The sequence below is a fragment of the Azospirillum melinis genome (genome assembly GCF_013340935.1).
In the GTDB taxonomy this organism is placed as follows: Bacteria; Pseudomonadota; Alphaproteobacteria; order Azospirillales; family Azospirillaceae; genus Azospirillum; species Azospirillum melinis.
Window position 1 is genome coordinate 1 of sequence record NZ_WHOS01000014.1, and the last position, 54,663, is coordinate 54,663.

Below are 54,663 nucleotides of genomic sequence, written 5' to 3' on the forward strand. Positions count from 1 at the left end.
AGCAATTCCCCGGCCCCGCCCGCGAGGGCCGGGCGGGGCCGGGGAATTGCTTCGCGGTCGGCGGCGGGGCGAGGCTGGTCGCCACCGGTTCCTCGACCAGCTCCGCCATGGTCGCCAGCGGTTCCGGCTCGGCCTCGATGGCGCGGCCCGGCATCGGTTCGGCGTCGCGCATGGCGATCCGCCACAGGCGCCGCTCGTCGGGCGTGGGCAGTCGTCTGCGGGTCATCGGCGCGGAACCTTCTGCGGCAAGGAAAAGGGCGGTGCCAACGGATAAAGCCCGTCGGCCCGCCCCTGTCAATGTGTGTTGCCGCGCTGCAAAGAAAAAGGGCGCGCGGGAAATGATGCCTGGGAAGCGATGTGCCGGCTTACGCTTGCGACCAGGCGGCGGCCGCCGCGATCTGCTCGTCGGTCGGACGCACGCCGGTGTACAGCACGAACTGTTCGAGCGCCTGCAGGGCGATCACTTCGGCGCCGGTGATCACCGGCTTGCCGGCCTCCCGCGCGGCGCGGATCAGCGGGGTTTCTGCCGGCATGGCGACGACGTCGAACACATGGGCCGCCGATGCGATCAGTGCCGGCTCGAAGGCGAGTGTGTCGGCCTCCGGTCCGCCGGCCATGCCGAGCGGCGTCACGTTGACCAGCAGCGATCCCTCGGCGATGCCCGTGCTGTCTGGCTGCCAGGGCAGGCTGTACTCTTCGGCGAGCCGGCGGCCGGTCGTCTCGTTGCGGGCGATCAGCGTGCCGTTGGTGAAGCCGGAATCGCGCAAGGCACACAGGACCGCGCGGGCCATGCCGCCGCTGCCGCGCAGCGCGAAGGGCAGGGCGGGCGAGACGTCGTGACGGTCCAGCAGCGTGCGGACCGCGAGATAGTCGGTGTTGTAGCCGCGCAGCCGGCTGCCGCCGTCTTCGGCGCTATCGTTGACGATGGTGTTGACCGACTGCAACCCCGCGGCCGACGGGTCCAGCTCGTCGAGGAAGGGGATGCAGGCTTCCTTGAAGGGCATCGACACGCCGCAGCCGCGGATGTTCAGCGCCCGGATGCCGGTGATGGCCCCCGGCAGATCCTTGGTGGTGAACGCCTTGTAGACGTAATTCAGCGAGAGGGCTTCATAGAGGTGATTGTGGAAGCGCGTGCCGATGTTGCTCGGGCGGCCCGAAAGCGAAATGCACAGGCGCGTGTCTCTGTCGATCTTGTGGGGCAACCAAGCCTCTCCTTGCCTCAGTCTGGTTCTGGACGTTGTCGGCCCGGCGGGTCAGCCGCCCGCCTTCAACGCGTCCAAACGTCCTTTCAGCAGAGTGTATTCCGGATCGCTCGGCTTGAACTGGGCGATCAGCTTACCCCAATGGGCGGCGGCCTCGTCCTTGCGGCCCGACATCATGGCGTCGAGGCCGAGCAGCCACAGCGCGTCCTTGTTGTCCGGCTCCGCCTTCAGCGCCAGCTGCAGGGCGGCGGTCGCCTCTTCCGGCAGGGGCTTCGGCGTCTCGTTGCGCGGCTGGGTCTGCAAGACGGCGTTGGCGTAGGCGATCTGCACGTCGGCGCGGTCCGGCGCCTGCTCGCGCGCCTTGCGGGCGGCGTCCAGCGCCTTGGCCGTGTCGCCCAGCACGCCATAGGAGCGGGCGAGCTTCAGCCAGCCATCGACGTCCGACGGATCGGCGTCCAGCTTGGCGGCGAGGTTGGCGACCATGCCGCGGATCATCTCGTCCTGACCCGCCGCGTTGCCTTGGGCGTTGCCCTGGGCGCTGGCCGCCCCATTGCCCTGCGCGTTCGGGGCCGCCTGCTGCCCCCCCGGCTGTCCTTGCGCCGCCTGTTCCTTCTGCTCCGGCGGCAGCGGCTGCGGCGTGACCTTGGCGGGGTCGAGGTTCAGCGCCACCGCGGCCTCGCGGATCTGGTCGCGCACCACCGGCACCCACGGCGCATCGGCGGGGGAGTCCGCCATCAGCGCGCTCCAGCGGTCCAGCGCCCCCTGCTGGTCGCCGGCCTGGAAACGGGCGAGGGCTGCGAAGAAGCGGGCGCGCGGGTCCTTGGGGTCCTTCGCCAGCACGGCGTCGAAGGCGGCCACCGCCTCCTCCGGCACCATGCCGTCGTTGGCGGACACCAGCGTCTCGGCGAACAGCCCCTGCACCTCGACATCGTCCCGGTTCAGGGCGACGGCATGGCGCAGCGCATCGGCGGCATCGCCGTTGCGGCCCATCTTGGCATAGGCCTGGCCCAGGATCAGCCAGCCCTGGATGTCGCTCGGATTCTCGGCCAGCTGGGCCTTCAGCTTGTCCATCGCCGCCAGCACGCTCTTCGGCGGGCCGCCGCGCTCCTGCTCGATGTTGCGCGAGGCCAGCGGCTGGGCCGGCAGATCCGGGCGGCCGACCGTGCCGTAGACGGCAAGCGCGCCGACCGGCAGCACCAGCGCCAGCAGCACGGCCAGAAGGCGGGCGCTGCGCGGGGTGACGGCTCCGTTGCCGCCGGTCGCCGCGGTCTTCTCGGCGGTTGCCAGCATGCGCCGGGCGATCTCCGCCCTGGCAGCTTCGGCCTGGGCGTCATTGATCAGGCCGCGCGCGCGGTCGCGCTCCAGCTCGTCCAGCTGGTCGCGGTAGACCTCGCGGTCGAACTCCTCCCTGTCCGGGCCGGAACCGGCGGTGCGCAGAAGCGGCGGCACGAGCAGCAGCAGCACGGCCGCGGTCAGGACGGCGGCGAAAATCCAGAACAGCATCAGTCGTCTTTCCGCAGCAGGGCGTCCAGCCGCCGCCGCTCATCCGTGCTCAGGGGCGCGGTGTCGGCGCCGGCGGCCACGCCGCGCCGCCCGCGCAGGAACAGGAAGGTGCCGGCCGCGCCCAGCAGCAGCACGGCGAAGGGACCGATCCACAGCACCAGCGTGGTCGCCTTGAAGGGCGGCCGCAGCAGCACATAGTCGCCATAGCGGTCGGTGACGTACTCCATCACCTTGTCGTCGCTGTCGCCGGCCTTCAGCCGGTCGCGCACCAGGAGGCGCAGGTCGCGGGCCAGCGGCGCGTTGCTGTCGTCGATGGACTGGTTCTGGCAGACGAGGCAGCGCAGCTCCTGGCTGATGGTACGGGCGCGGTTTTCCAGCGCCGGATCCGGCAGCACCTCGTCCGGCTGGACGGCCAGGGCAGGAGAGGACAGCGCGGACAGCGCCAGCAGGGCGGCGAGGAGGAGGCGTTTCATCAGCCCTGCCTCAGATGCTTGACCATCGGGAGGATCTGCTCCTCCACCACCTGCGGGGTCAGCGGGCCGACATGCTTGAAGCGGATGCGGCCCTTGCGGTCGATCAGGTAGCTCTCCGGCACGCCATAGACGCCCCAGTCGATCGACACCCGGCCATCCTGGTCGGCGCCGATGGCGGCATAGGGGTTGCCGTTGCGCGACAGCCAGGTCAACGCGTCCTCCGGCTTGTCCTTGTAGTTGATGCCGTAGACCGTCACCCCCTGTTCGCGCGACAGGCGGGTGATGACGGGGTGCTCCGCCTTGCAGGGGATGCACCAGGAGGCGAAGACGTTCACCAGCGTCACGTCGCCGGCCAGTCTGGCGGAGGACAGGCCGCCGCCCCCTGGCTGTCCCTGGGCCGGCTGGCCCTGCACCATCTGGCCCGGAATGGCGGGCAGGTCGAAGGTCGGGGCCGGCTTGTCGATCAGGGCCGACGGGATGTCGCGCGGGTCGCGCTCGAACCCCAGGTAGAAGGCGATGCCCACCCCGAGGAACAGCAGGAAGGGCAGCAGGTAGAGAAGGCGGCGCATCGTGTCTTTGTCCTCATTCGGCCGGCAGCGGAGCCGACTTGCCCCCGGTCTTTCCGGCCGTGCGGCGGCGTTCCGGCGCGCCGATGCGGAAGCGGCGGTCGGTCAGGCTGACCAGCCCGCCCAGCATCATGCCGACGCCGCCGATCCAGATCCACGGCACCAGCGGGTGGTGGTAGATGCGGACGATCCAGGCGGTGCCGTTCTGCGTCGGGTCGCCCAGCGCCACATACAGGTCGGAGAAGACCGTGGTGTGGATGGCCGATTCCGTGGTGGTCATGCGGGTGGTGCTGTAGCTGCGGCGTTCCGGCTCCAGCGTGGCGATGCGCTGGCCGTCCTTGGTGACGGTGAAGGTGCCGCGCTCCGCCTTGAAGTTCGGGCCGTCGACCAGCCCGACGCTGTCGAACTGGAACTCGTAGCCGGCGACGCTGGCCCGGTCGCCCGGCTTCATCGCCGTGATCGATTCCGTCTGCCACGCCGAGGTGCCGGTCATGCCGAGGATCGACAGGCCGACGCAGGCATGGGCGATGGTCATGCCCCAGGCGCTGCGCGGCAGATGCACGGCGCGGTTCCAGCTGTTCCTGAACGAGGTGCGGAACAGGGCGATGCGGTCGGCGAACTCCACCAGCGAGCCGACGAAGGCCCAGGCGGCAAGGCCGATGCCGACCAGCGCCAGCAGCGGACCGCTGCCCGCCTTGACATAGGCGGTGATGGCGACGGCGGCCACGACGGCGACGCCGGCCACCCACAGCCGCGTCAGTGCGGCTCCCAGATCCGCCCGCTTCCACGACAGATAGGGGCCGACGACCATGGCGATCACCATCGGGATGGCGACCGGCACGAAGGTGGCGTTGAAGAAGGGGGCGCCGACCGACACCTTGCCCAGCTTCATGATGTCCAGGAACAGCGGATAGAGCGTGCCGATGAACACCGTCGCCGTCGCGGTCGACAGCAGCAGATTGTTCAGCACCAGCGCCCCTTCGCGGCTGATCGGCGCGAACAGCCCGCCCGCCTTCAGTGTCGGCGCCCGCAGGCTGTAGAGCAGCAGCGAGCCGCCGGTGGCGATCGCCAGCAGCACCAGGATGAAGATGCCGCGCTTGGGATCGACGGCGAATGCATGGACCGAGGTCAGGATGCCGGAGCGCACCAGGAAGGTGCCCATCAGCGACAGCGAGAAGGTGACGATGGCGAGCAGGATGGTCCAGCTCTTCAGCGCGTCACGCTTCTCCACCACGATGGCGGAATGCAGCAGCGCCGTGCCGGCCAGCCAGGGCATGAAGGAGGCGTTCTCCACCGGGTCCCAGTACCACCAGCCGCCCCAGCCCAGCTCGTAATAGGCCCACCAGGAGCCCATGGCGATGCCCATGGTCAGGGTCGACCACGCCGCCAGCGTCCAGGGCCGCACCCAGCGCGCCCAGGCGGGATCGACACGCCCCTCGATGAGTGCCGCGACGGCGAAGGAGAAGGCCATCGAGAAGCCGACATAGCCCGCATAGAGGAAGGGCGGGTGGAAGGCGAGGCCGGGGTCCTGCAGCAGCGGGTTCAAATCGTTGCCGTCGATGGGCGCCGGAATCACGCGGATGAAGGGGTTGGAGGTGATCAGGATGAACAGCAGGAAGCCGACCCCGATCAGCCCCTGGACCGCCAGCACGCGTGCCTTCAGCGTCGGCGGCAGATTGCGCCCGAACACGGCGACGGCGGCGCCGAAGATCGTCAGCATGACGATCCACAGCATCATCGAGCCCTCATGGTTGCCCCAGACGCCCGACACCTTGTAGAGCATCGGCTTGGCCGAGTGGCTGTTCTGCACCACGTTCAGCACGCTGAAATCGGACACCACATGCGCCCAGGTCAGCGCGGCGTAGGACAGCAGCACCAGCAGCATCTGGGCGATGGCCGCGGGCACCGCGACGTTCATCCAGGCGCCGTTGCGGGTGGCGGCGCCGACCAGCGGCGGCACCGACTGCACCAGCGCCACGAACAGCGCCAGCACCAGCGCGTAATGGCCGAGTTCGGGGATCACGGGCCCGCTACTCCTTCTTCGCGGTCTTCGTCGCGGATTCGGCAGGGTTCTTGTAGACGCCGGCCTGCTTCAAGGCCTCCGACACCTCGGGCGGCATGTAGTTCTCGTCATGCTTGGCGAGCACCTCGCGCGCGACGAAGACGCCGCCGGTCATCCGGCCCTCCGCCACCACCCCCTGGCCCTCGCGGAAGAGGTCGGGCAGCTGGCCGCGGTAGCGGACGTCCACGGTGTGGGCGGTGTCGGTGACGCGGAAGGCGGTGGTGACGCCGTCCGGCTGCTTCTGGACGCTGCCTTCCTCGACCAGCCCGCCCAGGCGGAAATTGCGGTCGCCGACCTGCTGCGTCTGCAGCTGGCTCGGGCTGTAGAAGAAGACGATGTTGTCCTGGAAGGCGGTCAGCGCCAGGGCGGTCGCCGAACCCAGCCCGAGAAGGGCGAGGCCCAGCATGTAGAGGCGGCGTTTCTTGCGGGTCATCCTTCGCTCGCTTCCGCCGGCGTTCCGGCGCTCTGTTCGGCCGCTTTCCGACCGCTGTTGCGGGTGCGGCGGCGGGGGGGCCGGGCGCTTTCCAGCGCCTTCAGCGTCGCCTCGGCGTTGCGCAGCCCCTTCCAGGTGGCGACCAGCAGCCCCAGCAGGACGATGGTGGCGATGCCGTAGGCCGGCCAGACATAGGCGGCATACCCGCCCATATGGAGAAATTCGGTCATCGTCCTTACCCCCGCATCCCGTCCGTCACGCCGCCCTCGCCGGCAACTCCATCGGCAGGCCCGCCGGCAACCGCCAGCCGCAGCGTCTGGATCTTGCGCTGGGCGATCTCGGTGCGCACGCGCAGCAGGACGACCGCCAGGAAATAGGCGGTGAAGGCGCCGGCCATCACCAGCAGCGGCGTCAGCATGCTGGGGTCGATGCTGGGACCGCCCATGCGGACGACACTGGCCGGTTGGTGCAGCGTGTTCCACCAGTCGACCGAGAACTTGATGATCGGCACGTTGACGATGCCGACCAGCAGCAGGACGTTGCCGGCCTTCATGCCGCGCTGCGGATCGTCGAAGGCGTTCACCAGGGCCATGTAGCCGAGATAGAGGAAGAACAGGATCAGCACGCTGGTCAGCCGGGCGTCCCACACCCACCAGGTTCCCCACATGGGCGCTCCCCACAGCGACCCGGTCACCAGGCAGACGAAGGTGAAGCCGGCGCCGATGGGGGCGGCGGCCTTGGCGAACAAATCGGCCAGCGGATGCTTCCACACCAGCCCGCAGGCCGCGGCGATGGCCATGTTGGTGTAGACGAACAGGCTCATCCAGGCGGCGGGGACATGGATGTACATGATCCGCACCGTCTCGCCCTGCTGATAGTCGGGCGGCGAGCCGAACAGACTGAACCACAGGCCGAGGATCGTCAGGATCACGGTCGCCCCGGCGCACCAGGGCAGCAGCAGGGCCGACAGGCGCAGGAAGCGGGCGGGGTTGGCGAAGCGATGCATGGAACGATGGCCCCGGTACGGATGACCTTGGTCAGGCTTGCGGACGATATAAGCGCATGTATGGCGGACTGCGAGGGGTTTCGCCTTGATCTCGGTCAGGCGGACCCGCCATTCGTTCGTACTCTGACACCAAGGTATGAGGCGGCCCGGACCTCCGGCGGCGCCTGACTTCCCTGGTGTGGGACGCCGGAGGCGGGGCGTTTCATCCCCCGCGCCCCGGTGATTTTTTCCCGGTCAGGCCGCCATCGGGTTCCGCGCCGCCGCCCGCATCTCCCCGGCGATCAGGTCGAAGTCGCGCAGGCTGACCGGCAGCAGGCCGAAGCGGAAGGGATAGCCCCAGTTCCGCACCCCGGCGGTCAGCTCCAGCCGGTCCAGCAGCGGCTGGATCGGCGCCTCCTCCGCCGGCCACCAGGACACGTCGCGGCGGAAGGGAATGAAGCCGCCGCCCATGTCGAACCGGTAGGGCTCGCCCGGCAGGATCGTGCCGATGGCGGTGAAGGATTTCAGCCCGTCCGCCGCCCCGAACCTGTCGGTGGGGGAGTAGTACGCCACCCGGTCGCCCGCCTGGATCCGCCGCAGCGGGGCCGCCTTGCCGTGGCAGACCTGCATGAAGCCGCCGGCCCGTCCGCGCCGGACATGCTCGGCGCTGGCCACGGCGATCCAGGCACCGGTGTATGTGCCGCCGCTCACGACCGCACCTGCACCGTCTGAGCTTCCTCCTGATTGGGTGCGAACACGCGCAGGCGATGGCCGTCCGGGTCCTGTGCAACGAAGGTATGACCGAAATCCATCGCGGTCGGCGGTTGCAGGATGGTCAGGCCGCGGGCGCTCCAGTCCGCGTGCAGGTCGCGCACGGCGGCCTCGTCGGCGACGGTGAAGGCGATCTCCCCGCCGCCGGGCGCAGTCGCTGCCGGCTCCACCGTGTGGCGCGACCACAGGCCCAGCATCAGCCCATTGCCTGCCTTGAACATGGCGAAGGTGGGCGAGGATTCGACCGGCTTGCGGCCCAGCAGGTCGGCATAGAAGGCGGCGCTGGCGGCCGGGCTGTCGACATAAAGCAGGACGAAATCGAGGGCGAGGGCGGCGGTCATGGTCGGCTCCGGTCTTGAAGGATTGGGGTGGGGCGTTTTGTTGAGCGCCCTCACCGGCAAAGCCAAGACTAGGCCGGCATGCTGACAGTTTCCGTCAGCATGGTGTCAGCCCCAATCATCCCTTTTGCGGGATGCCTTCCGCCGCGCGCCATTCTTTCAGCATCGCCTGCCGGCGGCGGGGATATCGGTCCTCGCTGGTGGTCAGCGCCAGGATGCGGTCGGTGCGGAAATGGCGGAAGGACTGGCGCAGCTCGCACCACGCCACCATCACCCGCACCCGGTCGAAGAAGCCGAGCGCGAAGGGCCAGACGACACGCCGGCTTTCCGACCCGTCGCGGTCGCGATAGGCGATCTCCAGCTTGCGCTCCCCGCGGATCGCGCCGCGGATGGTCGCCAGCTCGGCATCTCCCGCCGAAACATCGTTATCGCCTCCGGCGATGGGCTCGCCCGGCCCGACCAGCAGGGCGGAGCCGTCCAGCCCCTCGCGCTTGTCCGGCGGCAGCACCGCCGCGATCTTGGCGAGCGCGTTGCGTGCCGCCCCGCCCAGCCGGCTGTCGCCGCGCTCCACCACCCAGCGCGACCCCAGCACCAGCGCCTCGACCTCCTCCTCGGTGAACATCAGCGGCGGCAGCAGGAAGCCGGCGCGCAGCAGATAGCCGACCCCGGGCTCGCCCTCGATCATCGCGCCCTGCGCCTGGAGCGTGGCGATGTCGCGGTAGAGCGTGCGCAGGCTGACCCCCAGCTCGCCGGCAAGCGACTTGCCGCTGACCGGCTGGCGATGCCGCCGCAGAACCTGCATCAGATCGAGGAGACGTTCGGCGCGGGACATGGGCACTGCGGAAAAGGGAAGGGCGCCCATAATGAACAGGGGCGCTCCCCGATGGGAAGCGCCCCTGTTCATGGCAGGTCCCGCCGGGCGGTTGCCCGGCGTTCCCGAACCTTACCGACGGATCACTCCGCCTTCTTGGTCAGGTCCTCGCCAGTGGCCTGGTCGACCTGCTTCATCGACAGCTTGACCTTGCCGCGGTCGTCGAAGCCGATGACCTTGACCTTCACCGAGTCACCCTGCGACACGACGTCCGACACCTTGCCGACGCGCTGCTGCGCCAGTTCGGAGATGTGGACGAGGCCGTCGCGCGAACCCAGGAAGTTCACGAAGGCGCCGAAATCGACGACCTTCACCACCTTGCCGGTGTAGACGACGTTCATCTCCGGCTCGGCGACGATGCCCTTGATCCACTCGATGGCGGCGTCCGACTTCTTCTGGTCGACGGCCGAGACCTTGACGGTGCCGTCGTCCTCGATGTCGATCTTGGCGCCGGTCTGCTCGACGATCTCGCGGATCACCTTGCCGCCGGAGCCGATCACGTCGCGGATCTTCTCCTTCGGAATGTTGATCACGGTGATGCGCGGGGCGTTCTCGTTGACGCCTTCGCGGGCGCCGGTCAGCGCCTTCGACATCTCGCCGAGGATGTGCAGGCGGCCGTCCTTGGCCTGGCCCAGCGCGATCTTCATGATCTCCTCGGTGATCGAGGTGATCTTGATGTCCATCTGCAGCGCGGTGACGCCGACTTCCGTCCCGGCGACCTTGAAGTCCATGTCGCCCAGATGGTCTTCGTCACCCAGGATGTCCGACAGGACGGCGAAGCCGTGGTCTTCCTTGATCAGGCCCATGGCGATGCCGGCGACCGGACGGATCAGCGGCGCGCCGGCGTCCATCAGCGACAGCGAGGTGCCGCAGACGGTGGCCATCGAGGACGAACCGTTGGACTCGGTGACTTCCGACACGACGCGCAGCGTGTAGGGGAAGTCTTCCTTCTTCGGCAGCAGCGGGTGGATGGCGCGCCACGCCAGCTTGCCGTGGCCGATCTCGCGGCGGCCCGGGCTGCCCATGCGGCCGGCTTCACCCACCGAGTACGGGGGGAAGTTGTAGTGCAGCATGAAGTGCTCGCGGTACTCGCCCTCGAGCGCGTCGATGATCTGCTCGTCCTGGCTGGTGCCCAGCGTGGTCACCACCAGCGCCTGGGTCTCGCCGCGGGTGAACAGGGCCGAGCCGTGGGCGCGCGGCAGAACGCCGACTTCCGACACGATCGGGCGCACGGTCTTGGTGTCGCGGCCGTCGATGCGGCGGCCGGTCTTGAGCACGGCGCCGCGCAGGATGTCGGCTTCCAGCTCCTTGAACTCGAACCCGATGGACTGGGCGTCGAATTCCTCGGCCAGCGTCTCGAGCGCCTTCGCCTTGGCGGCGCCGACCTTCTCGTAGCGGCTCTGCTTCACCGTCTCAGTGTAGGCGGCCTCGACGGCGGCGCCGACGGTCTCGCGCAGGCGGGCCTTCAGGGCCTTGCGGTCATAGGCCGGCTCCGGCAGGTCCCACGGCTCCTTGGCCGCTTCCTCGGCCAGGTCGATGATCAGGTTGATCACCGGCTGGAAGTTGGTGTGGCCGAACATGACGGCGCCCAGCATGACCTCCTCGGTCAGCTCCTTGGCTTCCGATTCGACCATCAGCACGCCTTCGGTGGTGCCGGCGACGACCAGATCCAGATCGCTGTCGCCGACCTCGTCCCGGGTCGGGTTCAGGATGTACTGGCCGTTCTTGTAGCCGACGCGGGCGGCGGCGATCGGACCCAGGAACGGGATGCCGGAGATCGTCAGCGCGGCCGAGGCGCCGACCATCGCGACGATGTCCGGATCGTTCTCCAGATCGTGGCTCAGCACGGTGCAGACGACCTGCGTCTCGTTGCGGAAGCCATCGGCGAACAGCGGACGGATCGGGCGGTCGATCAGGCGGCTGACCAGCGTTTCCTTCTCGGTCGGACGGCCTTCGCGCTTGAAGAAGCCGCCGGGGATCTTGCCGGCCGCGAACGCCTTTTCCTGGTAATTGACGGTCAGCGGGAAGAAATCGACGCCCGGCTTCGGCGCCTTGGCGGCGACGGCGGTGCACAGGACGGTGGTGTCACCATAGGTGACCAGAACCGCGCCGTTGGCCTGGCGGGCGATCTTGCCCGTTTCCAGGACCAGCTTGCGGCCGCCCCACTCGATTTCCTTACGATGAACAGTGAACATGGATTCTTTCCTTCCATCCGACACCCTGCAACGGCCGGATTGCCGCCCAAGGCCGGGGCCATCGGTCGTAGGACCCCGCGAGAAAACTGAAGTGACGGTGTTCGACAACAGCACCAAACGAATCGAGATAGAAGTGGCGTGAATGCAAAAAAGGCCGGTCCCCGAATGATCGGGCCGGCCTGTCCATCACGAAACGCTCAAGATCCAGTTTCTATTGCCAATAACCAATGAGGTGTTCCGGAACGGTACAGGTGAACGAGAAGTTCGGCATCTGACGTCGTTGTTCCCGCCGCTTTCCGGGGGAAGCCCCCGGCCGGTGGCCGGCCGGGGGAACCCGTACCCGTCGGCGGGACGGCGCAGCCGTTAGCGGCGCAGGCCCAGACGCTCGATCAGAGCGGCGTAGCGCGACTGATCCTTCTTCTTCAGGTAGTCGAGCAGACGGCGGCGCTGACCGACCATCACCAGCAGACCACGGCGGGAGTGGAAGTCCTTCTTGTGGCCCTTCAGGTGATCCGTCAGGTTGCTGATGCGCTCCGTCAGGATCGACACCTGGACCTCGGGCGAACCGGTGTCGTTGGTGCCGCGGGAAAATTCCTTGATCAGCTCTTGCTTGCGCTCGGGCGTAATCGACATCGGGGTCTCCTAAATCACGTGAGGTTGAGCACGCGCACCGGACGGACCTCCGCCCCCTCGACACGGGCCAACGCCACCGGCGTTCCGCCGAAAAGCGCAATGACGGTGCCATCCCCACCGTCAGCACCCTGAAGCGCCATCAGGCGTTCACGATCCTGCCGGGTGAGGAGAGCGACCGTCTGGCCGTGCCTCAGTCGGTGCGCTTCCGCTTCCGTCAGGGCCAGCGCCGGGATGTCGTCCAGCGCGGTCTCGATCGGCAACAGAAGTCTTTCGACGGCCGCACCTTGCTCCATGGCGGCCAGTTCGTCCAGGGAAATCGCCCGGTCCAGCGTGAAGGAGCCGACACGCAGGCGGCGCAGAAGCCCGACATGGCCGACCGTGCCGAGCGCCTCCGACAGGTCGCGGGCCAGCGAACGGACATAGGTGCCCTTGCCGCAATCGACCTCGAACACCGCATGGTCGGCGTCCGGCTCCTCGACCAGCTCGAAGCGGTCGATGCGGACGGTGCGGGCGGCCAGATCGACCGCATCGCCTTCGCGCGCGATGTCGTAGGCGCGCTCGCCGTCGATCTTGATGGCGCAGAACTGCGGCGGGACCTGCTGGATCTCGCCCAGGAAGGCGGGCAGGGCGGCGCGGATCGCCTCGGTCGCCGGACGGTGGTCGGAGCGGGCGATCACCTCGCCCTCGCGGTCGTCGGTGCTGGTGCGCTCGCCCCAGCGGATGGAGAAACGGTAGGTCTTGGCACCGTCCATGGCGTAGGAGACGGTCTTGGTCGCTTCGCCCAGCGCGATCGGCAGGATGCCGGTCGCCAGCGGGTCCAGCGTGCCGCCATGCCCGGCCTTCTCGGCGTTCAGCAGGCGGCGCACCTTCGACAGCGCCTGGGTGGAGGTCATGCCTTCCGGCTTGTCCAGCACCACCCAGCCATGGATCGGCGTGCCCTTGCGCTTACGAGCCACGACGGCCGCCCTTTTCCCCGCTCTTGTCCTCGTCGTCGAGCATGGCGCGGTCGTCTTCGTCGTCCTCGTCCGCCGCGTCGGGATCCTCGTCCTCGCCGTCCTCATCCTCGTCCCAGGAATCGTCCTCATCCTCGTCATGGTCGTCGTCGCCATTGACGCGGCCCAGCGGATGGCCGCTCAGGTCGCGGGCGACCTCCGGGCTGTGCAGGATGCTGTCGATGCGGTGGGCGTAGTCGAAGGAGGTGTCGCCCTCGAAGCTCAGCGTCGGGGCGTGGCGCAGGTTGACCATGCGGGCGACCTGCCCGCGCAGGAAGGCGGCGGCCCGCTTCAGCGCGACCTGGGCCTCCTCCATCCGCTCACCGCCCAGCGTCGAATAGAAGACGGTGGCGTTGGACAGGTCGGGGCTGATCCGCACCTCGGTGACCGTGACGTTCAGCGAGGCCAGTTCCGGATCGTGGAAGTCCCCGCGGCGGAACAGGTCGGCAAGGGCGTGGCGCACCTCCTCGCCGACGCGCAGTTGCCGTTGGGACGGGGGCTTGCCGGCGATGAACGCGCCGCGCTTCTTGCTGGCCATGGTACGTGTCTTTCGTCGATGTCTGGCGCCCGCGGCGGCCTGACCGGTGTCAGGACCAGAGAACGGGCACGTCGTAAAGTCTGATGGTTCGGTCGGCGCTGACCAGCGTCAGGCCATCGGCCTGGGCCTGGGCGATCAGCATCCGGTCGAAGGGGTCGCCGTGATGCCGGGGCAGATTGTCCAGCCGGTCGATGTGACGGACGTCGATGGGATGGATCGTCAGACCGTTTTCGACCAGAAGGCGATGGAACCCGGTGGGCAAGGTCAGCTTTCCGAGGCCGGCCTTGATGGTGAGTTCCCAGAGCGACGCGATGCTCGCCAGCACGGTGTTGGAACCGTCGGCGATCACGGTCCGGACGGCGGAACCGAGCTTCGGGTCATCGGTCGCCAGCCACAGCAGCACATGACTGTCGAGCAGCAGCCTCACCCCGGCATCCCTTTCCACTGGTCCGGCCACTCCTCGTCCGGAGCGAGACCGTAGAAGCTCTTCAGCAGGTCGTCGGGAAGCGGAGCGTCGAAATCGTCGGCGATCCGGATTTGTCCCTTGGCGAAGCCGAACCGCACCGGCCGCTTGCCGGACGGCGTCGGCGCGGACGCCCCGTCTTCCGTGACGACGTCTTCCGCGACTGGCACCAGCTTAACCGCAGGCTTCCCATCGCGAAGAATGACGATCTCCTCGCCATTCTCCACCCGGTCGATCAGTTCGGCCATATGCCCGTCGGCTTCGGATAGCGGAACGCGATCCATAGCGTCACCTCCAGGTTGGCGTCACCCCTACCCTTGTCCGGAAAACATCCGAAAAAACGAACCGCCCGGCCCCGTCCGGTAAAACACCGGAAGGGGCCGGGCGGACCGTCGGTCTCAAAGCTCGCGAGCGATTTCGTCGATCTCGAAGGCTTCGATCTGATCGCCGGCCTGGATGTTGTCGTAGTTCTCGAAGGCCATGCCGCACTCGTAACCCTCGCGCACTTCCTTGACTTCGTCCTTGAAGCGCTTGAGCGTCTTGAGCGTGCCTTCGTGAATGACGACGTTGTCGCGCAGCAGGCGGACGCCGGCGCCGCGCTTGACGGTGCCCTGCGTGACCATACAACCGGCGACCTTGCCGACCTTCGTGATGTTGAACACCTCGCGGATGGTCGCGTAGCCGATGAAGCGTTCCCGCAGCGTCGGAGACAGGAGACCGGTCAGCGCCGCCTTCACGTCGTCGATCACGTTGTAGATGATCGAGTAGTAGCGGATTTCGACGCCGTCGCGCTTGGCGAGGTCGCGGGCCTGCGGGTTGGCGCGGACGTTGAAGCCGATGATCATCGCGTTGGACGCATTGGCCAGCGTGATGTCGGACTCGTTGATCGCACCGACCGAGTTGTGCAGGACGCGGACCTTGACCTCGGTGTTCTCGGCCGTGAGCTTCTCCAGCGAGCTGGCGATGGCTTCGATCGAGCCCTGCACGTCGCCCTTGATGACGACCGGCAGTTCCTTGGCCTCGCCGGCCTGGATGCGGCTGAACATGTCCTGCAGCGAACCGCGGGCCGAGGCCGCCACCGCCGCTTCGCGCTTCTTGCGCTGGCGGAACTCGGCGATCTCGCGGGCACGGGCCTCGGACTCGACGACGGAGAAGTCGTCGCCGGCCATCGGCGTGCCGTTCAGGCCCAGAACCTCGACCGGGACGGCCGGGGCCGCCTCGTTGACGTTCTGGCCGCGGTCGTTGATCAGGGCGCGGACGCGGCCCCACTCGGCACCGGTGACGAACACGTCGCCGACCTTCAGCGTGCCGCGCTGGACCAGCACGGTGGCGACCGAACCGCGGCCACGCTCCAGCTTCGCCTCGATGACAACGCCTTCGGCGGCACGTTCGGCGTTTGCCCGCAGCTCCAGGATTTCGGCCTGGAGCAGGATGGCCTCTTCCAGCTTGTGCAGGTTGAGCTTGGCCTTGGCCGACACTTCGACGTCGAGCACGTCGCCGCCCATCTCCTCGACCACCAGCTCGTGCTGGAGCAGTTCCTGGCGGACACGCTCCGGCTTGGCATCGGGCAGGTCGCACTTGTTGATGGCGACGATGATCGGAACCTTGGCCGCCTTGGCGTGGCGGATGGCCTCGATCGTCTGCGGCATGACGCCGTCGTTGGCGGCGACAACCAGCACGACCACGTCGGTGACGTTGGCGCCGCGGGCACGCATCTCGGTGAAGGCGGCGTGACCCGGCGTGTCGATGAAGGTGATCTTCGCACCCGACTCCAGCTGCACCTGATAGGCGCCGATGTGCTGGGTGATGCCGCCGGCCTCGCCCGACACCACGTCGGTCTGGCGCAGCGCGTCGAGCAGCGAGGTCTTGCCGTGGTCGACGTGGCCCATGATGGTGACGACCGGGGGACGCGGGGCCAGGACGGCACCCTCTTCCTCGGTGGCACGCAGGCCGATCTCGACGTCGGACTCCGACACGCGGCGGACGCGGTGGCCGAACTCGGTGATCAGCAGCTCGGCGGTGTCGGCGTCGATGGTCTGGTTGATGGTCGCCATCACGCCCATGCGCATCAGCGCCTTGATGACGTCGGCGCCACGCTCGGCCATGCGGTTGGCCAGCTCCTGGACGGTGATGACCTCCGGCAGGACGACGTCGCGGGTGACCTTGGCGGTCTCCTGGCGGCTCATCTGGCGCAGGCGTTCACGCTCGCGGGCACGGCGGACGGCGGCCAGCGACCGGGTGCGGTCGCTGCCGTCGTCGCTGAGCGCCTGCGAGACGGTCAGCTTGGTGCCCTTGCGGCGGTCGGCGCCGGCGGGAGCCTTGGCGGCCGGACGGGCCGGCGCGGCCTTGGCCGGGGCGCCACCGCGACCACCCTTGCGGCGGTTGTCGTCCTCTTCCTCGGCGCGGGCCGGCGGGGCGCCGACGCCCGGCAGGGTGCGGCCGGGAGCGGCGTCGGCGGCGGGACGGGCGGCGGCACCGCCGGGGCGCTGGTCGGCACCCGGACGGGCACCGGCCGGACGCGCACCGTCACGGGGGGCCGCACCGTCGCGGCCGCCATCGCGGCCACCGTCGCGGCGCGGAGCCGGCTCGGCATCGCGGCGCTTGGCGTCCTCGGCTTCCTTGCGCTTGGCCTCTTCCTCCTTGCGGCGGCGTTCGGCCTCGGCGGCGATCTTGCGATCCTCCTCCTGGATGGCGCGCATCTCGTCCAGCTCGCGCTGGCGCAAGGTCTCGGCATCCAGGATGATCGGCGGCATTTCCGGCGCGGCCGGCGCCGGAGCGTCGGACGGGGCGGCGGCCGGAGCAGCGGCTTCGGAGGGGGCGGCCGGAGCGGCAGCCTCATCCTCGGCGGCCTGGGCGGCACGGGCGGCGGCCTCGGCGGCGCGGGCTTCGGCGCGGGCCGCGTCTTCCTCGGCGTCGATCCGGCGCTGCTCTTCGAACGCGGCGGCGCCACGAAGCGCACGCAGGCGGGATTCCAGCTCCTCGCGGGTCAGTTGGCGCCCGGCAGGGGCACCGCCACCACGGGGACGCTGGCCCTGTGCGCCGCGCATGGGCAGGCCCTGGGCAGCTTGACGCGCAGCGGCGCCGCCGTCGGCAACGCCGGGCACGGCGCCCTTTTCAACATGACGCTTGCGCTTGACCTCTACGGTCACCGCTTTTGACCGGCCATGGGAGAAGCTCTGCCGGACCTGGGTCTCGACCGGCTTCTTCGACTCCAGCTTTCCTTTGCTGGCGCCGGTTAGGTGCAAGACTTTCTTCTGGTCCTGGTCGTTGCTGTCGGTCATCGGTTCCCGAATGGTCAGACGTTACATCGCAGGCCGGCCGGCCGTATCGCCGACTCCCAAGCCCTTATCAGATTCCCGGTGCGCGTCCCGGTCCCCTTCGGGACCTGTCGAGCCCAGCTGCCCCTGGGGACCTTTCAGCCCCCTCAGGCGTGCCGCATCGCGGGCCAGCCCTGCGGCCAGCCTGCCCCGCGCCACCACGGCGTGCACCGCGTGATCGCGTCCCAGCGCCGCGGCCAAGGCCGGGGACTGGAAGAGGTCGATCACCGGCAGCGACGGCGCGAGCGCCGTCACCTTGCCGCGCTGGTCCAGCGAGCCGTCCGCGGCTTCGACCAGCAGGGCCGGCGGGGGACCCGCACGGCCGACCTGGTTGGCCCTCAACGCCTCGCGCACCTTCTCGTATCCCGCCAGAACGTGGCCGGCACGGCGGGCGAGGCCCAACGCGTGCAGACAGCGCCGCTCCAGCAGCCGTTCCAGCCTCTCGGCCAGATCGGGCGGTACTTTCACCGCCCGGCGGGCCGCTTTGGCGAAAACGGATTTACCCATGGCTTTCGCCAGGGCATCCCGGTCGGCCGTGACCCAAAGGCCGCGGCCGGGCAGACGTTCCTCCAGGTCCGGAACCACCTCGCCGTCGGGGCCGATCACGAAGCGGATCATGCTCTCCTTCGGCCCCACCGTGCCCGACACGATGCAGCGGCGCAGAGGCCCCTTCTCGTCGTCGGCCGGCAGGCGGTCCGTACCGGCACCGTCGTCCTGTGCCAAATCCTGTTCCGGCACCGCATCCGCGGCGGCGGTCGGTGTCCGTTCGTCGTTCCGTTCGGTCATCCGATCGTCATCCGCTCGCGCGGTCCCGAATAATCGTTCCTCTCGGGCGCAGTTCCAACCGGCATTGCTGCCGGTCAGGCCTGCGCGCCCTGGCCATCGGCAGTGCCGTCAGCCGAACCGCCGGCGGCCGGAGCCGCGGCGGCGCCGTCCTCGCCCTCGCCCTCGCCCTCGAACCAGTGGGCGCGCGCGGCCATGATGATCGCGTTCGCCTCCTCTTCCGAGGGGGCGTCCTTGGCGCCGTCCTTGCTCAGGATCTCGACCAGCTCGTCGCCGGCCAGGTCGGCCAGGTCGTCCAGCGTCTTGACGCCGTTCTCGCCCAGCTTCACCAGCTGGACGGCGCTGAAGCCGGTCAGCTCGGCGACGATGTCCTCGACGCCCAGCTCCAGCCGGCGCTCGTTGGCCTGCTCGTCCTGCACTTCCAGGAAGGCCAGGGCGCGCTGCTTCAGCTCGTCGGCGACCGACTCGTCGAACCCTTCGATCTCGGCCAGCTCCTCGGTCTCGACATAGGCGATCTCCTCGACCGAGGTGAAGCCTTCGGCGACCAGCAGGTGGGCGATCACGTCATCGACGTCCAGCGCCTGCATGAACAGGGCGGAGCGGTTGTGGATTTCCTCCGACCGGCGCTCCGACTCTTCCTGTTCGGTCAGGATGTCGATGTCCCAGCCGGTCAGCATCGAGGCGAGTCGCACATTCTGCCCGCGGCGGCCGATCGCCAGCGACAGCTGGTCGTCGGGCACCACCACCTCGATGCGGTGGTTGTCGTCGTCGAGCACGACCTTGGCGACCTCGGCCGGGGCGAGCGCGTTGACGACGAAGGTCGGCGCCTCGCCGTTCCACGGGATGATGTCGATCTTCTCGCCCTGCAGCTCGCCGACGACCGCCTGGACGCGGCTGCCGCGCATGCCGACGCAGGCGCCGACCGGGTCGATGGAGCTGTCATGGCTCAGCACCGCGATCTTGGCGCGCGAACCCGGGTCACGGGCGACCGCCTTGATCTCGATGATGCCGTCGTAGATTTCCGGCACTTCCTGGGCGAACAGCTTCGCCATGAACATCGGGTGCGTGCGCGACAGGAAGATCTGCGGCCCGCGCGGTTCCTCGCGGACGTCGAAGATGTAGGCGCGCACGCGGTCGCCGTTCTTGAAATGCTCGCGCGGCAGCAGCTCGTCGCGTCGCAGGATCGCTTCGGCGCGGCCCAGGTCGACGGTGACGTTGCCGTATTCGACGCGCTTGACCAGACCGTTGACGATCTCGCCGTTGCGGTCCTTGTACTCGTTGAACTGGCGCTTGCGCTCGGCGTCGCGCACCTTCTGCACGATCACCTGCTTGGCGGTCTGGGCGGCGATGCGGCCGAAATCGATCGGCGGCAGCGGGTCGACCAGGAAATCGCCGAGCTTGGCACCGGCCTTGCGCTTCTGGGCGTAGGGCAGGGTGACCTGCGTCGCCTCGTTCTCCACCGTCTCGACCACTTCGAGGTGGCGGGTCAGATGGATGTCGCCGGTCTTGCGGTCGATGCGGGCGCGGATGTCGTGCTCATGGCCGTACTTGGAGCGGCCGGCCTTCTGAATCGCCTGCTCCATCGCCTCCAGGACTTCGTCCCGGTCGATGTTCTTTTCGCGGGCGACCGCGTCAGCGACTTGCAGCAGTTCCATCCGTTACACTTCCTGAATCGGTCTTGTGTGATGCCGGTCTTGCGTGATGTCCGGTCGGGTCGGCGGGGCGAAGGGCAACCTGGGGCGGGGTCCTGGCGGCTTTTGTCCTGGCGGACTTGGCCGTCAGTGCTCCAGGCCCTCCTGCTGCTCCTGGCTGGCACGGATCAGCTCGTCCGTCAGCACCAGCTTGGCGCGCAGGATGTTGTCGAACTCCAGCCGGGCGGGTCCCTGTTCGGTGTCGACGCACACGAGGCCGTCCTCGACGCCCTTCAGCATGCCTTTGAAACGCTTGCGGCCGTCGATGGCCATGCGGCTTTCCAGCCGGGCTTCGAAGCCGGCGAAGCGCGCGAAATCCTTGAGCCGGGTCAGCGGCCGGTCGATGCCGGGCGAGCTGACTTCCAGCGTGTAGGCCTCGCGGATCGGGTCTTCCACGTCCAGCAGGGCGGAGACGGAGCGGCTGATGTCGGCGCAATCCTCGACAGTCATGGGCGCGCCGTCGGCGCGCTCCGCCATGATCTGGAGAATCGACCGTTGGCCGCCGGAGATCTGAACGCGCACGACCTCATAGCCCATGGCTTCGACCGACGGCGTGATGATCTGTTCGATGCGACCTGTAGCGTCCATTCCACCTAACCCAAAGCCTGCGGCCGGGATCGAACCGGACGAGGTTTCCACAACAGAAGGTTCAACAAGCGCGTGTTTCCACACGCTCATAAAAAAATAAGTGGGCAAAAGCCCACCCGCAAAGCGTCTCGCCGGCCCGGTTGCCCGGGCCGCCGATCCGTATGGGTTCTCAGAGGCTGAATATAGTCATTCCGGCCGATGCCGCAAGCCTTTTCGGGACCGATCGTCGTGGCGGCCCGGAATCTCAAGCGGAACGGGTATGCGTCACCCCCGCGGGCGGCGGACGAACCGCAGGAAGACCGGCTTGCGCCCGGCGGCGATGGCCTTTTCCTCATAGCGCGTCGCCGGCCAGTCGTCGGGGCGGATGCGCCAGTCGGACGGGCGGCGCGCCGTCCATTCGAAATCGGGATGCTTGACCGTATGTTCAAGCATCCAGCGCACCAGACCCATGTCGTCGCTGGCCAGCCGCAGCTCGGCCCCGTCCTTCAGCACGCGGGCCAGCCGCGGCAGGTTCTCCGGCCCGATGAAGCGGCGGTCGGCATGGCGCTTCTTCGGCCAGGGGTCGGCGAACAGCACGAAGGCGCGGCCGATGGAGGCGTCGGGCAGGGCGTCCAGCAGCGGCCGGGCATCGTCGGGATGGATGCGCACGTTGCCGAGATCGTCGTCGTCGATCATCCCCAAGAGGCCGGCGATGCCGTTGAGGAAGGGTTCGGCGCCGACGATGCCGACATCCGGGTTGTGCCTGGCCTGCCAGGCGAGGTGATGCCCCATGCCGAAGCCGACCTCCAGCCAGACCTCGCGCTTCGGCGTGTCGAACAGGCTGGCCGGGTCCAGGCTGTCGCCGGATTTCGGCGTCGGGATCTGGAGCTGCGGCAGCAGATCCTCGATCAGGCTTGTCCGGCGCTTGCGCAGGGGGCGGCCCTTGCGCCGGCCGAACAGCCGGTTTCCGGTTTCGCTCTGCGGAGCGTCGTCAGTCGGTCGGTCGGTTTTGCTGTCGGTCATGGCGGCTGATGCGGTTCGAAGAGCAGGGGCGGCGGGAAAGGGGCTTGTACAAAAAGCGGGCTTGTACAAAAAGACAGCGGAGGCCGTTTCCAGCCTCCGCCGCCTTTTTCATATCTGGTGATCCGCCGGTCGGGGCGGTCAGAAGGCGCCGCGCAGAGCCTCGACCAGATCGGTCTTCTCCCACGAGAAGCCGCCGTCCACCTCGGGCTCGCGGCCGAAATGGCCGTAGGCGGCGGTGCGGGCGTAGATCGGCTTGTTCAGGCCCAGATGCGTGCGGATGCCGCGCGGGGACAGGTCGACCAGCTGCTGGAGGATGTCGGACAGCCGGTCCTCGTCGACATTGCCGGTGCCGTGGGTGTCGACATAGACCGACAGCGGCTTCGACACGCCGATGGCGTAGGAGACCTGGATCGTGCACTTGTCCGCCAGTTCCGCCGCGACGACGTTCTTGGCGAGGTAGCGGGCGGCGTAGGCGGCCGAGCGGTCGACCTTGGTCGGATCCTTGCCGGAGAAGGCGCCGCCGCCGTGCGGGGCCGCACCGCCGTAGGTGTCGACGATGATCTTGCGGCCGGTCAGGCCGGCGTCACCGTCCGGGCCGCCGATGACGAACCGGCCGGTCGGGTTGACGTACAGGTTCTTCGCCTCGCACATCCAGCCTTCCGGCAGGCAGTTGACGATGTGCGGCATGACGATCTCGCGCACCGCATCCTGGTCCAGCCCCTCGGCATGCTGGGTCGACAGCACGATGGCGGTGGCGCGGGTCGGGCGGCCGTCGATGTACTGCAGGGTGACCTGGCTCTTGGCGTCCGGGCCCAGCTGCGGGGCGGCGCCGGAATGGCGCGCCTCGGCCAGCGACTTCAGGATGGCGTGGCTGTAGTAGATCGGCGCCGGCATCAGGGCCGGGGTCTCGCGGCAGGCATAGCCGAACATGATGCCCTGGTCGCCGGCACCCTCGTCCTTGTTGCCCGCGGCGTCGACGCCGACGGCGATGTCGGCGGACTGGGAATGGACGAAGCACTTGACGTCCATCTTCTCCCAGTGGAAGCCGTCCTGCTCGTAGCCGATGTCCTTCACCGCGGCACGGGCGGCTGCGACCAGCTGGTCGGCCTCGATGCTGGCGGGGCCGCGAACCTCGCCGGCCAGTACCACCTGGTTGGTGGTCGCCAGCGTCTCCACGGCCACGCGGGCCTGCGGATCGTGCGAGAGGTAGAGATCGACGATGGCGTCGGAAATGCGGTCGCAGACCTTGTCGGGATGACCCTCCGACACGGACTCGCTGGTGAAGACGTAGTTCAACTTTGCCACGGGAAACCTCGGCATTCGGCGGCACGCTATTTCATGAGCCGAAACGGCAGACCGGTACAGCGGCCGCAGACACCGATCCAAATCCGGTTTTGACAAGGTTTCAGGCCGGGGTCAAGAAGCCTACCAGCGGTAAGGCCTTGGTCCTATCAGCGCAGGCACCACACGAAGGGGGTGGATACGGTCGCGCCGCATCTTCCCCGTTCGGTGGGTATCTCAGGCCGCAGACAACCGGCAGGAGTTGCTGCCGGGAAGCTCAACGCCCCGAACTGCCGCCGTGAGTCACTGCCGTAAGCTATCGCCGCAACTTACTCCGCGGCTTCCGCCACGGCGGCGCTGGCCACTGCCTTGGTCAGCTCGAACAGGCGCTTGCGCACCGACGGATCGCTGATCTTGTAATAGGCGCGGACCAGTTCCAGCGTCTCGCGCTTGGCCATCGGATCGGGCTCGTAGGTGCTGGCCGACCGCTCTTCCGAGCCGCCCGCCTCATCGTCGTCATCGACGCGGGCCGAGGCCGCTTCGGCCGGCATGTCGTCGAAGAAGAAGGAAACCGGCACGTCCAGCACGCGGCTGAGATCGAACAGACGCGATGCGCCGATGCGGTTGGCGCCACGCTCGTACTTCTGCACCTGCTGGAAGGTCAGACCGATGGCCTCGCCCAACTTTTCCTGGCTCATGCCGAGAAGGGTGCGGCGGAGACGGACGCGGGATCCGACATGGACATCGATGGGATTCGGCTTTCCGGTCTTCGGACGGCCCGCACCCGCACGGCGCCCGCGCGGCGCTCCAGTTTCAGTCTGCATCTCGTTTATCCCTGTAACGGTTGTGCAACCTAGTTACGACATATCCACGTATGCAGTCAAGCCCGCTCCGGTCATGCCGGTTACACGAATTTGTTCTGCCTGTGGCGGGCAGAATGCCCGTATTGCAGCGTCACCGGTGATATCGCGAGGCCAGGGCCGCCATGAAACAGCCTAGAAGCAATATGCCGAAAATCCAGTCGCCCATGCGGGCATAGGCTGTAACGCCAGATGGAGCTTTCGGTAACGTGGTATCAATGAAGCCACGTTCACCCAGACCGAGCAATTGTCGCACACGACCGTAGGAATCCACCACCCCGGATATTCCCGTATTCGCCACCCGTACCAGCGGCAGCCCTTCCTCGACCGCACGCACCTGATTGATGGCGAAATGCTGGTGCGGACCGGCGGTGCGGCCGTACCAGGCGTCGTTGGTCAGGTTCAGCAGCCATTGCGGCCGGTCGGCGGTATCGACCACCGCGCCGGGGAAGATGCTCTCGTAGCAGATCAGCGGGCTGAAGGGCGGCAGGCCCGCCACGCGGTCGCCCAGATGCAGGGTGCGTGGGCCGGGACCGGCGGAGAACTCCGCCCCGTTGCCGGCGATGGCGCCGACCGGCAGCCATTGCCGCAGCGGCATATATTCGCCGAAGGGGACGAGATGGAACTTGTCGTAGTCGGCGACCGCGGCGCCGCTGCCGTCCACCGCCACCATGCCGTTGAAATAGCGGCGCTCGCCATCGGCATCCATCGTCGTGCGCGGGGCTCCGGTGATCAGCAGCCCGCCGGATGGCGTGACCGAGGCCAGGGCCTGCCGCACCCGCGCATCGTCCTCGATGAAGAAGGGCACGGCGGTTTCCGGCCAGATGATGACGTTGGGCGGCGGGGTGGAGGGATCGGCCGGGGCGGCGGCTGACAAAGCGAGATGGCTCTGGAAATTCTGCGCCCGCTCGCCGGGCGCCCATTTCAGCCGCTGGTCGATCGCCGCCTGGACCAGCCGCAGCCGGATGCCCGGCACCGGCTCGTCGGCCGCACCGGCCAGCCGCCACGCTCCCCAGCCGCCGAGGACCGCCAGCAGCGCCAGACCGGCGGCGACGGCGGCGCGGGCCCGGCCGGGCGTGGTGTCGCGGTCGGGCAGGGCGGCCGGCAGCGACGCCACCAGCACCGTCGCCAGCGTCAGGCCATAGATGCCGATCAGCGAGGCGGTCTGCAGAACCGGCAGCACCCCGACCCAGCCATAGCCGATCAGGTTCCAGGGAAAGCCGGTGAAGACATGGCCGCGCAGCCATTCCCACAGGCACCAGCAGGCGGCGAACAGCAGCGGGCGCCCGAGCCCGGCACCGAAGCCGCGCCGGCGCAGCAGCCGGAAGGTCAGGGTGGCGCCGCCGCTGAACATCGCCAGCAGGACCGGCAGGCCGACCGCCGACAGCGGCAGCGCCCACCAGAAGCGTTCGATGTCGGTGAACAGCGCGGCGCTGATCCAGTAGAGCCCAAGCAGGTGGTGGCCGAAGCCGAAGAACCAGCCGACGGCGAAGGCGGCCTTTCTGGTCTCCGCCCCGTCCAGCAGCCAGATCAGGCCGGGAAAGGCCACCAGCACGACCGGCATCAGGTTGGCCGGCGGCAATGCCAGCGTCGCCAGTCCGCCCAGCAGCATCGCGGCGGCCAGCCGGCGCCAGCCGGTCAGGGCGGCCAGCCGCGCGGAAACGCGGCCCAGCTTGGCCGGGACGGGCAGGGTGTCGGTGGCGGTCAAGGCAAAACTCCGGCAGCGGCAGGGGGCGGCGCCATAGGTGCGGGCGGCGCCATAGGTAATGCCGCCGTGAAGGGGTGCCAAGGTTCTTGTGGGCGGGGCTGTGTTGTGGGGTGGGGAGACCGTCCCCACCCCGGCCCCCACCCGGTCCTCAGGCCGTCTCCGCCAGCTCCGCGCTGTTCGCCGGGACATTGTGGACGCGCAGGCGCTTCAGGCGGCGGGAATCGGCGTCGACGATCTCGAACTCCAGGCCCGACGGGTGGACCAGCCGTTCGCCCAGCCCCGGCACGCGGCCGGCGATGGAGACGACCAGACCGCCGAGCGTGTCGATGTCCTCGCGCTCCTCCTCGGTCAGCACCGGGCCGACCCGGACCTCGAAATCCTCGATGGGCAGGCGGGCGTCGGCGATCAGGCTGCCATCGGGACGTTCGACCAGCCGCGGGGCCGCGGCCTCGTCATGCTCGTCCTCGATCTCGCCGACGATCTCCTCGACCAGATCCTCGATGGTGACGAGGCCGTCGATGCCGCCGAACTCGTCCACCACCAGGGCCATGTGCTGGCGGGTCTGGCGCATCTGCACCAGCAGGTCGAGCACATGCATGGAGGGGGCGACGATCTTCGCCTCGCGGATGATGCCGCTCAGGTCGGGTTTCTGGCGCAGGCCCTCGGCGGAGACGGCCTGCCTGGCCATCAGGGTCATCACATCCTTGATGTGGATGATGCCGACCACGTCGTCCAAAGTTTCGCGGAACACCGGCAGGCGGGAATGGCCTTCCTCGGCAACGCGCTGGACCAATGCTGGGAAGGGGGTGTCGATGTCGACGGCGATGATGTCGGCGCGCGGCACCATGACGTCGGCGACGGTGCGGTCGCGCAGCTTCAGGATGTTGGTCAGCAGCGCCCGCTCGCCGGTGCCCAGCGAATCCTCGCCGTCCTCGCTGGCTGCATCGTCCAGGCCGGAGATCAGCTCTTCGATGGTGCCGCGCAGGGAATTGTCCTCGCGGCCGCCCCAGACGGTGCGGAGCCACCCCTTGAACAGGTGGCCCAGGGAATGGTCTTCGGCCCCGTTGTCATCACGGGGCGTGCGACTGTCGGATATTTCGCTCATCGGTCCGGCGGTTGGTGGTTGGCGGCGTAAGGATCGGCGATTCCGAGCGTGGCGAGCAACCGGGTTTCCAGCGCCTCCATCTCCTCGGCCTCGTCGTCCGTCTCGTGATCATACCCCAGCAGATGCAGAACACCATGCATCACAAGGTGAGTCATGTGGTCCTGGAAGCTTTTCCGCTGTTCGGCGGCTTCGCGTGCAACCGTTTCATAGGCGAGGATGACGTCGCCCAGCATCACCGGCACGCCCTCCTGCGCCTCCGGTTCCTCCGCCTCGGTCAGGGCGAAGGACAGGACGTTGGTCGGCTTGTCCTTGCCGCGATACTCGCGGTTCAGCCGGTGGACCAGTTCGTCGTCGGCCAGCACGACCGACAGCTCGGCCGGGCCTTCCTCGTCGTCATAGGCCGCACCCAGGGCGGCGAGCGCCGCGCGCTCGGCCAGCCACTCGGCATCCTCGGCCCAGTCGCCGGCTTCACGTGAAACAGTGATATCGACCGCGGTGGTCATTCCGGTTCTCCAACGATCCCGGCATCACCGCCGGTCGTTTCGGGTGCGGAACCGGCCGGCGCGGCGTTGGTGCGGCGGGCCTGCCTGCGCTCCGCCTCGCGGGCATCGGCCTGGTCATAGGCGCGGATGATGCGGGCCACCATCGGGTGGCGGACGACGTCGGCGTCGGTGAAGCGGACGAAGCGCACGCCCTCCACCCCGCGCAGGATGTCCAGCGCGTCGCGCAGGCCCGACCGGGTGCCGGTCGGCAGGTCGATCTGCGAGATGTCGCCGGTCACCACCATCCGCCCGCCTTCGCCCAGCCGCGTGAGGAACATCTTCATCTGCATCGGCGTGGTGTTCTGCGCCTCGTCCAGGATGACGAAGGCGTTGCCCAACGTCCGGCCGCGCATGAAGGCCAGCGGCGCGATCTCGATCTCGCCGGACTCCAGCCGCTTCTTGACCTGCTCGGCCGGCAGCATGTCGTGCAGCGCGTCGTAGAGCGGGCGCAGGTAAGGATCGACCTTCTCCTTCAGGTCGCCGGGCAGGAAGCCCAGCCGCTCGCCGGCCTCGACCGCCGGGCGCGACAGCACGATGCGGTCGACCTGGCCGGTGGTCAGCAGGGCCACCGCCTGCGCCACCGCCAGATAGGTCTTGCCGGTGCCGGCCGGGCCGAGCCCGAAGACCAGCTCGCTCTCCGCCAGGGCCTGGAGATAGGCGGCCTGGGTCGGGGTGCGCGGGGTGATCGGGCCGCGGCGGCGGGTGCGCAGCGCGATCTCCGCGCGGGTGATCGTCGCCTGCGGGCCGGGGGCGCGCGGCTCTTCGCCAGCAGCGACTCCGGCAAAACCGGCCTCGGCGGTCGCCATGCGGACGGCGCCGTCGACCTCGCCGCTGTCGATGGTCTGGCCGCGGGTCAGCCGGCCATACAGGCCGTTCAGCGCCGTCCGCGCCGTCTCGGCGGCGTCCGACGGACCGGAGATGGTCAGGGTGTTGCCGCGGGAGATCAGCGACACGCCGAGAAGCGATTCGATGCGGGCGAGGTGGCGGTCATGCTCCCCGTACAGCATCGGGAGAAGACGATTGTCATCGAATTGAACGTCGATGCGCCGTTCGGGCAGACCGTTCAAGCGCTTGCCTCCAAGGTTACGGCAGGCTGGAAGGGAGAGGCGGTGACATATTCGCCGGTCACCACCGTGCCGGCGAGGCTGTTGGCCCGCGCCGCGTCGACCCGCACTTCGACGATGCGGCCGAGCAGCCGTTCGTCCGCCTCGGCATGGACCGACTGCATCCACGGGCTGCGGCCGAGAAGCTGGCCGTCGCGGCGGCCGACGCGGTCGAACAGGACGGGCACGCTGCGGCCGACGAAGCCGTGGTTGAAGGCGATCTGCTGGGCGTCCAGCAACTGGCGCAGCGCCTCCAGCCGCGCCTCCTTCACCTCTTCCGGCAGCTGGGCGCCCTCGGCCGACGCCGGGGTGCCGGGACGCGAGCTGTATTTGAAGGAATAGGCCTGGGCATAGCCGATCTCGGTGACCAGCTTCAGCGTCTGGGCAAAATCGGCGTCCGTCTCGCCGGGGAAGCCGACGATGAAGTCGCCGGACATCGCCAGGTCGGGCTTGGCGCTGCGCAGCCGGTCGACCAGACGGCGGTAGTCGTCGGCGCTGTGCTTGCGGTTCATCGCCGCCAGGACGCGGTCCGAGCCGGCCTGCACCGGCAGATGCAGGTAGGGCATCAGCTGCGGCACCTCGGCATGGGCGCGGATCAGGTCGTCGGCCATGTCGCGCGGGTGCGAGGTGGTGTAGCGGATGCGCGCCAGCCCGTCGATCTCCGCCAGCTCGCGGATCAGCCGGCCGAGGCCCCAGGTCGCGCCGTCCGGCCCGTCGCCGTGCCAGGCGTTGACGTTCTGGCCCAGCAGGGTGATCTCGCGCGTGCCGCCGGCGACCAGCCGCTTCGCCTCGGCCAGGATCTGGCCGGCGGGGCGGGAGAACTCGGCGCCGCGGGTGTAGGGCACGACGCAGAAGGTGCAGAACTTGTCGCAGCCCTCCTGCACCGCCAGGAAGGCGGCGACGCCTTGGGCGCCGGCTTCCTCCGGCAGCAGGTCGAACTTGGATTCGGCCGGGAAGTCGGTGTTCAGCACGCTGCCGGCGGCACGGCTGGCCTTCGCCACCATCTCCGGCAGGGTGTGGTAGGTCTGCGGGCCGAAGACCATGTCGACGAAGGGGGCGCGGGCGACGATCTCCTCGCCCTCGGCCTGGGCGACGCAGCCGGCGACCGCCAGGATCATCCGGCCGTCCTCGGCCTCCGCCTTGCGGTCCTTCATCTGGCGCAGCCGGCCCAGCTCGGAGAAGACCTTCTCGGCCGCCTTCTCGCGGATGTGGCAGGTGTTCAGGATCACCATGTCGGCGCCGTCCGGCTCATCGACCGGTTGGTAGCCCAGCGGTGCCAGGACGTCCACCATCCGGGCGGAGTCGTACACGTTCATCTGGCAGCCCCAGGTCTTGATGAACAGCTTCTTGGTCAACCCGCACCCTTCCGCTTGGAACAAAAACGAATAGCGCGCTCACGGGTTTGCGTGGCGCGCGGCACGCCGTCGGTCCGGCGTCGCTCCTGATGAGATGGTATCGCGTGCGGGGCGAATCGAGTCAATCCCGCTTCGCCCCGCCCACTATTTGCAAGCCTCCGCTTTCCGCCCTCCGGAAAGGTCACGCCGCCCCGGCCTGGAGGCCGTCGCGCCAGAACCAGTCGGTCCGGCGCACCCGGTCAGTCCAAACTCGCTCCGCCGCCGTCCGGCTGAACAGGGCGCTGAAAGGGACGGGGGTGTCTCCCGCCGGCAGGTCGATGGAGCTGGCCAGCACCGGGCCGAGCACCGGGGTGGCGCCGATGGCGACATCCTGCGCGTCCGCCTGCTCGGGCTTGCCGATCATGCCGGCGCCGCCGGCCAGCGAGCCTTCGACCAGCTCCAGCCCCAGGAGCCGGCTCATGTCGACCGGACCCGGCATCTGCATGCCCAGCGTCAGGGCGCGGGAGAAGCCGAACCGCTCGTAATAGGGGGCGTCGCCGACCAGGATCACCGACTTGTGGCCCAGCGCCACCGCCTTGTTCAGGCTCATCCGGATCATCTTGCTGCCCAGCCCGCTGCCCTGGAGGTGGGCGGCGACCGCGATGGGGCCGAGCAGGATGGACGGGGTGGCGCCGCCGACCAGGATCGGCCAGTAGCGGATGGTGCCCACCACCACCTCGCGCCCATGCTCGTCATGCTCGATGGCGACGAGGTTCAGGGCGGGGATGGAGTCGACGCCGTCGCGCAGCCGGTAGGCGGTCTTGTTGAAGCGGTCCGGACCGAAGGAGGCGTCCAGCAGGGCTTCGATGGCGGCGGCGTGCTTCGGCTCTTCGACGGTGATGATCATCAGCTGGGGCTCCCGGCGGGAAGAAGGTCTTCTCAGAAGGCTTCTGAAGGGCGGATCGCGCCGCCGCCGGAAGGCCGGGGGTGTCAGGTCCCCGATGTGCCTTTGGCGTTCGCACGCGACCCAAGGACGGCCGCAACCGCAATGCGCGGTGCGAGGCTCCGTCGTCGGATGCGAAGGGCGTGCGAACGAGACATGGACAAGGCTCTTCGGCCGTTGCTGGGACTTGCGCATATATCATTGTCGCCCCCCCGTCGCAAGACCGTGGAGACCCCGATGGAGTGCATAACTGTATCCATCTGAATGCGGGCATGTCCCAGGATTGTCCGGGGCGCGTCTGGACAGTGCGGAGGGGGGACCTTATCCTGTGGCCGACAGCCGCCCGGCGCCGTTTGCCGGGCTGTCCGTTCGGATTGTCCGCCCGGATTGCCTGCCCGGATTGCCTGCCAGGATTCTCGACCATGTACACCGCCGTCACCCACGACATCCGCGTCACCGTCCAGCCCGTGTTCCTGGAGGACCAGTCGTCCCCGGCGGAGGGACGCTTCGTCTGGGCCTATCATGTCCGCATCGAGAATGAAGGCGAGGAGACGGTGCAGCTGCGCACCCGCCACTGGCGCATCACCGACGCCATGGGCCGCGTGCAGGAGGTGCGGGGCCCCGGCGTCGTCGGCGAACAGCCGGTGCTGGAGCCGGGCGACCATTTCGAATACACCAGCGGCACCCCGCTCGGCACGCCGTCCGGCATCATGGCCGGAACCTATGGCATGGAGGGCGAGGACGGCCGCGCCTTCGACGTGACGATCCCGGCCTTCTCGCTGGACAGCCCGCACCAGCCGATGCAGCTGAACTGACCGCTGAATTCGGACGCAGGCGAATAATACAATAGAATGTGTGTGGTTATTGGAAGAATTTAACACGCGGCTTTGACAAGCCGCATGGCTGCCCGTACTTTGTCCATCGCTTGAAGGTCATAGGTCGGACCCTATCTAGGGTCTTCCGAATGGCGTCCGGCGACAGGAAACGGGCGGAAACGGGAAGGCAGGCGCCGCCGTTCCGGTCTAGATATCTCCATTTCGTCTTGCGAGCCGTTCGGTTGATCCGCCGAGGCATCGGTTCCGTACTGACGGCAAACCCGAGTGACGCCAGCCCGAGTGACGCCAGACACGATGGCCAGACAAGGTGGGCGTGTTGCGCGACAGCCGTCGGCTCACGGCCGATGGTCCACGCAAGGCGTGTTATCAGTTATGGAAAGGATGTTCCCGTGACGGCTACCAAGACCCCGCACGCCAAGCCTCCGGCGGTCGACAACGTGCTCCGCGGCCCCGGCCTGTCCCGGCCGGACGCCCTCGACCGCCCGTCCCGCGCCGAGGCGGAGGAGGCCGTGCGCACCCTGATCCGCTGGGCCGGCGACGACCCGGCGCGCGAAGGGCTGGTCGGCACGCCGGACCGCGTCGTCCGCTCCTACGAGGAATTCTTCGCCGGCTACGGCATCGACCCGGTGGAGATCCTGTCGCGCACCTTCGAGGAGACCGACGGCTACGACGAGATGGTCGTGCTGCGCGACATCCGGGTCGAATCCTATTGCGAGCACCACATGGTGCCGATCATCGGCAAGGCCCACGTCGCCTACCTGCCGCGCCGCCGCGTCGTCGGCATCTCCAAGCTGGCGCGGCTGGTCGAGGCCTATGGCAAGCGCCTGCAAATCCAGGAGAAGATGACGGCGCAGATCGCCAACACCATCGACGAGGTCCTCCAGCCCGAGGGCGTCGCCGTGGTCGTCGAGGCGCAGCACCAGTGCATGACGACCCGCGGCATCCACAAGACCGGCGTGACCATGGTGACCAGCCGCATGCTGGGCGCCTTCCGCACCGACCCGTCGACCCGCCGCGAGTTCCTGACGATGATCGGCAACCCGTCCTCGCGCGGGATGGAGTGAGGATCGCGCTCTTTCCGTTCGGGGAGAGGGCTTTACACCCATAACGCCGCCTGCCAAGCTCCCGCCGCTATTTCCCAGTGAGCGGTGTGGAGCATGGCGGCGAAGGTGACCCCGGCGGTCAATGCGGCGAAGGCGGCGGGCGTCGCCTTCCGGCTGATGGAATACGACTACGACCCCTCGGCCGACGCCATCGGCCTGCATGCGGCCGAATCGCTCGGCCTCGATCCCGCTATCGTCTACAAGACCCTGATCGTCCAGCTGGAGCCCAAGGCGCTGGCCTGCGCCGTCATTCCGGTCGCGGCCAAGCTGGATTTGAAGGCCATCGCTGCGGCGGCCAAGGCGAAGAAGGCCGATCTGGCCGACCCGGCGCTGGCGGAAAAGACCACCGGCTTCCTCGTCGGCGGCATCAGCCCGCTGGGCCAGAAGAAGACGCTGCCGACCTTCATCGACGCGAGCGCCGAAGCGCTGCCGGAAATGGTGGTGAATGGCGGCCGTCGCGGTTTGCAGATCGTGCTGGCGCCCGCCGATCTGGCGAAGGCGGCGAAGGCGACGGTCTGCGCCATCGTCGCACATTGAGCCATGATTTTACGGAAGTGGTGACCCCGGCAGGACTCGAACCTGCTGCCTCAAGTTTAGGAAACTCGCGCTCTATCCTGATGAGCTACGGGGCCACTTGCGCCGCACCTTAACGGTTTCGCTTGCAAGGGGAAAGCGGCTTTTGGTGAAAGTGCGGCGTCGCTGGACCGCTCGCCTGAAGACGGGCGTCACGCCGTTGGAAGCACCATAGAACACGGATTACACGGATTTCGACACGGATTGCACGGATCAGGCCGTATCCGCGACGTCGATCCATGTCGATCCATAGGGATGGCGACCGGGAAGGATCGTGCTGAACCGGGCGGTTCCGTGAAATCCGTGTCAAAATCCGTGAAATCCGTGTCGATTGTTGCCTGCGTCTCCAGGACCTCGCGTTCAGGCGACTGACTTGGCGGCGCCGCCCGCCCTCAGTCCGAATAGCGCTCCTCCAGCCACGGGTCGGCGTGGTTGTTGTAGCCGCGGACCTCCCAATAGCCCTTGCGGTCGCCGGCCAGCAGCTCGATCCGCTTCACCCACTTGGCGCTTTTCCACAGATACAGCTTGGGCAGGATGATCCGCACCGGACCGCCATGCTCGCGGCTGATCGGCTGGCCTTCCCAGTTGGTGGCGAGCAGCACGCCGTCGTCGTCGAAGTCCGACAGGGCGACGTTGGTGGTGTAGCCGTCGAAGGAATGGAAGACGACGAAGCGCGCCTCCGGCTTCGGCCGGGCCAGCTCCAGCAGGCGGCGGGCGCTGACCCCCTCCCACCGGTTGTCGTAGCGTGACCAGGTGGTGACGCAGTGGATGTCGGAAACGAAGCTCTCCTGCGGCTGGGCCTGGAAATCGCCCCAGTTCCACGACAGGCGGTTCTCCACCAGCCCGTCGACGGCGAGCGTCCAGTTGGCCGTCGTCACCTTCGGCGTGATGCCGAGGTCCAGCACCGGCCAGTCGGTCACCAGACGCTGGCCGGGCGGCAGCCGCTCGCGCGCCGGGTCGGCGGCATGTCCCGTCAAGGCACGGCCATCGCGTGCCCATTGCTCCTTGGTGGCGACCAGCTTGTCGCGGACGGTGCCGTCCTGTCCGATCTTCCGGTCCGGTTCCAGTCCGGTACGCCCGTCCGGCTTGGGAGGTGTGTCGCTCATGGCTCATCCTTACTCAGCGCTTCCGGCTCCGCCGGCATCTCCGCCGGCAGGGGACCCGCTTAAAAAAGGAACAGACAGTCGGGTTGGCAAGCGCAAGCGGGAGAACTAACTTCCCGAAGCCCGGCATGGTGGAGCCCCGGCATATTGGAGCCACAGTTCCACGCCAGGGTGCCGGCCGGCTGTGTTTTCGCCGCCCACCCCTATCGCCGCCCCGTCAGAGACCACCCGAGTGAATTGCCGATGATCCGGTCCGCAACGCCCGCCGCAAACCCTCTGCCAAGCGTTTGGCGTCAGCTCCTGTCCGGCGGCCTGGCCGTCCTGCTTCTCGCAATTCTGCTCGGCGGGGCGGCGACGCCGGTGCTCGCCGCCTCGGCAGCGCCCGCCGGCGCCGTTCCGGCTCCGGCCGCCGGGGCCGCCGCTCCCGCCGCCGCCGCGCCGGTGGTGGTGGACGAGGCGACCGTGCAGCAGCTGGAGGCGCTGGTCGGCACGCTGGAGAACCAGGACGCGCGCACCCAGCTGGTCACCCAGCTGCGCAACCTGATCACCGCCCAGCGCGGCCTCGCCCAGGCCAAGGAGGCGGAAGGCGAGTCGGCCCTGCCGCAGACCCTCGGCGCCCGCGCGCTGGCCTTCCTGGCGGCGCGGATGGACGTGGTCAGCCGCCAGCTGGTGCAGGTCGCCAACGTCTTCTCCGACCTGCCGGGGGCGCTGTCCTGGGTCCAGCGGCAGGCGCAGGACGACACCGCCCGCGACCGTTGGGTGCAGATCGCCATCCAGCTGGCGATGATCCTCGGCATCGGCGCGGTGGCCGCGCGCGGCATCGGCTGGCTGCTCAGCCGGCCGCGCCATGCCATGGCCGCCCGCCATGTCGGCTCCACCCTGCTGCGCATCCCGATGCTGCTCGGCCGGGCGGTTCTGGAACTGGCGCCGATCCTGGGCTTCATCGTCGTCGCCTACACCATCCTGTCGGTGACCGAACCGGCCCCGCGGGTGCGGCTGGTGGCGCTGGCGGTGGTGAACGCCACCGTCATCACCCAGGCGTTGCTGATCCTGGTGCGGATGCTGTTCGCGCCCGACGCGCCCAACCTGCGGCTGGTCCACACCAGTGAGGCCGGGGCGAAGCGCTGCTACATCTGGTCGCGCCGGCTGATCGCGGTCGCCGTCTACGGCTATTTCCTGGCGGAGGGGGCCTATGTGCTGGGCCTGCCGCTGGGCGCCTACGGCGCGCTGCTGAAGCTGCTGGGCGTGGTCATCGCCGCCATGCTGATCGCGCTGATCCTGCAAAACCGTGTCGGCGTCGCCGACTGGATGCGCGGCAACCCGCTGTCGGGCGACGGCGACCCGCTGGCGACCGCCCGGCGCGAGGCGGAAGGGCAGGGGGCCGTCCTGCGCACCGCGCGCCGCCGCTTCGCCGAGATCTGGCACGTGCTTGCCATCCTCTATGTCGTGGTGACGCTGGGCGTCTGGGTGCTGAACGTCTATGGCGGCTTCGAATTCCTGGCCCGCGGCACCGCGGTGACCGTGGTGGCGGTGGTCGTGGCCCGGCTTCTGGTGACCGGGCTGAACCGGACGCTGCGCCGCGGCCTGACCATGAACCGCGAGCTGGCCGGCAACCTGCCGCAGCTCCACACCCGCGCCTTCCACTATCTCCCCATCGTCCAGCGCATCGGCAAGATCATCATCTGGCTGGTGGCGCTCGGCGCCGCGCTGAATGGCTGGGGCATCGACACGCTGGGGATGGTCGAAACGAATGCCGGCCGCCGCATCGTCGGCAGCGCCATCTCCATCGGCCTGCTGCTGGCCGGCGCCATCGTCGCCTGGGAGGTGGTCAGCGCGCTGATCGAGCATTTCCTGCGCGCCACCGACCGCAACGGCACCCGCATCGAACGCAGCGCCCGCATGCGCACGCTGCTGCCGCTGCTGCGCAACGCCTTCCTGATCCTGCTGGTGACGATGGTGTCGCTGATCACCCTGTCGGAGCTGGGCGTCAACATCGCCCCGCTGCTGGCCGGTGCCGGTGTCGTCGGTCTGGCCATCGGTTTCGGATCGCAGACGCTGGTCAAGGACATCATCACCGGCCTGTTCATCCTGTTCGAGGACACGGTGTCGGTCGGCGACGCGGTGGATGTCGGCGGCGGCCATTCCGGCACGGTGGAGGCGATCTCCATCCGCTCGATCCGCCTGCGCGACGGGTCGGGTGCGGTCCATTCCGTGCCGTTCAGCGCCGTCACCACCGTGAAGAACATGAGCAAGGACTTCTCGGTCACCCTGTTCAACATCATGGTGTCCAACCGCGAGGATCCCGACCGCATCATCGCCGTGCTGAAGGAGACCGGTGCCGAGGTGCAGGCCCAGCCGCAGTTCGCCGCCGACATCCTGAACCCGCTGGAGGTGCTGGGCGTCGACAAGCTGTCCGACACCGGCATCAACATCCTGGCCCAGTTCAAGACGCGTCCGACCCGCCAGTGGGGCGTCACCCGCGAGTTCAACCGCCTGCTGAAGAAGAAGTTCGACGAGCTGGGCATCGCCATGCCGACCCAGTCGATGCAGCTGGTCGTCGGCCAGAACCCGCATGACCGCGCGCTGGCGGAAGCGCTCAGCCAGGGCTCCTGACCGCCGGGGGTACCGCCCGCAGGCGGCGGCTCAGACCTTACGCACAGGGAACGCCCGGCTTTGCCGGGCGTTTTCCTTATGTACGACCTGTACGTCCGATCAGCGGGAGCCAGCCGCAAAAATGCTCAGCGATGCCTTTTCCCGGTTCGCCCGCTGGATGGAGCGTCAGTCCGGCCGTCCGGCCGCCTTCGTCACCGCCTTCGCCGTCGTGCTGGTCTGGGGACTGACCGGGCCGCTGTTCCATTTTTCCGACACGTGGCAGCTGGTGATCAACACCGGCACCACCATCGTCACCTTCCTGATGGTCTTCATCATCCAGAACGCCCAGAACCGCGACACCCAGGCCATCCACCTGAAGCTGGACGAGCTGATCCGCGCCACCCACTCCGCCCGAAACGGCATGATCGACGTGGAGGAGATGCCGGAAAACGAGCTGGCGAAGGTGAAGCGCAGCTTCGAAAAGCTTGCGAAGACCGCCGAGTGCCTGGACCACCGCATCGACGAGAAGGTGGAGCGCGCGGTCGAACGCGAAGTGGAGCGCGAGGTGGACGAGGAGCTGGAGGAACGCGGCCTGCCCGACCCGGCGGACAAGCGCTAGGCAGGACTTATCCGGCGGGCGCCGGTGGGCAGGGGGGGCGGCGCCAGGCCCGCAGCGCATCGCCCAGCGCGCGGGCGAAGCTGGACCGCTCGTCCGGCGACAGGAAGGACCCGACGCCCACGGACTGGCCATGGGAACTCAGCGTGACCTGCCCGGCGGCACCGCGGCGCTCATGGTCGGCCGGCTCGGTGTGGGTGATCCGCAGCCAGTAGGGATGGAAGGACCAGCGCCGCTCCGGCGCCTTCCAATGCACCCGCTGCACCGTCAGCGCGGTTTCGGTCAGCCGCACCCGCTCGTACTGGCGGGCGGAGCGGTAGCTGACCCGGAAGGCCAGCCACAGCGCCAGCACGTCCAGCCCGCAGAAGGGCACGACCGGCCAGGCGCCATGGGCGACGAAGATGCCGGCGACGATCAGGTTCATCGCCACCACCACCGCCATCAGGACGCGGAATCCGCTGCGGCCCAGGCTGCGGTGCGGGTGGAGGATGGCGTCGAACAGCACGCGCACCGACCCGCTGCCGCCGCTGTCCGCGGTGGAGGGACCGTCGCCGGGCTGCCGGCCACCGGGGTTCGGGCCGCTGATGTCGATTGGCATGGCGGCCATCCTACCCCAGCGCCGCCCGGCAGAAAACCGCGAGGAATGCGGGGTTATGCCGTCCCCGTTATGCCGCCCTCATTATGCCGCCCTCGACACCATCGGCACCGCGCCGCCGTTCAGCACCCAGGCCATGGCGCTGTCCATGCCGGGATAGTCGGCGGGATGGTCCGCAGTCGGCCGGCCCTCGATCTCTCCGGCCAGGCTGCCCTCGACGGTCGGACCCTTGGCCAGGACGAAGATCCGCGCCTGGTCGTCGATGCCGGCGGCGATCATCACCTCCGCCATCGCCGAGGCCCAGTGCCAGTCGGTCATCACCACGGCGCAGCGCACCTGTCCGCAGCGCCGGGCCAGCTTCATCAGGGCGACGACGATCTCCGGCCGGAACCCGTCCTCGGCCTCGAAGCGGTCGAACTCGACAAGGCTGCTCCAGGACGTGCCGCGGGCCCCCAGGGTGGCGCACTGCATCTCCACCTGCCGGGCGATGGTGTCGCGCTGCTCCAGCGACAGGGTGCCCTGCAACCGGACATGCAGTCCCCAATCCTTCAGTTCCACAAGATAAGACGCGGTCATATCAAGATACCCTTATCCGATCGGAACGCCACAACCAGGATGATCCATGGTTCTTTTGCAGGCGTTCAAGCGGTGTCCCGGCAGTCAGCAAATCATACGCCACCGTGAAAGGGACCGGAAAGCCGGTATTCTGCGTCCAATTCTGTTGATTCGTCGTCACTTATTCCAATCTTTGTCGCAAATTGCGACGCAACGCTGCAGTTTGGTCTGCGGCCTGCGCCGGAGCGTTTCGCGGCTGTCATCATCTCCCGTCACATGGCCCCGTCGCAGCCCCTCCGAACGGCCCGCTCCGCCTCTGGCGCAGGCGGGGCCGTTGCGGCTATGGTGGCGGCCATGAAGCCAGCCGCCGTCCAGGAATTCTTCCGCCGCCTGTCCGCCGCCAATCCGGAACCCCGGAGCGAGCTGGAATACGTCAATCCTTACACGCTTCTGGTCGCCGTCGTGCTGTCGGCCCAGGCCACCGACGTCGGCGTGAACCGGGCGACCGGACCGCTGTTCCAACTCGTCACCACGCCGCAGCAGATGGTGGCGCTGGGCGAGGAGGGGCTGCGCGGCTATATCAAGACCATCGGCCTGTTCAACACCAAGGCCAAGAACGTCATCCGCCTGTCGGAGCTGCTGATCGAGCGCCATGGCGGCGAGGTGCCGCGCGACCGCGACGCGCTGGAACAGCTTCCCGGCGTCGGCCGCAAGACCGCCAACGTCGTCCTGAACGTCGCCTTCGGTGAGGAGACCATCGCGGTCGACACCCACATCTTCCGCGTCGGCAACCGCACCGGGCTCGCCCCCGGCAAGACGCCGGACGCGGTGGAGGCGAAGTTGCTGAAGGCGGTGCCCAAGCTGTACCGCCGCCACGCCCACCACTGGCTGATCCTGCACGGCCGCTACGTCTGCAAGGCGCGCAAGCCCGATTGCCCGGTCTGCCCGGTCGCCGACCTCTGCGCCTTCAAGGACAAGATCATCGCCTGACCCAAACGCAAAACGCCCGGCATGGCGGAAAGCCAGCCGGGCGTTTTGCGGTTCTTGCCGGTCAGACGGTCTCGGCCGCCGGGATCTGCTCGATGACGGGCTGGGCCACGGGCTGGACCGCGGCGGCGGCGGGCTTGGACCCGGTGCTGTAGATCTGGATGTCGCCGATCAGCTGGCCGCCGGCATCGACCGCCAGTTCGCCGAAGCGGATCGACCCGGTGATCTTGCCGGTGGAGCGCACGGTCAGGCGGCCGCGGACGGCGATGTCGCCTTCGAAGCGGCCGGCGATGTCGGCCTCCTCGATGTCGACCGAGCCCTTGAACAGGCCGGTCTCGGCGATCTCGACCAGCCGGCCTTCGCGCAGCTTGGCCTCGACCGTGCCCTCGACCACCACCACGTCGCAGGAGCCGATCTCGCCGGTCAGCGAGATGTCGCGGCCGACGATCAGGCGGCGCTGCTCGGGCATGGCCGGAGCGACGGGGGCCGGCGCGACGGGGGCCGGCGCGACCGGAGCCTGGGCGACGGGAGCGGCGGCCGGGTTGGCGATGGGGATCGACGGCTGGCGCGGGGCGGAGCCGGGCATGTCGACGACCCGGCGCGGCACGTCGGTCTTGAAGCCGGCACCCGGCACGGACGGCGCGGACGGGGGCTTGGGAATGCTGTTCATGTCGGGTCCCTTCGAGGCGGCAGGCATGTCGGGATAGGCCGGGGCGGCGTGCTGCGTGTCGGCCAGGGCGTGGGCCATGCTGGGGGCGGCTGCTCCGGCGGCGACAGCGGACGTCGGGGCGGAGGCCGGGGCATGTGCCGGATTGTTCAGGGAAGCGAGCGGCGACGAGACGGCGCCGGGCTCGCCCGGGGTGTACGGACGGACACCCGGCTGCGGCGGGACGGGGCTGTCGGCCTTGGGAGCGGCGGGCGGTGTCTTTCGTCCGAACAGCATGAGCGGTTCCCCCAGTCTGGACATTCGGGTGGCGGGATGGCCTGGAAATCGTGTGGCGGTCGCCCCGGTCGCCGTCCAGGCAGTCGGTGTCCGGGCGGCCGGTTTCCGGGCAGGCGACGGTGTGCGGCCGTGCCGCCTAGCGGCGTATCACGGTCGTCCGGCCTGCCGCAAGGGGCGCCGACATGGACTGTAGGACATGAACCATGAAGGCGCTCGCGACGACCGGGACCAGCAAATTGGCGAAGGGGATTGTCGAAAGGAAGGCAATGACGACCCCGGCCAAAAAAGGTTTCAGCGGTCTGGCACGGCGCATCGCCCGCGCGGTGGCGCGGTCCATCCGCCGGTGCGCGACCATCTCGAAATACTCCCGGCCCAGCAGATAGCCGTTGATGGTGTAGAACACGATCAGGTTCAGGCCGGGCGCGAAGATGTAGACCGGCAAAGCCAGCAGGTTGACCGCGAGCACCAGCAGCAGGAAGCGCAGCGCCGTCGCCAGCTCCTCCAGCCAGCCGGCCCGGCGCGGGGCGGGCAGGCCGGGGTAGTGCCGCGCCTCGACCCGCTCCACCACCTCGTCGAGGAAGAAGCTCGACACCGTGCCGACGGTGGCCGGGAACAGCAGCCACGCCAGGATCAGAACCCCCAGCCCGCCCATGACGTCGATGGTGGCGTCGATCCAGCCATAGCCGGTCAGCGGCGTCGCCGACAGCGCCCACGAGGCGCCGACCGCCAGCAGCGCGTAGGCGAGCAGCGAGACGAACACCCCGATCCACACCACCCGGCGCACGCGCGGGTCGGACAGCTGGGCGAAGGCAAGCACGAGGGCGCGGATCATCGGCGGTCCGTAAGGCGGCGAAACGGGGCGGCGGGGCCTGGAGGCGGGGCAGGGCTGCTGCCGCCGCCCGCATATCTACGGTGGCCGGCCGCCTGGTTCCAGTCCCCCCCGTGTCGCCCGTGCCGCTCTCCCGTTACGGTGCGGGGCTGAACACCAGCGCGGCGTTGGTCCCGCCGAAGCCGAAGCTGTTCGACAGGACATGGCGGATGCGCCGCTCCTTCGGCCGCAGCGGCACGAGGTCGAGGTCGCAGCCCTCCGACGGCGCCTCCAGGTTCAGGGTGGGCGGGGCGACCTGATCGCGCAGGGCGAGGATGGCGAAGATCGCCTCCACCGCGCCCGCCGCGCCCAGCAGATGACCGGTCGCCGATTTGGTCGAGGACATCGAGAGGTCCGCCGCCGCCGGGCCGAACAGGCGCTTGACCGCCGCGATCTCCACCGGGTCGCCGGCCGGGGTGGAGGTGGCGTGGGCGTTGACGTAGTCAATGGCGTCCGGGGCCAGCCCGGCCCGCTTCAGCGCGGCGCGCATGGCGCGGAAGGCGCCGTTGCCGTCCTCCGCCGGGGAGGTGATGTGGTAGGCATCGCCCGACAGCCCATAGCCGGTGACCTCGGCATAGATCGTCGCCCCGCGCCGCTTGGCGTGCTCCAGCTCTTCCAGCACCAGCACGCCGGCCCCTTCGCCCATGACGAAGCCGTCGCGCTCGCGGTCCCAGGGGCGCGACGCGCGGGCCGGATCGTCGTTGAAGCCGCTGGACATGGCGCGGGCGGCGCAGAAGCCGGCGATGGCGAGACGGCAGATCGTCGCCTCGCTGCCGCCGGCCAGCATGACGTCGGCATCGTCCATGGCGATCAGCCGGGCGGCGTCGCCGATGGCATGGGCCCCGGTCGCGCAGGCGGTCACCGCGGCATGGTTCGGTCCGCGGAAGCCGTAGCGGATCGAGACATGGCCCGACGCGAGGTTGATGAGGGTCGACGGCACGAAGAAGGGCGAGATGCGGCGCGGCCCCTTCGCGTGCAGGGTCAGAGCCGCGTCGGCCAGAGCCGGCAGGCCGCCGATGCCGGAGCCGATCATCACGCCGGTGCGCTCCTGCGCCTCCGCATCCGCCGGGCGCCAGCCGGCATCCGCCACCGCCTCTTCCGCGGCGGCCAGCGCCAGCAGGATGAAGCGGTCCATCTTGCGCTGGTCCTTGGGCGGCACCACCGCATCGGCGTCGAAGGCGGCCTCCCCGCTGTCCGGCACCTGTCCGGCGATGCGGCAGGGCAGGTCGGCGACATCGATCCCGCCGGCATCGACCCCGCTTATCGCGCGGATGCCGCTGCGGCCGTCCAGCATGGCGCGCCAGCTGGGATTCACCCCGGCCCCGAGCGGAGTGACCGCGCCCAATCCGGTGACCACGACTCGTCTCATTCGGTTTCGTCCTTTGCCCATGTCGTCTTTGCGGGGATGGTGAATTCCGGGCGCAGCCGCTCCGGCCGGATCGCTTCGCCTGTCGTCCTGTCGATCAGCACCGGCTCGACCGGCCGTCCGGTGTCCCTGTCGACGATCCGGAACGCCCCGCCGGACGCCAGCCAGCGGCTGCCCCAGTCGGCCATGGCGATCAGCACCGGCAGGAAATCCCGCCCCTTGCCGGTCAGGTGATAGCCGTGGCGCAGCGGGCGGTCCTGGTAGGGCCGCTTCTCCAGCAGCCCGGCCTCGACCAGAGCCTGGAGGCGGCGGGTCAGCATGTTGCTGGCGAGCCCGATGCTGCGCTGGAACTCGTCGAAGCGGGTCAGGCCGAGCATCGCGTCGCGCAGGATCAGCAGGGACCACCATTCCCCGACCTCGTCAAGGCCGCGGGCGATGGGGCAGGGAACGTCGATCAGGCGGGTGCGTCGCATGGCGGCGACTGTCGCACGGTCACTTTTATCATGCAAGTAATGGGGACGACGACGCAGCCGCGGAGCATCGGGAGTGCTCGCCCGGGCCGCACTTGTGATGCGGGCGGCGGCGGCTATACTTGCGCCGCAACATCGCCCCGACCGCAAGATTCCCCAGGAGAGCCCATGGCCACGTCTGCCCCCGATGCCGCCCCCAATGCCGCATACGACGTCACCGGCATCGGCAACGCCATCGTGGACGTGATCGCCCACGCCGACGACGGCTTCCTCGCCGCCAACACCATCGAGAAGGGGGCGATGACGCTGATCGACGCCGCCCGCGCCGAGGAGCTGTATGGCCGCATGGGGCCGGGCGTCGAGGTCTCCGGCGGCTCGGCCGGCAACACCATGGCGGGCATGGCCATGCTGGGCGGGCGCGGCGCCTATATCGGCAAGGTCGCCAGGGACCAGCTGGGCGACGTGTTCCGCCACGACATCCGCGCGGCCGGCGTCGCCTTCGACAGCGCGCCGCTGCTGGGCGGGGCGCCGACCGCCCGCTGCCTGATCCTCGTCACGCCGGACGCCCAGCGCTCGATGAACACCTATCTCGGCGCCTGCGTCGAGCTGGGTCCGGAGGACATCGACGAGGCGCTGATCGCCGGCTCGCAGGTCACCTATCTGGAAGGCTATCTGTGGGATCCGCCCCGCGCCAAGGAAGCCTTCCGCAAGGCGGCGGAGATCGCGCACGCCGCCGGCCGCAAGGTGTCGCTGTCGCTGTCCGACAGCTTCTGCGTCCACCGCCACCATGCCGAGTTCGTCGATCTGGTGGAACGCCATGTCGACATCCTGTTCGCCAACGAGCATGAGATCGGCGCCCTCTACGGCACCGACAGCTTCGAGGACGCGCTGGCGGCGGTGAAGCGGCTGGGCAAGACGGCGGCGCTGACCCGCAGCGAGAAGGGCGCGGTCATCGTGTCGGCCGGCGAGGTGGTCGAGGTGGCGGCCGAGCCGGTGGAGCGGGTGGTCGACACCACCGGCGCCGGCGACCTCTATGCCGCCGGCTTCCTGTTCGGCCACACCCGCGGCCTGTCCCCGGCGGTCTGCGGCCGTCTGGGCGCCGTCGCCGCGGCGGAGATCATCAGCCATGTCGGCGCCCGGCCGGAGGTGAACCTGCGCGAGCTGGTCGCCGCCAAGGGCATTCTTTAATCTGCGATTTGCGCCTCAGATCGCGACCACGTTGCCGGCCGCAGTGCATTTTGCAACTGCGGCCGGTTCTCATTCCGCTCCGGTCTTGTTCAGTTCAGCTGGCTCAGTTCAATTGGTCGTCCACCACCGGCCGCTCCGGCACGGTGACCCTGGCGCACAGCAGCGCCAGCGCCGTCCCGCTGTCGGGGGCGGCCACCGCCCAGCGCTCCGGCCGGTCGGGCCGCGGGACGGTCAGCAGCCACAGCCGGTCCTTCTCCCCGAAACGCTCGTTCATCAGCGTGTATTCCCGCGGCCCCTGGCGGCGCAGGTCGTTCAACTGGCTCTGCAATTCCACCGCCTGGGCGTTGCGCACGGCTATCGCGTCCTCCAGCTGGCGCAGTTCGGTTTCCTGCCGGTGCAGGTCGCGCCGCAGGGAGTCGGTGGTCTGGGCCAGTTCCGTCCGTCCATGATGCAGCTGCGACCGGCGGCGCTGCACGGACGCGATCCGGTAGCCGATCCGCAGGATCGACACGGTGCCCCAGCTGAGGCAGGCCATCATGATGACCATTTCCAGCACCAGCAGCAGCGGCGTCTGCATGCCCATCCTCCTCCGCTCCTCCGGCACGCTCCTTGCTGCGTGCCCGGCTGCCGGGAGACCAGCAACCGGCGTGCCAGGGCAGGCGCCGGCATTCGTGGCGGAATTCGATGGGAGCGGGGTGCGATGGAGGTGGTGCGGACGATCCTCAACTCGGCGGTGCCGCTGGTGGCGGCGCTGGCCGTGCTGTGCCATCTGTGCTGGGTCGGGATCCGGCGCAGCTGGGAACGGGTGGCCGGGCTCGACCGGCTGCGGCAGTCGGTGCTGCCGCTGAAGGAACGCCAGCGCGCCGAGACGGAGGCGCTGGCCGACATGGCCTGCCGGCTGGAGGAGGCGAGGGGCCGTCTGACCGCCGCCGAACTGCGGGTCAGCCACCTCCAGCGCCAGATCGACGCCCTGGACAAGGAACCGCCGGTCTTCCTGCACATCCTCGGCACCCCCGGCGGCAACCGGCGCGGCTTCAAGGCGGAGGCGAAGTTCGACACCGTTGTCGCCGCCGCCGCCCGCGCCGCCGGCAAGCCGGTGAACCCGGCCTGGCGCTACGGCAACCGGGTCGTGGTGCATGCGCTGGACATGGGGTCCGCCCGGCGCGAGGCGGACCATGTCTTCCCGCAGAAGGGCGGCTATCAGGTCTTCTTCCACGCGGCGGTGCCTTGACTGGTTTCGGTTTTTCGCAAAAGACCACCGTCTGGAGAAATAATTCCTATAACCTCTCCGCAATGCCCACTCATTCGCGGAGCCATGCCATGCCCCTCGACAGCCGTACCCTTGCAAACGACCATTTCCCGCTCTGGGCGGAGGAGCCGCCGGTGCCGTCGGCAGGCTCGCTGGTCCCCGGTTCGCAGTTCCACGAGGAGCAGTGGATCATGGCCGCCGGCATGCTGGCGCGCGGCAGCAGCTTCCTCTATGTCGCCCGCTCCATGGGATGCAGCCGCACCACGCTGTGGCGGGCCTATTACGGCTCCAAGGATTTCCGTCACAGGGTGTGGTGGGAACGTCAGGCCCTGAACCGCGAGGCCGACCTGCGCCTGTCGTCGTTGCGCAGTCTGGTCGTCGAGCAGATCGAACGGCTGGTCTCCTCCGGCGATCCCTCGACCGTGCGCTGGCTGGCCGACCGGCTCGGCATCCTCGACGGGCTCGCCGCCCAGCCGGCGCAACAGCCGGTTCAGCAGCCGCAAACCCCGCAGCCGTCGGAAGATCCATTCGCCGGGATCGTCCCCGACCTCGACGACGACAGCATTCCCGGCGCGATCCGCGAACGCACCCCGCCCGATCCGCGCGCCGTCGCCGCCATCCTCGCCCGCCCGGAAGGGCCGGGGCCGAAGGGCGTCTATCCCTACACCCTCAACCCCGACGATCCCTATCCCACCCTCGGCTCGGCGCTGGAACGCCGGGGCAAGGCCGCCTTCGACCGTTTGTAAGGCGGACAAGATGGAACATCGGCCGGAAACCGTTCCACGCCGTTCCACCCCTCCCCCGCAAAGGAATAGCGGAATCACACAACTCAGAGAAACATTAAACCTCTGGAATAAAAGGAATTTTGCGTCATCCCCGCGAAGGCGGGGATCCAGGAAACTCAGCGATGAGGCGGCTGGATTCCCGCCTTCGCGGGAATGACGGCCGAGTAAAGGTTCCGAGTCCAGTGGCTTAAAGGTCCATGAGATCTGTGCATCCGGTAGCCGCAAGGGGAGAAGGGCTTTGTCAGGGAACGAAATCCAAATGCGACCCCCCAAAAGGCCGGTGCTGCGGTCTTCCGCCACGGCACCGGCTCGGGTAAGCTGCCGATCCCGCCGCCCATCCTGACAGATTGCCCCTCCATGCAAGTCTACCTGCCGATTGCCGAGATGTCGGTCAACGCGCTGCTGGTGCTCGGCATGGGCTGGCTGGTCGGCTTCCTGTCGGGCATGTTCGGCGTCGGCGGCGGCTTCCTGATGACGCCGCTGCTGATCTTCATCGGCGTTCCCCCGGCAATCGCCGTCGGCACCCAGGCCAACCAGCTGGTCGCCGCCAGCGTGTCGGGCGTGCTCGCCCACTGGCGGCGCGGCAATGTCGACGTGAAGCTGGGCGTGGTGATGCTGGGCGGCGGCGTGGTCGGCACCGCGGTGGGGGTGTGGATCTTCGGCATCCTCCAGCGGCTGGGCCAGATCGACATCGCCATCACCCTGTCCTACGTCTTCTTCCTCGGCACCATCGGCGGCATGATGCTGGTGGAAAGCAGCCGCGCCATCCTGCGCCGCCGCGCGCCGACGGCCAAGCGCGGCAAGCTGCACCGCCATATCTGGCTGCACGGCCTGCCCTTCAAGATGCGGTTCCAGCGCTCCAAGCTCTACATCTCCGCCCTGCTGCCGGCGGGGATCGGCGCGGTCGGCGGCATGCTGGTGGCGATCATGGGCATCGGCGGCGGCTTCCTGCTGGTGCCGGCGATGATCTATCTTCTGAACATGCCGGCCGGTCTGGTCGCCGGCACCTCGCTGTTCCAGATCATCTTCACCACCGCGGCGGCGACCCTGCTGCAGGCCGCCACCAACCAGACGGTGGACGCCATGCTGGCGCTCCTGCTGCTGATCGGCGGCGTGATCGGCGCGCAGTTCGGCACCAGGGCCGGCACCCGGCTGCGCGGCGAGACCGCCCGGATGGCGCTGTCGCTGATCGTGGTGGCGGTGGCGCTGAAGCTGGCCTGGGACCTGTTCTCCCGTCCCGACGATCTCTACACCCTGACCATGGGGCTGCGCTGATGGCGGCGGTTACCAAGCGCAGGCTGATCCAGGCCGCCGCGGCGCTGGCGGGGCTGCTGCTGGGCGGCACGGTGGCGGCGACGGTGTGGGCGCAGCAGCTGGTCGCCGACCTGTCGAGCCACCTGATCGCCATCACCACCGGCTTCACCGGCACGGAGGTCGTGCTGTTCGGCACCACCGACGGGGCGGGCGACGTCGCCATCGTCGTCACCGGCCCGCGCTCCCCCGCCACCGTCCGCCGCAAGGAGCGGGTGGCCGGCATGTGGATGAACACCGACAGCCTGCGCTTCGATCAGGTGCCCAGCTTCTACACGGTGGCGGTCAGCCGGCCGCTCGACCAGCTGGTCGGCCGTCCGGTGCTGGAGCGCCACCAGCTTGGCCTGCCGCAGCTGCAACTGCCGGCCGACTCCACCCTGCCGCCGGAGGAGCTTGCCGCCTACCGCAGCGCGCTGATCCGTAACAAGCAGCGCCAGGGGCTCTACGCCATTTCCATGGGGCAGGTCGCCTTCCTGGGCGAGCGGCTGTTCCGCACCAACATCTATTTCCCGGCCAACGTCCCGACCGGGCTGTACAATGTCGAAGCCCTGCTGATTCGCGACGGCGAGGTGGTCAGCGCCCAGACCACGCCGCTGGTGGTGTCCAAGATCGGGTTCAGCGCCGAAGTGTCGGACTTCGCGCGCAACCGCCCGGTCATCTACGGGGTGGCCGCCGTCCTCGGCGCCATCGCGGCCGGCTGGGCGGCCGGCGCCGCATTCCGCCGGGTCTAAGCCGAGAGGGTGACAGAGATGACCGACACGACGCAGTCCGCCACGCCGGAACAGCAAGCCCCCAAGCCGGTGCGCATCTTCCTGGTGGTGGTCGACGACAGCCCGGAGCTGAAGGTGGCGCTCCGCTATGCCTGCCTGCGCGCCCGCAAGTCGGGCGGCAAGGTGGCGCTGCTGACCGTCCTGGAAAAGGGCGAGATGCAGCACTGGCTGGCGGTGGAGAACCTGATCCGCGAGGAACAGCGTGCCGAGGCGGAGCAGATGCTCCAGAAGCTGGCGCGCGAGGTCAACCAGCTGACCGGCACCCTGCCGGCGCTCTATGTCCGCGAAGGCAACCGCACCGAGGAGGTGCTTTCCCTGATCGGCGAGGAGCCGAGCATCTCCATCCTGGTGCTGGCCGCCGGCACCGACCCGGAGGGGCCCGGCCCGCTGATCTCCTACTACACAGGCCGCGGGCTGGGGCGGCTGCACATCCCGCTGACCATCGTCCCCGGCGGGCTCAGCAACGAGGAACTGGACGCGATCACGTAAGTAAGGATAGGCAGGGCGGGAACCGGCCGCGCATGCCGGATGCCGAATACCCACACAACCGGGGTCCTTGATCCGCCCGGCGTTTCGGCCCAGATTTCCCCCAATCGTACCGCGTCCCGATCCCGGGCGCGCCGGCGGTTCCATTCCGCCGCCGATGGAGGACCAGACCATGTTCATTCAGACCGAGCAGACGCCCAACCCGGCGACTCTCAAGTTCCTGCCGGGGCGTGACGTGCTCGGACGCGGCACCGCCGACTTCACCGGCCGCGAGGATGCCGCCCGTTCGCCGCTCGCCCAGCGCCTGTTCGAGATCGAGGGCGTCGTCGGCGTGTTCCTGGGTGCCGACTTCATCACCATCACCAAGACCGACGCCCGCGACTGGTTCCTGCTGAAGCCGTCGATCCTCGGCGTGATCATGGAGCATTTCACCGCCGACCGCCCGGTCCTGCTGGAGGACGGCGGCGACGGCCATGCCGCGGCGGCGAACGCCGACGACGAGGAGATCGTCGAGCAGATCAAGGAGCTGCTGGACACCCGCGTCCGCCCGTCGGTCGCCCAGGACGGCGGCGACATCACCTTCCAGGGCTTCGAGCGCGGCGTCGTCTATCTGGCGATGAAGGGGGCCTGCTCCGGCTGCCCCAGCTCCACCGCCACGCTGAAGCACGGCATCGAGAACATGCTGCGCCACTACATCCCGGAAGTGGTCGAAGTCCGCTCGGTCCAGTAAGGATTTGGTCATGCCGGTCCGCCCTTGAAGCGGCGGGCCGGCATTCCCATGCTGGCTGCATGATCATCTCCGCCAGCTACAAGACCGACATTCCCGCCTTCTACGGGCGCTGGTTCCTGAACCGCCTCGACGCCGGTTACTGCCGGATGGTCAACCCCTATGGCGGCCAGACCTACCGCATCGACCTCACCCGGCCGGCGGTCGACGGCTTCATCTTCTGGACCAAGAATCTGGGACCGTTCCTGCCCGCGCTCGACAGCGTGGCGGAGCGGGGCTTTCCCTTCGTCGTGCAGTACAGCATCACCGGCCTGCCGACCGCGCTGGAGCGCTCGGTCCCCGCCTGGGAAACGGCGGTCGGCCATATGGCGCGGGTGCGCGGGCGCTGGGGCCCGCGTGCCGCGGTCTGGCGCTACGACCCCATCGCCCTGACCGACGCCACGCCGCCCGCCTGGCACCGCGAGACCTTCGCCGCCATCGCCCGTTCGCTGCGCGGGGTGACCGACGAGGTGGTGGCCTCATTCCTCCAGCCCTACCGCAAGACCGCCCGCAACCTCGCCGCCGCCGGCATCGGCTGGCGCGATCCGGAGCCGGAGGAGAAGCGCGCGCTGCTGGCGGATATGGCGGGGATCGCGGCGGGGGAGGGGATGGCGCTGACTCTCTGCACCCAGCCGGACCTGGACGGTACGCCCGGCACGGCGCCGGCCCGCTGCGTCGATGGGCTGCGGCTGTCGGATGTCGCGGGCCACTCGATCGCCGCGCGGGAGAAGGGCAACCGGCCCGGCTGCCTGTGTGCCGAAAGCCGCGACATCGGCGATTATGACAGCTGCCCGCACGGCTGCGTCTACTGCTACGCCGTCGCCGACCGCGGCAAGGCCCAACAGCGCTTCGCCGCGCACGATCCGGAAGGGGAGTTCCTGGTTACCCGTTGACGGGGAAGACCGGTCCTTACGGACAAACCTTCCGCACCGTCTCCACCAGCTTTTCCGGGTTGAACGGCTTGACCAGCCAGCCGGTGGCGCCGGCTTCGCGGCCGGCGGACTTCTTGGCCGGATCGGCTTCGGTGGTCAGCAGCAGGACCGGGGTGGCACGGTTGGTGGCCGAGGCGCGGATGGCGCGGGTCAGCGCCAGCCCGTCCAGGCCCGGCATGTTCAGGTCGGTGATGATGCAGTCGAACTTGCGCTGGTTGGCCAGGGCGAGGCCGGCATTGCCGTCCGAAGCCTCCGCCACCTCATAGCCGGCGCCTTTCAGCGTGAACCCGACCATGTCGCGGATGGTCTTGGAATCGTCGACGGTCAGGACGCTTTTGGGCATTGCAGGCGGCTCCGGTTGCACGGCCGAAAGGATTAGGCGAAAGCCCTAGGCAATTTCCCGCCGACCGTCAACCGCTGGCGTACCCTATTCCGCACAACACGAAGCCCCCGGCCCGTCGGCAGAGCCGCTGAACCGGGGGCTTTGCAGAGGCTGTACGGTTACGCCTTCGTATCGACGTGCTGGCCGCCGGCGTCACCGCCCTTGGCGACACCGACCATCGCCTCGCGCAGCAGGCGGCCGTGGATGGTGTAGCCGGGCTGGAGAACCTGCACGACGGTGCCGGCGGCCTTGCCGGTGTTCTCGATCTCGAACATCACCTGATGGAAGTTCGGGTCGAACGGCTCGCCGGCGGGGTCCAGCTTCTTGATGCCGGCGCGGTCGAAGGCGGCGAACAGCTGGCGCTCGGTCGCCTCGACGCCGACGGCGAGGCCCTTCAGCATGTCGTCCTGGTCGCGGCCCTCGGCCGGCACGGCATCGAGCGCGCGGCGCAAATTGTCGGCGACCGACACCAGCTCCTTGGCGAAGCTCGACACGGCGAACTTGCTGGCGTCCTCGCGGTCGCGCTGGGCACGGCGGCGGGTGTTCTCCGTTTCCGCCATGGCGCGCAGAAGCTGGTCCTTCAGGCTGGCGACCTCGGCCTCCAGCTTGGCGACGCGGTCCTCGGAAGAACCGGTATCCGTCTGGTTGGCGGCGGTGTCGGCGGTGGCCTCGGTCGGCTCCACCGTGGCGTCGGCGGGCTTGTTCTGCTCTTCGCTCATGGTTTTCTCAATTCTTGCTTCATCAAAAGGCGGAGTGAGTGAGGATGGTGTTCAGCCGATCAGCCGGCTGACCACCTTGGCGGTGTAATCGACCAGCGGAATGATGCGGGCGTAATTGATGCGGGTGGGGCCGATGACGCCGATGGCGCCGATCACCTGTTCCCGGCTGTTCTGGAAGGGGGAGATGATCATCGAACAGCCGGAATGGCTGAACAGCACATTCTCGGCACCGATGAAGATCTGCACGCCGTCGCCGCGACCGGTGGCGTCCAGCATGCGCAGCATCGTCTCCTTGGTCTCCAGCGCCTCGAACAGACCGCGCACGCGCTCCAGATCGGACAGGGCGGTAACGTCCTCCAGCAGGCGGGACTGGCCGCGGACGATCAACTGGCCGGCGTTCGACCCGCCGGTGCCGGCCCAGGTGGCCAGACCGGCGGCGACCACCTTGCGTGACAGCTCGTCCAGCTGGGTCTTCTGCTGCTCGATCTCCTGCAGGACCTCCTGCCGGGCCTCGTCCAGCGTCCGGCCGGCGAGCTTGGCGCTGAGGAAGTTCGACACCGTCTGCAGGGTGGAGGTCGGGACCCCCATCGGCACCTCGATCACCCGGTTCTCGACCAGCCCGTCCTCGTTGACCAGGACGACGAGGGCGCGGCCGGGGCCGAGCGACACGAACTCGATGTGCTTCAGCGGACGGTCGGTCTTGGGCGCCACCACCAGGCCTGCGCAGTGCGACAGGCCGGACAGCATGGTCGACGCCTCGCCCAGCACGTCGGCGAAGGCGCGGCCGGAGGCGGAGCATTTCGCTTCGATCGAGGCGCGCTCGTCCTCGGTCAGCGACCCGATCTCCAGCAGACCGTCGACGAACATGCGAAGGCCGGCATCGGTCGGAATGCGGCCGGCGGATGTGTGCGGGGCGTAGAGCAGCCCCTGCTCCTCCAGGTCGGCCATCACGTTGCGGATGGTCGCGGGCGACAGGGCCATGCCAAGCCGCCTGGAGATCGTGCGGGAGCCGACCGGTTCGCCCGACGCCACATAGGCGTCGACGATCAGCCGGAAAATCTCGCGCGATCGCTGGTTCAGCTCGTTGATCATGGACTGGGGCGGTCGTGCTCTGTTCGGGCCGGTCGGTTGCGGAACGCAGGTTCCGTCAACCGGTCCGAATTTAGGCAGGTCCGACCGCCGAATCAACGTGCGGGGCGAAGATGCCCCACTGGCATGCCCCCATTGGCTTGCAGGCGGCATGCAGGGATGTGGCCGCCCTTACTGCTCCGCCAGGAAGGCGCGGTACTGGGTGGCGATAGCGCCGACCGCCGCCTCGTACAGGCGCTGGCCATGTTCGGGACGGGCAAGGCCGGGGGCGGAGCCGATGCGGCCGTCGGGATAGCGGCGGCGGAAGTCGCGGGCATCGTGGAAGCCGCCGGCCGGCGCCTGTTCCGGTTCCATCGCCACGCTCTTGATCGAGTCGGGATAGGCGTACTGGGTCAGCGACACCTCGCTGGGGGTGGCGTGCGAGCCTTCCTTGCCCTGGTACAGCTCGCGTGACAGGCGGCCGACCTCGCCATTCTCCCACCAGTTCACCAGGGTGCAGCGCAGGTCCGGCGCGTCGCGGCCGCGCAGCGCCCGGTTCTCCGCATAGATCTCGTAGAAGGCGGCGCGCAGCGTGGCGATGTTGCCGCCATGGCCGTTGACGAAGAAGAAGCGCTCGAACCCGTGTTCGGCCAGCGAGCCGACATAGTCGCGCAGCAGCGCGATCAGGGTGGACGGTTTCAGCGTCATCGAGCCGGGGAATTCCATGTGGTGGACGGCCATGCCGACTGGGATGGTCGGGCCGACCAGTGCGCCGGTGGCGTCGCCGACGCCCTTCGCGATGACCTCGGCACAGATGGCGTCGGTGCCGACCAGCCCGTTCGGCCCGTGCTGCTCGGTCGAGCCGATCGGCATGATGATGCCTTTGGAGGTCTTCAGATAGCTTTCGACCTCGGCCCAGGTGCTCAGGTGAAGCTGCACGGTGGCTGATCCTTTTCGACGATGCGTGCCGGAAATGCGGCCGGGAATGCGTTTGCCTTCATGTTAGGCGGCTGGCGTGCAGGGACAACCGCTCCCTGCGCCGGGCGGGCATGACGGGACCGGTGGATGGATTTTGTTCACCCCGCGCTAGCGCATCGTTTATGCGGAGACTACAATCGCGTGCATCATGCCCTGACGGGCGTCTGTTTCGGGGTGCGGTGGTGGTTGCGCGCGTCAACACGGTGGCGTTCCAGGGCATCGAGGTGCTGGGGATCGACGTCCAGGTCCAGATGTCCGGCGGAATCGTCGCCTTCACTGTCGTCGGCCTTCCCGACAAGGCGGTGGGTGAAAGCCGGGAGCGTGTGCGCGCCGCGCTGCATGCGCTGGGATTGGCGCTGCCGGCCAAGCGCATCACCGTCAACCTTGCCCCTGCTGACGTGCTGAAGGAAGGAAGCCATTTCGACCTCCCCATCGCGCTCGGGTTGTTGACGGTGATGGGGGTGCTGCCGGATGCGGAGATCGCCCGCTATGTGGCGCTGGGCGAACTGGCGCTGGACGGTGCCCTGACGCCGGTGGCGGGTGTGCTGCCCGCCGCCATCGACGCGCTGGCCAATGACCGCGGCCTGATCTGCCCGGCGGCTTGCGGCGGGGAGGCGGCGTGGGCCGGTCCCGACCTCGACGTGCTGGCGCCGGCCAACCTTCTGGCGCTGATCAACCATTTCAAGGGCACCCAGGTGCTGACCCCGCCCAAGCCGCGGATGCAGGAGCAGGACGCGCCGCCGCCCGACCTCCGCGACGTGAAGGGCAACGAAACGGCCAAGCGCGCGCTGGAGGTCGCCGCCGCCGGCTCGCACAACCTGCTGATGATGGGGCCGCCCGGTTCCGGAAAATCGATGCTCGCCGCCCGTCTACCCGGCCTGCTGCCTCCGCTCGACCCGGCGGAGGCGCTGGAGGTGTCGATGATCCACAGCGTCGGCGGACTGCTGGAGGACGGTCGTCTGCTGCGCCAGCGCCCCTACCGCGCGCCGCACCAGTCGGCCAGCCTGCCGGCGCTGGTCGGCGGCGGCACGCGGGCCAAGCCGGGCGAGATCTCCCTGGCGCACCAGGGCGTTCTGTTCCTCGACGAGTTGCCCGAGTTCCCCCGCGCCCTGCTGGAGGCGTTGCGGCAACCGCTGGAAA

At 68.7% G+C, this 54,663-nt stretch carries 56 protein-coding genes, 1 tRNA gene and 2 pseudogenes (1 of these 59 only partly in view); 15 read left to right on the forward strand and 44 right to left on the reverse strand.

The features are described 5' to 3' along the window. From GBZ48_RS12730 to GBZ48_RS12880, 31 genes and pseudogenes are all read right to left on the reverse strand, one after another. Positions 1-226, reverse strand: a pseudogene (locus tag GBZ48_RS12730) (Smr/MutS family protein); the annotation flags it as partial. 139 nt (positions 227-365) lie between these two features. Further along, positions 366-1,202, reverse strand: coding sequence for a shikimate 5-dehydrogenase (locus GBZ48_RS12735; RefSeq protein WP_174471403.1), 837 nt, complete (start codon positions 1,200-1,202; stop codon positions 366-368). A gap of 51 nt (positions 1,203-1,253) precedes the next feature. Further along, positions 1,254-2,705, reverse strand: coding sequence for a c-type cytochrome biogenesis protein CcmI (ccmI, locus tag GBZ48_RS12740; protein ID WP_174471404.1), 1,452 nt, complete (start codon positions 2,703-2,705; stop codon positions 1,254-1,256). Continuing rightward, the gene (locus tag GBZ48_RS12745; protein ID WP_174471405.1) at positions 2,705-3,178 is read right to left on the reverse strand and encodes a cytochrome c-type biogenesis protein; all 474 of its coding nucleotides are present in this window, start codon (positions 3,176-3,178) and stop codon (positions 2,705-2,707) included. Before GBZ48_RS12745 ends, ccmI begins: the two co-directional genes overlap by 1 nt. Continuing rightward, positions 3,178-3,747, reverse strand: a complete 570-nt coding sequence (locus GBZ48_RS12750; protein WP_174471406.1) for a DsbE family thiol:disulfide interchange protein — start codon at positions 3,745-3,747, stop codon at positions 3,178-3,180. Before GBZ48_RS12750 ends, GBZ48_RS12745 begins: the two co-directional genes overlap by 1 nt. A 13-nt stretch (positions 3,748-3,760) precedes the next feature. Continuing rightward, on the reverse strand, positions 3,761-5,767 hold the full coding sequence (locus tag GBZ48_RS12755; protein ID WP_174471407.1) for a heme lyase CcmF/NrfE family subunit: 2,007 nt from the start codon (positions 5,765-5,767) through the stop codon (positions 3,761-3,763). A 7-nt stretch (positions 5,768-5,774) separates the two neighbouring features. After that, entirely contained in the window at positions 5,775-6,239 is a 465-nt protein-coding gene (ccmE, locus tag GBZ48_RS12760; RefSeq protein ID WP_098740916.1) for a cytochrome c maturation protein CcmE, read from the reverse strand. Next, a complete protein-coding gene (ccmD, locus tag GBZ48_RS12765) occupies positions 6,236-6,469 on the reverse strand; it encodes a heme exporter protein CcmD (protein WP_174471408.1) in 234 nt (77 codons plus the stop codon). The genes ccmE and ccmD overlap by 4 nt, the downstream gene beginning before the upstream one ends. A 5-nt stretch (positions 6,470-6,474) precedes the next feature. After that, positions 6,475-7,245, reverse strand: coding sequence for a heme ABC transporter permease (locus GBZ48_RS12770; RefSeq protein ID WP_174471409.1), 771 nt, complete (start codon positions 7,243-7,245; stop codon positions 6,475-6,477). A 234-nt stretch (positions 7,246-7,479) separates the two neighbouring features. Then, the gene (locus GBZ48_RS12775) at positions 7,480-7,935 is read right to left on the reverse strand and encodes an EVE domain-containing protein (RefSeq protein ID WP_174471410.1); all 456 of its coding nucleotides are present in this window, start codon (positions 7,933-7,935) and stop codon (positions 7,480-7,482) included. Next, a complete protein-coding gene (locus GBZ48_RS12780) occupies positions 7,932-8,336 on the reverse strand; it encodes a VOC family protein (protein ID WP_174471411.1) in 405 nt (134 codons plus the stop codon). The genes GBZ48_RS12775 and GBZ48_RS12780 overlap by 4 nt, the downstream gene beginning before the upstream one ends. A gap of 115 nt (positions 8,337-8,451) precedes the next feature. Further along, positions 8,452-9,165, reverse strand: a complete 714-nt coding sequence (locus GBZ48_RS12785) for a helix-turn-helix transcriptional regulator (RefSeq protein WP_174471412.1) — start codon at positions 9,163-9,165, stop codon at positions 8,452-8,454. Between the two features lie 122 nt (positions 9,166-9,287). Beyond that, on the reverse strand, positions 9,288-11,399 hold the full coding sequence (pnp, locus tag GBZ48_RS12790) for a polyribonucleotide nucleotidyltransferase (RefSeq protein WP_174471413.1): 2,112 nt from the start codon (positions 11,397-11,399) through the stop codon (positions 9,288-9,290). A 363-nt stretch (positions 11,400-11,762) separates the two neighbouring features. Then, positions 11,763-12,032: a 30S ribosomal protein S15 gene (gene rpsO / locus GBZ48_RS12795; protein WP_063635662.1), complete on the reverse strand. Its 270-nt coding sequence runs from the start codon at positions 12,030-12,032 to the stop codon at positions 11,763-11,765. A gap of 14 nt (positions 12,033-12,046) precedes the next feature. Then, positions 12,047-12,988, reverse strand: a complete 942-nt coding sequence (truB, locus tag GBZ48_RS12800; protein WP_174471414.1) for a tRNA pseudouridine(55) synthase TruB — start codon at positions 12,986-12,988, stop codon at positions 12,047-12,049. After that, positions 12,978-13,562, reverse strand: a complete 585-nt coding sequence (rbfA, locus tag GBZ48_RS12805; protein WP_174471415.1) for a 30S ribosome-binding factor RbfA — start codon at positions 13,560-13,562, stop codon at positions 12,978-12,980. Before rbfA ends, truB begins: the two co-directional genes overlap by 11 nt. Positions 13,563-13,611: 49 nt before the next feature. Then, positions 13,612-14,007 carry a type II toxin-antitoxin system VapC family toxin gene (locus GBZ48_RS12810; protein WP_209798235.1) on the reverse strand — a complete coding sequence of 132 codons (396 nt, stop codon included), beginning with the start codon at positions 14,005-14,007 and terminating at the stop codon, positions 13,612-13,614. Further along, positions 13,986-14,309 carry a type II toxin-antitoxin system Phd/YefM family antitoxin gene (locus GBZ48_RS12815; RefSeq protein WP_174471416.1) on the reverse strand — a complete coding sequence of 108 codons (324 nt, stop codon included), beginning with the start codon at positions 14,307-14,309 and terminating at the stop codon, positions 13,986-13,988. Before GBZ48_RS12815 ends, GBZ48_RS12810 begins: the two co-directional genes overlap by 22 nt. 114 nt (positions 14,310-14,423) lie before the next feature. Continuing rightward, on the reverse strand, positions 14,424-17,306 hold the full coding sequence (infB, locus tag GBZ48_RS12820) for a translation initiation factor IF-2 (RefSeq protein WP_174471417.1): 2,883 nt from the start codon (positions 17,304-17,306) through the stop codon (positions 14,424-14,426). 21 nt (positions 17,307-17,327) lie between these two features. After that, positions 17,328-18,128, reverse strand: a complete 801-nt coding sequence (locus GBZ48_RS12825) for an RNA-binding protein (protein WP_174471418.1) — start codon at positions 18,126-18,128, stop codon at positions 17,328-17,330. 74 nt (positions 18,129-18,202) lie between these two features. Next, positions 18,203-19,780, reverse strand: coding sequence for a transcription termination factor NusA (nusA, locus tag GBZ48_RS12830; RefSeq protein ID WP_174471419.1), 1,578 nt, complete (start codon positions 19,778-19,780; stop codon positions 18,203-18,205). 123 nt (positions 19,781-19,903) lie between these two features. Continuing rightward, entirely contained in the window at positions 19,904-20,404 is a 501-nt protein-coding gene (rimP, locus tag GBZ48_RS12835) for a ribosome maturation factor RimP (RefSeq protein ID WP_174471420.1), read from the reverse strand. Between the two features lie 264 nt (positions 20,405-20,668). Then, on the reverse strand, positions 20,669-21,406 hold the full coding sequence (gene trmB / locus GBZ48_RS12840; RefSeq protein ID WP_174471421.1) for a tRNA (guanine(46)-N(7))-methyltransferase TrmB: 738 nt from the start codon (positions 21,404-21,406) through the stop codon (positions 20,669-20,671). A gap of 138 nt (positions 21,407-21,544) precedes the next feature. Then, positions 21,545-22,726: a methionine adenosyltransferase gene (gene metK / locus GBZ48_RS12845; protein ID WP_211105731.1), complete on the reverse strand. Its 1,182-nt coding sequence runs from the start codon at positions 22,724-22,726 to the stop codon at positions 21,545-21,547. A gap of 290 nt (positions 22,727-23,016) precedes the next feature. Next, positions 23,017-23,511 (reverse strand): helix-turn-helix domain-containing protein, encoded by a 495-nt coding sequence (locus GBZ48_RS12850; protein WP_174471423.1) that lies wholly within the window; start codon positions 23,509-23,511, stop codon positions 23,017-23,019. A 130-nt stretch (positions 23,512-23,641) separates the two neighbouring features. Continuing rightward, positions 23,642-25,255, reverse strand: a complete 1,614-nt coding sequence (lnt, locus tag GBZ48_RS12855; protein ID WP_174471424.1) for an apolipoprotein N-acyltransferase — start codon at positions 25,253-25,255, stop codon at positions 23,642-23,644. A gap of 148 nt (positions 25,256-25,403) precedes the next feature. Further along, entirely contained in the window at positions 25,404-26,360 is a 957-nt protein-coding gene (locus GBZ48_RS12860; protein WP_174471425.1) for a hemolysin family protein, read from the reverse strand. Then, a complete protein-coding gene (gene ybeY, locus GBZ48_RS12865; protein WP_174471426.1) occupies positions 26,357-26,863 on the reverse strand; it encodes an rRNA maturation RNase YbeY in 507 nt (168 codons plus the stop codon). The genes GBZ48_RS12860 and ybeY overlap by 4 nt, the downstream gene beginning before the upstream one ends. Continuing rightward, positions 26,860-27,969: a PhoH family protein gene (locus GBZ48_RS12870; protein WP_174471427.1), complete on the reverse strand. Its 1,110-nt coding sequence runs from the start codon at positions 27,967-27,969 to the stop codon at positions 26,860-26,862. The genes ybeY and GBZ48_RS12870 overlap by 4 nt, the downstream gene beginning before the upstream one ends. Then, a complete protein-coding gene (gene miaB / locus GBZ48_RS12875) occupies positions 27,966-29,360 on the reverse strand; it encodes a tRNA (N6-isopentenyl adenosine(37)-C2)-methylthiotransferase MiaB (protein ID WP_174471428.1) in 1,395 nt (464 codons plus the stop codon). Before miaB ends, GBZ48_RS12870 begins: the two co-directional genes overlap by 4 nt. 181 nt (positions 29,361-29,541) lie before the next feature. Then, positions 29,542-30,246: a GNAT family N-acetyltransferase gene (locus GBZ48_RS12880; protein ID WP_174471429.1), complete on the reverse strand. Its 705-nt coding sequence runs from the start codon at positions 30,244-30,246 to the stop codon at positions 29,542-29,544. A gap of 458 nt (positions 30,247-30,704) precedes the next feature. Between GBZ48_RS12880 and apaG the strand changes: the two genes are divergently transcribed. From apaG to ybaK, 3 genes are all read left to right on the forward strand, one after another. Next, on the forward strand, positions 30,705-31,097 hold the full coding sequence (gene apaG, locus GBZ48_RS12885) for a Co2+/Mg2+ efflux protein ApaG (RefSeq protein ID WP_098740939.1): 393 nt from the start codon (positions 30,705-30,707) through the stop codon (positions 31,095-31,097). A gap of 410 nt (positions 31,098-31,507) precedes the next feature. Further along, on the forward strand, positions 31,508-32,182 hold the full coding sequence (gene folE / locus GBZ48_RS12890; protein WP_343049532.1) for a GTP cyclohydrolase I FolE: 675 nt from the start codon (positions 31,508-31,510) through the stop codon (positions 32,180-32,182). Between the two features lie 93 nt (positions 32,183-32,275). Then, positions 32,276-32,758, forward strand: a complete 483-nt coding sequence (gene ybaK, locus GBZ48_RS12895) for a Cys-tRNA(Pro) deacylase (protein WP_174471430.1) — start codon at positions 32,276-32,278, stop codon at positions 32,756-32,758. Between the two features lie 18 nt (positions 32,759-32,776). On the opposite strand, the gene GBZ48_RS12900 is transcribed toward ybaK, so the two are convergent. Together GBZ48_RS12900 and GBZ48_RS12905 are read right to left on the reverse strand one after the other, a co-directional pair. After that, a tRNA-Arg gene (locus GBZ48_RS12900) sits at positions 32,777-32,853 on the reverse strand. 333 nt (positions 32,854-33,186) lie between these two features. Next, the gene (locus GBZ48_RS12905) at positions 33,187-33,900 is read right to left on the reverse strand and encodes a sulfite oxidase-like oxidoreductase (RefSeq protein WP_174471431.1); all 714 of its coding nucleotides are present in this window, start codon (positions 33,898-33,900) and stop codon (positions 33,187-33,189) included. Between the two features lie 240 nt (positions 33,901-34,140). Between GBZ48_RS12905 and GBZ48_RS12910 the strand changes: the two genes are divergently transcribed. After that, positions 34,141-36,510 carry a mechanosensitive ion channel domain-containing protein gene (locus GBZ48_RS12910; RefSeq protein ID WP_174471432.1) on the forward strand — a complete coding sequence of 790 codons (2,370 nt, stop codon included), beginning with the start codon at positions 34,141-34,143 and terminating at the stop codon, positions 36,508-36,510. 121 nt (positions 36,511-36,631) lie between these two features. Next, positions 36,632-37,108: a low affinity iron permease family protein gene (locus GBZ48_RS12915; protein WP_174471433.1), complete on the forward strand. Its 477-nt coding sequence runs from the start codon at positions 36,632-36,634 to the stop codon at positions 37,106-37,108. Between the two features lie 7 nt (positions 37,109-37,115). Here GBZ48_RS12915 and GBZ48_RS12920 read toward each other — a convergent pair whose 3' ends face one another. Beyond that, positions 37,116-37,703 carry a DUF2244 domain-containing protein gene (locus tag GBZ48_RS12920; RefSeq protein ID WP_246307168.1) on the reverse strand — a complete coding sequence of 196 codons (588 nt, stop codon included), beginning with the start codon at positions 37,701-37,703 and terminating at the stop codon, positions 37,116-37,118. 81 nt (positions 37,704-37,784) lie between these two features. After that, complete coding sequence (locus tag GBZ48_RS12925; protein ID WP_174471434.1) at positions 37,785-38,276, reverse strand: hypothetical protein; 492 nt, start codon at positions 38,274-38,276, stop codon at positions 37,785-37,787. Positions 38,277-38,609: 333 nt separating this feature from the next. Here GBZ48_RS12925 and nth point away from each other — a divergent pair, with 333 nt between their 5' ends. Continuing rightward, positions 38,610-39,245 carry an endonuclease III gene (gene nth, locus GBZ48_RS12930; protein WP_109491206.1) on the forward strand — a complete coding sequence of 212 codons (636 nt, stop codon included), beginning with the start codon at positions 38,610-38,612 and terminating at the stop codon, positions 39,243-39,245. A 61-nt stretch (positions 39,246-39,306) separates the two neighbouring features. On the opposite strand, the gene GBZ48_RS12935 is transcribed toward nth, so the two are convergent. From GBZ48_RS12935 to GBZ48_RS12950, 4 genes are all read right to left on the reverse strand, one after another. Then, positions 39,307-40,185 carry a bactofilin family protein gene (locus GBZ48_RS12935; protein WP_174471435.1) on the reverse strand — a complete coding sequence of 293 codons (879 nt, stop codon included), beginning with the start codon at positions 40,183-40,185 and terminating at the stop codon, positions 39,307-39,309. A gap of 136 nt (positions 40,186-40,321) precedes the next feature. Further along, on the reverse strand, positions 40,322-41,017 hold the full coding sequence (locus tag GBZ48_RS12940; RefSeq protein WP_174471436.1) for an EI24 domain-containing protein: 696 nt from the start codon (positions 41,015-41,017) through the stop codon (positions 40,322-40,324). A gap of 133 nt (positions 41,018-41,150) precedes the next feature. Beyond that, a complete protein-coding gene (fabF, locus tag GBZ48_RS12945; RefSeq protein ID WP_174471437.1) occupies positions 41,151-42,422 on the reverse strand; it encodes a beta-ketoacyl-ACP synthase II in 1,272 nt (423 codons plus the stop codon). Then, the gene (locus tag GBZ48_RS12950; protein WP_174471438.1) at positions 42,419-42,892 is read right to left on the reverse strand and encodes a winged helix-turn-helix transcriptional regulator; all 474 of its coding nucleotides are present in this window, start codon (positions 42,890-42,892) and stop codon (positions 42,419-42,421) included. Before GBZ48_RS12950 ends, fabF begins: the two co-directional genes overlap by 4 nt. 165 nt (positions 42,893-43,057) lie before the next feature. On the opposite strand from GBZ48_RS12950, the gene GBZ48_RS12955 reads away from it, so the two are divergent. After that, the gene (locus GBZ48_RS12955) at positions 43,058-44,077 is read left to right on the forward strand and encodes an adenosine kinase (RefSeq protein WP_174471439.1); all 1,020 of its coding nucleotides are present in this window, start codon (positions 43,058-43,060) and stop codon (positions 44,075-44,077) included. A gap of 103 nt (positions 44,078-44,180) precedes the next feature. Here the strand turns inward: GBZ48_RS12955 and GBZ48_RS12960 are convergent, their stop codons facing one another. After that, positions 44,181-44,654 carry a hypothetical protein gene (locus GBZ48_RS12960; RefSeq protein WP_246307169.1) on the reverse strand — a complete coding sequence of 158 codons (474 nt, stop codon included), beginning with the start codon at positions 44,652-44,654 and terminating at the stop codon, positions 44,181-44,183. A gap of 123 nt (positions 44,655-44,777) precedes the next feature. Between GBZ48_RS12960 and GBZ48_RS12965 the strand changes: the two genes are divergently transcribed. The 7 genes from GBZ48_RS12965 to GBZ48_RS12995 all read left to right on the forward strand — a co-directional run bounded on the left by GBZ48_RS12965 (position 44,778) and on the right by GBZ48_RS12995 (position 50,337). Further along, on the forward strand, positions 44,778-45,308 hold the full coding sequence (locus tag GBZ48_RS12965; RefSeq protein ID WP_174471441.1) for a hypothetical protein: 531 nt from the start codon (positions 44,778-44,780) through the stop codon (positions 45,306-45,308). An 89-nt stretch (positions 45,309-45,397) separates the two neighbouring features. Continuing rightward, positions 45,398-46,072: a hypothetical protein gene (locus tag GBZ48_RS12970; RefSeq protein WP_174471442.1), complete on the forward strand. Its 675-nt coding sequence runs from the start codon at positions 45,398-45,400 to the stop codon at positions 46,070-46,072. A gap of 396 nt (positions 46,073-46,468) precedes the next feature. Next, positions 46,469-47,386, forward strand: coding sequence for a sulfite exporter TauE/SafE family protein (locus GBZ48_RS12975; RefSeq protein WP_109048334.1), 918 nt, complete (start codon positions 46,469-46,471; stop codon positions 47,384-47,386). Beyond that, positions 47,386-48,153, forward strand: a complete 768-nt coding sequence (locus GBZ48_RS12980) for a TIGR02186 family protein (protein WP_174471443.1) — start codon at positions 47,386-47,388, stop codon at positions 48,151-48,153. Before GBZ48_RS12975 ends, GBZ48_RS12980 begins: the two co-directional genes overlap by 1 nt. Positions 48,154-48,171: 18 nt before the next feature. Further along, entirely contained in the window at positions 48,172-48,681 is a 510-nt protein-coding gene (locus GBZ48_RS12985; RefSeq protein ID WP_174471444.1) for a universal stress protein, read from the forward strand. A 169-nt stretch (positions 48,682-48,850) separates the two neighbouring features. Then, the gene (locus tag GBZ48_RS12990; RefSeq protein WP_174471445.1) at positions 48,851-49,408 is read left to right on the forward strand and encodes a NifU family protein; all 558 of its coding nucleotides are present in this window, start codon (positions 48,851-48,853) and stop codon (positions 49,406-49,408) included. A 59-nt stretch (positions 49,409-49,467) separates the two neighbouring features. Continuing rightward, a complete protein-coding gene (locus tag GBZ48_RS12995; protein WP_174471446.1) occupies positions 49,468-50,337 on the forward strand; it encodes a DUF1848 domain-containing protein in 870 nt (289 codons plus the stop codon). Between the two features lie 16 nt (positions 50,338-50,353). Here GBZ48_RS12995 and GBZ48_RS13000 read toward each other — a convergent pair whose 3' ends face one another. The 4 genes from GBZ48_RS13000 to GBZ48_RS13015 form a co-directional block, all read right to left on the reverse strand. Then, entirely contained in the window at positions 50,354-50,719 is a 366-nt protein-coding gene (locus GBZ48_RS13000) for a response regulator (RefSeq protein ID WP_174471447.1), read from the reverse strand. Between the two features lie 158 nt (positions 50,720-50,877). After that, a complete protein-coding gene (gene grpE / locus GBZ48_RS13005; RefSeq protein WP_174471448.1) occupies positions 50,878-51,477 on the reverse strand; it encodes a nucleotide exchange factor GrpE in 600 nt (199 codons plus the stop codon). Between the two features lie 51 nt (positions 51,478-51,528). Then, entirely contained in the window at positions 51,529-52,569 is a 1,041-nt protein-coding gene (gene hrcA, locus GBZ48_RS13010) for a heat-inducible transcriptional repressor HrcA (RefSeq protein WP_042699872.1), read from the reverse strand. Positions 52,570-52,737: 168 nt separating this feature from the next. After that, positions 52,738-53,484: a creatininase family protein gene (locus tag GBZ48_RS13015; RefSeq protein ID WP_174471449.1), complete on the reverse strand. Its 747-nt coding sequence runs from the start codon at positions 53,482-53,484 to the stop codon at positions 52,738-52,740. Between the two features lie 221 nt (positions 53,485-53,705). On the opposite strand from GBZ48_RS13015, the pseudogene GBZ48_RS13020 reads away from it, so the two are divergent. Further along, positions 53,706-54,663 (forward strand): annotated as a pseudogene (locus GBZ48_RS13020) (YifB family Mg chelatase-like AAA ATPase); its annotated part runs 197 nt beyond the window's last position; the annotation flags it as partial.

Excerpts from the sequence above, each read along its gene's own strand:
- GBZ48_RS12965 (WP_174471441.1), top strand. The coding sequence starts at position 44,778 with ATGGAGGTGGTGCGGACGATCCTCAACTCGGCGGTGCCGCTGGTGGCG.
- GBZ48_RS12915 (WP_174471433.1), top strand. The coding sequence starts at position 36,632 with ATGCTCAGCGATGCCTTTTCCCGGTTCGCCCGCTGGATGGAGCGTCAG.
- metK (WP_211105731.1), bottom strand. The coding sequence starts at position 22,726 with ATGCCGAGGTTTCCCGTGGCAAAGTTGAACTACGTCTTCACCAGCGAG.
- GBZ48_RS12910 (WP_174471432.1), top strand. The coding sequence starts at position 34,141 with ATGATCCGGTCCGCAACGCCCGCCGCAAACCCTCTGCCAAGCGTTTGG.
- rimP (WP_174471420.1), bottom strand. The coding sequence starts at position 20,404 with ATGGACGCTACAGGTCGCATCGAACAGATCATCACGCCGTCGGTCGAA.
- apaG (WP_098740939.1), top strand. The coding sequence starts at position 30,705 with ATGTACACCGCCGTCACCCACGACATCCGCGTCACCGTCCAGCCCGTG.
- GBZ48_RS12860 (WP_174471425.1), bottom strand. The coding sequence starts at position 26,360 with ATGAGCGAAATATCCGACAGTCGCACGCCCCGTGATGACAACGGGGCC.
- GBZ48_RS12785 (WP_174471412.1), bottom strand. The coding sequence starts at position 9,165 with ATGTCCCGCGCCGAACGTCTCCTCGATCTGATGCAGGTTCTGCGGCGG.
- GBZ48_RS12940 (WP_174471436.1), bottom strand. The coding sequence starts at position 41,017 with ATGATCCGCGCCCTCGTGCTTGCCTTCGCCCAGCTGTCCGACCCGCGC.
- GBZ48_RS12960 (WP_246307169.1), bottom strand. The coding sequence starts at position 44,654 with ATGCAGACGCCGCTGCTGCTGGTGCTGGAAATGGTCATCATGATGGCC.
- GBZ48_RS12955 (WP_174471439.1), top strand. The coding sequence starts at position 43,058 with ATGGCCACGTCTGCCCCCGATGCCGCCCCCAATGCCGCATACGACGTC.
- GBZ48_RS12815 (WP_174471416.1), bottom strand. The coding sequence starts at position 14,309 with ATGGATCGCGTTCCGCTATCCGAAGCCGACGGGCATATGGCCGAACTG.
- rbfA (WP_174471415.1), bottom strand. The coding sequence starts at position 13,562 with ATGGCCAGCAAGAAGCGCGGCGCGTTCATCGCCGGCAAGCCCCCGTCC.
- fabF (WP_174471437.1), bottom strand. The coding sequence starts at position 42,422 with ATGAGACGAGTCGTGGTCACCGGATTGGGCGCGGTCACTCCGCTCGGG.
- trmB (WP_174471421.1), bottom strand. The coding sequence starts at position 21,406 with ATGACCGACAGCAAAACCGACCGACCGACTGACGACGCTCCGCAGAGC.
- ccmI (WP_174471404.1), bottom strand. The coding sequence starts at position 2,705 with ATGCTGTTCTGGATTTTCGCCGCCGTCCTGACCGCGGCCGTGCTGCTG.
- GBZ48_RS12770 (WP_174471409.1), bottom strand. The coding sequence starts at position 7,245 with ATGCATCGCTTCGCCAACCCCGCCCGCTTCCTGCGCCTGTCGGCCCTG.
- GBZ48_RS12970 (WP_174471442.1), top strand. The coding sequence starts at position 45,398 with ATGCCCCTCGACAGCCGTACCCTTGCAAACGACCATTTCCCGCTCTGG.
- GBZ48_RS12780 (WP_174471411.1), bottom strand. The coding sequence starts at position 8,336 with ATGACCGCCGCCCTCGCCCTCGATTTCGTCCTGCTTTATGTCGACAGC.
- infB (WP_174471417.1), bottom strand. The coding sequence starts at position 17,306 with ATGACCGACAGCAACGACCAGGACCAGAAGAAAGTCTTGCACCTAACC.
- GBZ48_RS12990 (WP_174471445.1), top strand. The coding sequence starts at position 48,851 with ATGTTCATTCAGACCGAGCAGACGCCCAACCCGGCGACTCTCAAGTTC.
- GBZ48_RS12935 (WP_174471435.1), bottom strand. The coding sequence starts at position 40,185 with ATGCTGTTCGGACGAAAGACACCGCCCGCCGCTCCCAAGGCCGACAGC.
- GBZ48_RS12920 (WP_246307168.1), bottom strand. The coding sequence starts at position 37,703 with ATGCCAATCGACATCAGCGGCCCGAACCCCGGTGGCCGGCAGCCCGGC.
- GBZ48_RS12750 (WP_174471406.1), bottom strand. The coding sequence starts at position 3,747 with ATGCGCCGCCTTCTCTACCTGCTGCCCTTCCTGCTGTTCCTCGGGGTG.
- rpsO (WP_063635662.1), bottom strand. The coding sequence starts at position 12,032 with ATGTCGATTACGCCCGAGCGCAAGCAAGAGCTGATCAAGGAATTTTCC.
- GBZ48_RS12905 (WP_174471431.1), bottom strand. The coding sequence starts at position 33,900 with ATGAGCGACACACCTCCCAAGCCGGACGGGCGTACCGGACTGGAACCG.
- GBZ48_RS12995 (WP_174471446.1), top strand. The coding sequence starts at position 49,468 with ATGATCATCTCCGCCAGCTACAAGACCGACATTCCCGCCTTCTACGGG.
- GBZ48_RS12825 (WP_174471418.1), bottom strand. The coding sequence starts at position 18,128 with ATGACCGAACGGAACGACGAACGGACACCGACCGCCGCCGCGGATGCG.
- nth (WP_109491206.1), top strand. The coding sequence starts at position 38,610 with ATGAAGCCAGCCGCCGTCCAGGAATTCTTCCGCCGCCTGTCCGCCGCC.
- GBZ48_RS12985 (WP_174471444.1), top strand. The coding sequence starts at position 48,172 with ATGACCGACACGACGCAGTCCGCCACGCCGGAACAGCAAGCCCCCAAG.
- hrcA (WP_042699872.1), bottom strand. The coding sequence starts at position 52,569 with ATGATCAACGAGCTGAACCAGCGATCGCGCGAGATTTTCCGGCTGATC.
- ybeY (WP_174471426.1), bottom strand. The coding sequence starts at position 26,863 with ATGACCACCGCGGTCGATATCACTGTTTCACGTGAAGCCGGCGACTGG.
- GBZ48_RS12950 (WP_174471438.1), bottom strand. The coding sequence starts at position 42,892 with ATGCGACGCACCCGCCTGATCGACGTTCCCTGCCCCATCGCCCGCGGC.
- GBZ48_RS12880 (WP_174471429.1), bottom strand. The coding sequence starts at position 30,246 with ATGATCATCACCGTCGAAGAGCCGAAGCACGCCGCCGCCATCGAAGCC.
- grpE (WP_174471448.1), bottom strand. The coding sequence starts at position 51,477 with ATGAGCGAAGAGCAGAACAAGCCCGCCGACGCCACGGTGGAGCCGACC.
- ybaK (WP_174471430.1), top strand. The coding sequence starts at position 32,276 with ATGGCGGCGAAGGTGACCCCGGCGGTCAATGCGGCGAAGGCGGCGGGC.
- GBZ48_RS12850 (WP_174471423.1), bottom strand. The coding sequence starts at position 23,511 with ATGCAGACTGAAACTGGAGCGCCGCGCGGGCGCCGTGCGGGTGCGGGC.
- GBZ48_RS12745 (WP_174471405.1), bottom strand. The coding sequence starts at position 3,178 with ATGAAACGCCTCCTCCTCGCCGCCCTGCTGGCGCTGTCCGCGCTGTCC.
- pnp (WP_174471413.1), bottom strand. The coding sequence starts at position 11,399 with ATGTTCACTGTTCATCGTAAGGAAATCGAGTGGGGCGGCCGCAAGCTG.
- GBZ48_RS12925 (WP_174471434.1), bottom strand. The coding sequence starts at position 38,276 with ATGACCGCGTCTTATCTTGTGGAACTGAAGGATTGGGGACTGCATGTC.
- ccmE (WP_098740916.1), bottom strand. The coding sequence starts at position 6,239 with ATGACCCGCAAGAAACGCCGCCTCTACATGCTGGGCCTCGCCCTTCTC.
- ccmD (WP_174471408.1), bottom strand. The coding sequence starts at position 6,469 with ATGACCGAATTTCTCCATATGGGCGGGTATGCCGCCTATGTCTGGCCG.
- GBZ48_RS12980 (WP_174471443.1), top strand. The coding sequence starts at position 47,386 with ATGGCGGCGGTTACCAAGCGCAGGCTGATCCAGGCCGCCGCGGCGCTG.
- GBZ48_RS12975 (WP_109048334.1), top strand. The coding sequence starts at position 46,469 with ATGCAAGTCTACCTGCCGATTGCCGAGATGTCGGTCAACGCGCTGCTG.
- nusA (WP_174471419.1), bottom strand. The coding sequence starts at position 19,780 with ATGGAACTGCTGCAAGTCGCTGACGCGGTCGCCCGCGAAAAGAACATC.
- GBZ48_RS13000 (WP_174471447.1), bottom strand. The coding sequence starts at position 50,719 with ATGCCCAAAAGCGTCCTGACCGTCGACGATTCCAAGACCATCCGCGAC.